Origin of the sequence: Mariniradius sediminis (assembly GCF_021491425.1) — a bacterium.
Lineage (GTDB): Bacteria > Bacteroidota > Bacteroidia > Cytophagales > Cyclobacteriaceae > Mariniradius > Mariniradius saccharolyticus.
Window position 1 is genome coordinate 115,343 of the sequence record NZ_JAKEVZ010000009.1, and the last position, 56,385, is coordinate 171,727.

The 56,385-nt window shown below is 46.6% G+C and carries 60 protein-coding genes (2 of these 60 only partly in view); 35 read left to right on the top strand and 25 right to left on the bottom strand.

Features of this window, described 5'->3' with window-relative positions; genetic code table 11:
• On the bottom strand, nt 1-470 hold the 5' portion of the coding sequence (locus tag L0U89_RS12810; protein WP_234861885.1) for a lysophospholipid acyltransferase family protein. It extends 364 nt beyond the left edge of the window; 470 of the gene's 834 nt are visible here — the first part of the coding sequence; the start codon lies at nt 468-470; the stop codon falls past the left edge of the window.
• Between the two features lie 111 nt (nt 471-581).
• On the opposite strand from L0U89_RS12810, the gene L0U89_RS12815 reads away from it, so the two are divergent.
• From L0U89_RS12815 to L0U89_RS12850, 8 genes are all read left to right on the top strand, one after another.
• Nucleotides 582-1,178: a sigma-70 family RNA polymerase sigma factor gene (locus tag L0U89_RS12815; RefSeq protein ID WP_008623815.1), complete on the top strand. Its 597-nt coding sequence runs from the start codon at nt 582-584 to the stop codon at nt 1,176-1,178.
• 64 nt (nt 1,179-1,242) lie between these two features.
• Nucleotides 1,243-1,494 carry an RNA polymerase sigma factor RpoE gene (locus tag L0U89_RS12820; RefSeq protein WP_008623816.1) on the top strand — a complete coding sequence of 84 codons (252 nt, stop codon included), beginning with the start codon at nt 1,243-1,245 and terminating at the stop codon, nt 1,492-1,494.
• Between the two features lie 6 nt (nt 1,495-1,500).
• A complete protein-coding gene (gene gmk, locus L0U89_RS12825; RefSeq protein WP_008623818.1) occupies nt 1,501-2,073 on the top strand; it encodes a guanylate kinase in 573 nt (190 codons plus the stop codon).
• A gap of 13 nt (nt 2,074-2,086) precedes the next feature.
• Nucleotides 2,087-2,653, top strand: coding sequence for a nicotinate (nicotinamide) nucleotide adenylyltransferase (gene nadD, locus L0U89_RS12830; protein WP_234861886.1), 567 nt, complete (start codon nt 2,087-2,089; stop codon nt 2,651-2,653).
• A 120-nt stretch (nt 2,654-2,773) separates the two neighbouring features.
• The gene (locus L0U89_RS12835; protein ID WP_234861887.1) at nt 2,774-3,715 is read left to right on the top strand and encodes a hypothetical protein; all 942 of its coding nucleotides are present in this window, start codon (nt 2,774-2,776) and stop codon (nt 3,713-3,715) included.
• Between the two features lie 82 nt (nt 3,716-3,797).
• Complete coding sequence (locus L0U89_RS12840; RefSeq protein ID WP_234861888.1) at nt 3,798-4,658, top strand: diacylglycerol/lipid kinase family protein; 861 nt, start codon at nt 3,798-3,800, stop codon at nt 4,656-4,658.
• A 156-nt stretch (nt 4,659-4,814) separates the two neighbouring features.
• A complete protein-coding gene (locus L0U89_RS12845) occupies nt 4,815-5,648 on the top strand; it encodes an LOG family protein (RefSeq protein WP_234861889.1) in 834 nt (277 codons plus the stop codon).
• Between the two features lie 106 nt (nt 5,649-5,754).
• Complete coding sequence (locus tag L0U89_RS12850; protein ID WP_234861890.1) at nt 5,755-6,699, top strand: hypothetical protein; 945 nt, start codon at nt 5,755-5,757, stop codon at nt 6,697-6,699.
• Between the two features lie 88 nt (nt 6,700-6,787).
• Here L0U89_RS12850 and dnaN read toward each other — a convergent pair whose 3' ends face one another.
• From dnaN to L0U89_RS12885, 7 genes are all read right to left on the bottom strand, one after another.
• Complete coding sequence (gene dnaN, locus L0U89_RS12855; protein ID WP_234861891.1) at nt 6,788-7,912, bottom strand: DNA polymerase III subunit beta; 1,125 nt, start codon at nt 7,910-7,912, stop codon at nt 6,788-6,790.
• Nucleotides 7,913-8,064: 152 nt separating this feature from the next.
• A complete protein-coding gene (gene gldG / locus L0U89_RS12860) occupies nt 8,065-9,744 on the bottom strand; it encodes a gliding motility-associated ABC transporter substrate-binding protein GldG (protein WP_234861892.1) in 1,680 nt (559 codons plus the stop codon).
• Nucleotides 9,741-10,463: a gliding motility-associated ABC transporter permease subunit GldF gene (gldF, locus tag L0U89_RS12865; RefSeq protein WP_234861893.1), complete on the bottom strand. Its 723-nt coding sequence runs from the start codon at nt 10,461-10,463 to the stop codon at nt 9,741-9,743. The genes gldG and gldF overlap by 4 nt, the downstream gene beginning before the upstream one ends.
• A 4-nt stretch (nt 10,464-10,467) precedes the next feature.
• Nucleotides 10,468-11,373, bottom strand: a complete 906-nt coding sequence (gldA, locus tag L0U89_RS12870; protein WP_234861894.1) for a gliding motility-associated ABC transporter ATP-binding subunit GldA — start codon at nt 11,371-11,373, stop codon at nt 10,468-10,470.
• A gap of 144 nt (nt 11,374-11,517) precedes the next feature.
• A complete protein-coding gene (locus L0U89_RS12875; protein ID WP_234861895.1) occupies nt 11,518-12,267 on the bottom strand; it encodes a DUF3575 domain-containing protein in 750 nt (249 codons plus the stop codon).
• Nucleotides 12,268-12,552: 285 nt separating this feature from the next.
• Nucleotides 12,553-15,201 carry a DUF5686 and carboxypeptidase regulatory-like domain-containing protein gene (locus L0U89_RS12880; protein WP_234861896.1) on the bottom strand — a complete coding sequence of 883 codons (2,649 nt, stop codon included), beginning with the start codon at nt 15,199-15,201 and terminating at the stop codon, nt 12,553-12,555.
• 140 nt (nt 15,202-15,341) lie between these two features.
• Nucleotides 15,342-18,125 carry a TonB-dependent receptor gene (locus L0U89_RS12885; protein WP_234861897.1) on the bottom strand — a complete coding sequence of 928 codons (2,784 nt, stop codon included), beginning with the start codon at nt 18,123-18,125 and terminating at the stop codon, nt 15,342-15,344.
• Between the two features lie 222 nt (nt 18,126-18,347).
• On the opposite strand from L0U89_RS12885, the gene L0U89_RS12890 reads away from it, so the two are divergent.
• From L0U89_RS12890 to L0U89_RS12910, 5 genes are all read left to right on the top strand, one after another.
• Nucleotides 18,348-20,762 (top strand): TonB-dependent receptor, encoded by a 2,415-nt coding sequence (locus L0U89_RS12890; RefSeq protein ID WP_234861898.1) that lies wholly within the window; start codon nt 18,348-18,350, stop codon nt 20,760-20,762.
• Nucleotides 20,759-21,826, top strand: a complete 1,068-nt coding sequence (locus L0U89_RS12895; protein ID WP_234861899.1) for a DUF4249 domain-containing protein — start codon at nt 20,759-20,761, stop codon at nt 21,824-21,826. Before L0U89_RS12890 ends, L0U89_RS12895 begins: the two co-directional genes overlap by 4 nt.
• A gap of 370 nt (nt 21,827-22,196) precedes the next feature.
• Entirely contained in the window at nt 22,197-22,946 is a 750-nt protein-coding gene (locus L0U89_RS12900) for a DUF6733 family protein (RefSeq protein ID WP_234861900.1), read from the top strand.
• Nucleotides 22,947-23,282: 336 nt separating this feature from the next.
• A complete protein-coding gene (dnaK, locus tag L0U89_RS12905) occupies nt 23,283-25,202 on the top strand; it encodes a molecular chaperone DnaK (protein ID WP_234861901.1) in 1,920 nt (639 codons plus the stop codon).
• Nucleotides 25,203-25,352: 150 nt separating this feature from the next.
• Nucleotides 25,353-25,727 (top strand): co-chaperone GroES, encoded by a 375-nt coding sequence (locus L0U89_RS12910; RefSeq protein ID WP_234861902.1) that lies wholly within the window; start codon nt 25,353-25,355, stop codon nt 25,725-25,727.
• A 95-nt stretch (nt 25,728-25,822) separates the two neighbouring features.
• Here the strand turns inward: L0U89_RS12910 and L0U89_RS12915 are convergent, their stop codons facing one another.
• The 8 genes from L0U89_RS12915 to rocD all read right to left on the bottom strand — a co-directional run bounded on the left by L0U89_RS12915 (nt 25,823) and on the right by rocD (nt 34,822).
• Nucleotides 25,823-26,158, bottom strand: a complete 336-nt coding sequence (locus tag L0U89_RS12915) for a hypothetical protein (RefSeq protein ID WP_234861903.1) — start codon at nt 26,156-26,158, stop codon at nt 25,823-25,825.
• Between the two features lie 194 nt (nt 26,159-26,352).
• The gene (locus L0U89_RS12920) at nt 26,353-26,652 is read right to left on the bottom strand and encodes a hypothetical protein (protein WP_234861904.1); all 300 of its coding nucleotides are present in this window, start codon (nt 26,650-26,652) and stop codon (nt 26,353-26,355) included.
• Between the two features lie 301 nt (nt 26,653-26,953).
• Nucleotides 26,954-28,132, bottom strand: a complete 1,179-nt coding sequence (locus L0U89_RS12925) for a porin (RefSeq protein ID WP_439651564.1) — start codon at nt 28,130-28,132, stop codon at nt 26,954-26,956.
• A 133-nt stretch (nt 28,133-28,265) separates the two neighbouring features.
• Nucleotides 28,266-29,570 carry an ammonium transporter gene (locus L0U89_RS12930; RefSeq protein WP_234861906.1) on the bottom strand — a complete coding sequence of 435 codons (1,305 nt, stop codon included), beginning with the start codon at nt 29,568-29,570 and terminating at the stop codon, nt 28,266-28,268.
• A 548-nt stretch (nt 29,571-30,118) separates the two neighbouring features.
• The gene (hemB, locus tag L0U89_RS12935) at nt 30,119-31,090 is read right to left on the bottom strand and encodes a porphobilinogen synthase (protein ID WP_234861907.1); all 972 of its coding nucleotides are present in this window, start codon (nt 31,088-31,090) and stop codon (nt 30,119-30,121) included.
• A gap of 194 nt (nt 31,091-31,284) precedes the next feature.
• Nucleotides 31,285-32,499, bottom strand: coding sequence for a porin (locus tag L0U89_RS12940; protein WP_234861908.1), 1,215 nt, complete (start codon nt 32,497-32,499; stop codon nt 31,285-31,287).
• Between the two features lie 284 nt (nt 32,500-32,783).
• The gene (locus tag L0U89_RS12945; RefSeq protein WP_234861909.1) at nt 32,784-33,437 is read right to left on the bottom strand and encodes an HAD family hydrolase; all 654 of its coding nucleotides are present in this window, start codon (nt 33,435-33,437) and stop codon (nt 32,784-32,786) included.
• Between the two features lie 104 nt (nt 33,438-33,541).
• Nucleotides 33,542-34,822 (bottom strand): ornithine--oxo-acid transaminase, encoded by a 1,281-nt coding sequence (gene rocD, locus L0U89_RS12950; RefSeq protein ID WP_305067153.1) that lies wholly within the window; start codon nt 34,820-34,822, stop codon nt 33,542-33,544.
• An 88-nt stretch (nt 34,823-34,910) separates the two neighbouring features.
• On the opposite strand from rocD, the gene L0U89_RS12955 reads away from it, so the two are divergent.
• The 5 genes from L0U89_RS12955 to ftsY all read left to right on the top strand — a co-directional run bounded on the left by L0U89_RS12955 (nt 34,911) and on the right by ftsY (nt 36,997).
• The gene (locus tag L0U89_RS12955) at nt 34,911-35,069 is read left to right on the top strand and encodes a C1orf53 family protein (RefSeq protein WP_234861981.1); all 159 of its coding nucleotides are present in this window, start codon (nt 34,911-34,913) and stop codon (nt 35,067-35,069) included.
• Nucleotides 35,070-35,286: 217 nt separating this feature from the next.
• Nucleotides 35,287-35,529 carry a 50S ribosomal protein L28 gene (gene rpmB, locus L0U89_RS12960; protein WP_234861910.1) on the top strand — a complete coding sequence of 81 codons (243 nt, stop codon included), beginning with the start codon at nt 35,287-35,289 and terminating at the stop codon, nt 35,527-35,529.
• 34 nt (nt 35,530-35,563) lie between these two features.
• Nucleotides 35,564-35,746 (top strand): 50S ribosomal protein L33, encoded by a 183-nt coding sequence (gene rpmG, locus L0U89_RS12965; protein ID WP_040478783.1) that lies wholly within the window; start codon nt 35,564-35,566, stop codon nt 35,744-35,746.
• Nucleotides 35,747-35,786: 40 nt separating this feature from the next.
• On the top strand, nt 35,787-35,939 hold the full coding sequence (locus L0U89_RS12970; RefSeq protein WP_234861911.1) for a DUF4295 domain-containing protein: 153 nt from the start codon (nt 35,787-35,789) through the stop codon (nt 35,937-35,939).
• A 98-nt stretch (nt 35,940-36,037) separates the two neighbouring features.
• Nucleotides 36,038-36,997 carry a signal recognition particle-docking protein FtsY gene (gene ftsY / locus L0U89_RS12975; RefSeq protein WP_234861912.1) on the top strand — a complete coding sequence of 320 codons (960 nt, stop codon included), beginning with the start codon at nt 36,038-36,040 and terminating at the stop codon, nt 36,995-36,997.
• Between the two features lie 89 nt (nt 36,998-37,086).
• On the opposite strand, the gene L0U89_RS12980 is transcribed toward ftsY, so the two are convergent.
• From L0U89_RS12980 to dusB, 5 genes are all read right to left on the bottom strand, one after another.
• Entirely contained in the window at nt 37,087-37,662 is a 576-nt protein-coding gene (locus tag L0U89_RS12980; protein ID WP_234861913.1) for a hypothetical protein, read from the bottom strand.
• Between the two features lie 213 nt (nt 37,663-37,875).
• Nucleotides 37,876-38,637, bottom strand: coding sequence for an alpha/beta fold hydrolase (locus L0U89_RS12985; RefSeq protein ID WP_234861914.1), 762 nt, complete (start codon nt 38,635-38,637; stop codon nt 37,876-37,878).
• Between the two features lie 18 nt (nt 38,638-38,655).
• Complete coding sequence (locus L0U89_RS12990; protein WP_234861915.1) at nt 38,656-39,018, bottom strand: hypothetical protein; 363 nt, start codon at nt 39,016-39,018, stop codon at nt 38,656-38,658.
• Nucleotides 39,019-39,067: 49 nt separating this feature from the next.
• Nucleotides 39,068-39,967, bottom strand: coding sequence for a DMT family transporter (locus L0U89_RS12995; RefSeq protein WP_234861916.1), 900 nt, complete (start codon nt 39,965-39,967; stop codon nt 39,068-39,070).
• Between the two features lie 66 nt (nt 39,968-40,033).
• Entirely contained in the window at nt 40,034-41,023 is a 990-nt protein-coding gene (gene dusB, locus L0U89_RS13000) for a tRNA dihydrouridine synthase DusB (protein WP_234861917.1), read from the bottom strand.
• Between the two features lie 39 nt (nt 41,024-41,062).
• Here dusB and L0U89_RS13005 point away from each other — a divergent pair, with 39 nt between their 5' ends.
• The 5 genes from L0U89_RS13005 (at nt 41,063) to L0U89_RS13025 (ending at nt 45,122) form a co-directional block, all read left to right on the top strand.
• Nucleotides 41,063-42,004, top strand: coding sequence for a CPBP family intramembrane glutamic endopeptidase (locus L0U89_RS13005; protein ID WP_234861918.1), 942 nt, complete (start codon nt 41,063-41,065; stop codon nt 42,002-42,004).
• A complete protein-coding gene (locus L0U89_RS13010; protein WP_234861919.1) occupies nt 41,997-42,203 on the top strand; it encodes a putative signal transducing protein in 207 nt (68 codons plus the stop codon). Before L0U89_RS13005 ends, L0U89_RS13010 begins: the two co-directional genes overlap by 8 nt.
• Nucleotides 42,187-43,044: a phosphatidate cytidylyltransferase gene (locus L0U89_RS13015; protein ID WP_040478784.1), complete on the top strand. Its 858-nt coding sequence runs from the start codon at nt 42,187-42,189 to the stop codon at nt 43,042-43,044. Before L0U89_RS13010 ends, L0U89_RS13015 begins: the two co-directional genes overlap by 17 nt.
• A 71-nt stretch (nt 43,045-43,115) precedes the next feature.
• Entirely contained in the window at nt 43,116-44,393 is a 1,278-nt protein-coding gene (locus L0U89_RS13020) for a Glu/Leu/Phe/Val family dehydrogenase (protein ID WP_008623896.1), read from the top strand.
• Between the two features lie 66 nt (nt 44,394-44,459).
• A complete protein-coding gene (locus L0U89_RS13025; RefSeq protein WP_234861920.1) occupies nt 44,460-45,122 on the top strand; it encodes a phosphatidylserine decarboxylase family protein in 663 nt (220 codons plus the stop codon).
• Here L0U89_RS13025 and L0U89_RS13030 read toward each other — a convergent pair.
• The gene (locus L0U89_RS13030) at nt 45,119-45,583 is read right to left on the bottom strand and encodes a Clp protease ClpB (RefSeq protein ID WP_234861921.1); all 465 of its coding nucleotides are present in this window, start codon (nt 45,581-45,583) and stop codon (nt 45,119-45,121) included. The genes L0U89_RS13025 and L0U89_RS13030 overlap by 4 nt on opposite strands.
• A 45-nt stretch (nt 45,584-45,628) precedes the next feature.
• Nucleotides 45,629-46,012 (bottom strand): hypothetical protein, encoded by a 384-nt coding sequence (locus tag L0U89_RS13035; RefSeq protein ID WP_234861922.1) that lies wholly within the window; start codon nt 46,010-46,012, stop codon nt 45,629-45,631.
• A 113-nt stretch (nt 46,013-46,125) separates the two neighbouring features.
• Between L0U89_RS13035 and L0U89_RS13040 the strand changes: the two genes are divergently transcribed.
• The 12 genes from L0U89_RS13040 (at nt 46,126) to L0U89_RS13090 (ending at nt 54,499) form a co-directional block, all read left to right on the top strand.
• Nucleotides 46,126-46,728: a trimeric intracellular cation channel family protein gene (locus L0U89_RS13040; RefSeq protein ID WP_234861923.1), complete on the top strand. Its 603-nt coding sequence runs from the start codon at nt 46,126-46,128 to the stop codon at nt 46,726-46,728.
• 35 nt (nt 46,729-46,763) lie between these two features.
• Complete coding sequence (locus L0U89_RS13045; protein ID WP_234861924.1) at nt 46,764-47,039, top strand: DUF6364 family protein; 276 nt, start codon at nt 46,764-46,766, stop codon at nt 47,037-47,039.
• On the top strand, nt 47,029-47,235 hold the full coding sequence (locus L0U89_RS20620) for a type II toxin-antitoxin system VapC family toxin (RefSeq protein WP_369413253.1): 207 nt from the start codon (nt 47,029-47,031) through the stop codon (nt 47,233-47,235). The genes L0U89_RS13045 and L0U89_RS20620 overlap by 11 nt, the downstream gene beginning before the upstream one ends.
• Nucleotides 47,236-47,244: 9 nt before the next feature.
• A complete protein-coding gene (locus L0U89_RS13050) occupies nt 47,245-47,451 on the top strand; it encodes a hypothetical protein (RefSeq protein ID WP_234861925.1) in 207 nt (68 codons plus the stop codon).
• 116 nt (nt 47,452-47,567) lie between these two features.
• Complete coding sequence (locus L0U89_RS13055) at nt 47,568-49,718, top strand: TonB-dependent receptor (protein WP_234861926.1); 2,151 nt, start codon at nt 47,568-47,570, stop codon at nt 49,716-49,718.
• Nucleotides 49,719-49,730: 12 nt separating this feature from the next.
• Nucleotides 49,731-50,384 carry a hypothetical protein gene (locus L0U89_RS13060; RefSeq protein ID WP_234861927.1) on the top strand — a complete coding sequence of 218 codons (654 nt, stop codon included), beginning with the start codon at nt 49,731-49,733 and terminating at the stop codon, nt 50,382-50,384.
• Between the two features lie 28 nt (nt 50,385-50,412).
• Nucleotides 50,413-50,985 carry a hypothetical protein gene (locus tag L0U89_RS13065; protein WP_234861928.1) on the top strand — a complete coding sequence of 191 codons (573 nt, stop codon included), beginning with the start codon at nt 50,413-50,415 and terminating at the stop codon, nt 50,983-50,985.
• A gap of 1 nt (nt 50,986) precedes the next feature.
• Nucleotides 50,987-51,466 (top strand): DUF2306 domain-containing protein, encoded by a 480-nt coding sequence (locus L0U89_RS13070; RefSeq protein ID WP_008623909.1) that lies wholly within the window; start codon nt 50,987-50,989, stop codon nt 51,464-51,466.
• Between the two features lie 12 nt (nt 51,467-51,478).
• Nucleotides 51,479-51,763, top strand: coding sequence for a hypothetical protein (locus L0U89_RS13075; RefSeq protein WP_234861929.1), 285 nt, complete (start codon nt 51,479-51,481; stop codon nt 51,761-51,763).
• Between the two features lie 27 nt (nt 51,764-51,790).
• Nucleotides 51,791-52,867 carry a sensor histidine kinase gene (locus L0U89_RS13080; RefSeq protein ID WP_234861930.1) on the top strand — a complete coding sequence of 359 codons (1,077 nt, stop codon included), beginning with the start codon at nt 51,791-51,793 and terminating at the stop codon, nt 52,865-52,867.
• Nucleotides 52,848-53,600, top strand: a complete 753-nt coding sequence (locus tag L0U89_RS13085) for a LytR/AlgR family response regulator transcription factor (RefSeq protein WP_234861931.1) — start codon at nt 52,848-52,850, stop codon at nt 53,598-53,600. The genes L0U89_RS13080 and L0U89_RS13085 overlap by 20 nt, the downstream gene beginning before the upstream one ends.
• 182 nt (nt 53,601-53,782) lie before the next feature.
• On the top strand, nt 53,783-54,499 hold the full coding sequence (locus L0U89_RS13090) for an SAM-dependent methyltransferase (protein WP_234861932.1): 717 nt from the start codon (nt 53,783-53,785) through the stop codon (nt 54,497-54,499).
• Here the strand turns inward: L0U89_RS13090 and L0U89_RS13095 are convergent, their stop codons facing one another.
• Both L0U89_RS13095 and L0U89_RS13100 read right to left on the bottom strand, forming a co-directional pair.
• Nucleotides 54,500-55,897: an MltF family protein gene (locus L0U89_RS13095; protein WP_234861933.1), complete on the bottom strand. Its 1,398-nt coding sequence runs from the start codon at nt 55,895-55,897 to the stop codon at nt 54,500-54,502.
• A gap of 153 nt (nt 55,898-56,050) precedes the next feature.
• A protein-coding gene (locus L0U89_RS13100; RefSeq protein ID WP_234861934.1) for a TolC family protein crosses the window boundary here: on the bottom strand, nt 56,051-56,385 show its end. Its footprint extends 970 nt past the window's final position; 335 of the gene's 1,305 nt are visible here — the last part of the coding sequence; its start codon lies off the right edge, out of view; its stop codon occupies nt 56,051-56,053.

The window sequence follows — 56,385 nt, forward strand, 5'->3', positions numbered from 1 at the left end:
ACCAGCGTGCCCCCGAAGCGACCGCGGATTTCCTTCATCAAGTTGTCGAAAAATTGATTGGTTACCCGATGATAGACCGTTTCCAATCGTGTGTCGACTGCTGCCTTGAATGCCAAAGTTTGCCCTTCCCAATGAAAAAAATGGGCAGCCAATCCCAGTACAATTTCCCCTTTGTCCAGCCGGTCTTTGATGATATGTGGGTTTCGGATCACAAAACGCCTTTTGATTTCCTCCCGTGACATGGTATAGAGCTTGATGGTTTCCGCAAAGGAATCGGTCAGGTTTCGGTAAAATTTCCTTTCGATCTGTCTTCGTTCCTTCGTCGATTTTTCGGGAAAAGCGAAGGCCAAGTTTTCGCTCACGATTTTCCTCCTGTACCTGATCACATAATACCCCACCAGAAACACGAAATCCGTCACCAAATACAAGGCCCACAACGGCAGCAATGATATCAAGCGGAAGAAAACCATAAATGATTGAGGGACAGCAGGGAGTTCTGGAAGGCGGCAAAATAAGGCAAAAGACCTGAATTAATCAGAAAAATTAGGGATAAATTCGGCTCTTGATTACTTTTGAAGGCTATGTCCGAGGTCCAGCGCAAAAAATACTCCGAGCAGGAAAAGAACCATGTTTTCGACAAGGAATTTATGCCACACATAGATTCCATGTACAATTTTGCCTTCCGGCTGACATTCGACGAGGACGATGCCAAGGACCTTGTCCAAGATACCTACCTCAAAGCCTATCGGTTCATCAATTCGTTTGAGCAGGGAACCAATGCCAAGGCTTGGCTTTTCCGCATCCTGAAAAACTCCTTTATCAACGACTACAGACGCAAGAGCAAGCAGCCTGCGAAAGTTGATTATCAGGAAGTTGAAACTTATTACAACTCGGATGATGTTGACTACACCAGTACAACAGACCTGAGGGTTGACGCGGTCAAGGATATGCTTGGAGATGAAATCTCCAACGCCCTCAACAGCCTGGCCGTGGACTTCAGGACTGTGATCATCTTGGCGGACTTGGAGGGATTTACCTATGAGGAGATGGCAAAGATCTTGGATATCCCGATCGGTACCGTCCGGTCCAGATTGCACAGAGCGAGGAACTTATTGAAGGACCAGCTTCGTTCTTATGCCAAAACCATGGGATACAACACAGAAGATGAAGAAGAGTAAGCCACATAAAAGAAAGGATTAATCACCGCTTAGATTACTGATTACGATGGAAGAAAATTTACCGATGGGAGAAAAAAAGCTTTCTTGCGCTGACGTCAGCAAGTGTTTCCAGTTGCTGGAGAGCATTTTGGACGGAGAAAACGTTCCCAACTCCCAAGCCATGCTCCAGGAAAAACTGGCAAAGTGTGAACCCTGCTTCAAGCATTTCCACCTCGAGCAAGCTATCAGGGAAGTGCTCAAAAACAAATGCACCAAGCATTGTGTCCCCAATGAATTGATCGCCAACATCCGGGAGAAAATCCAGGAAATTAAATAGGCGGACATGTCAGCAGGAAAAGCAATCATTTTTTCGGCTCCATCAGGCTCTGGCAAAACGACCATAGTCCGGCACCTTCTCCAAAAATTCCCCAATCTGGGTTTTTCCATTTCGGCCTCGACCCGTGACAAGCGTGGTCGGACAGAAACACATGGCAAAGACTACTACTTTTTGAGTCCTGAGGAATTCAAGCAAAAAATCGACGAAGACGCATTTATCGAGTGGGAAGAAGTCTACGAAGGCAACTTCTACGGCACGCTCAAAGAAGAAATCGAGCGTTTGTGGGCAAGTGGCAAACACGTGATATTTGACGTGGATGTCAAAGGTGGCATCAACCTCAAGAAATATTTTGGGGACAAGGCCTTGGCGATCTTTGTCAAAGTCCCTTCCCTCGAGGTTCTTCAAGAAAGGCTAAAGGACCGTGGCACAGAATCGGACGAAAGCTTGTCTAGGAGGTTGTACAAAGCCAAATTCGAAATGGGCTTCCAGGACAAGTTTGATGTCACCATCCTCAACGACGATATGGCAAAATCCTTTGCCGAAGCAGAGCGACTAGTCGGCGATTTTCTCACCAAATAATCAAACACTTCCTTTGAAAATCGGTTTGTTTTTTGGATCTTTTAATCCCATTCATATCGGACATTTGGTCATTGCCAATGTGATGCAGGACCGGACGGATTTGGATGAAGTGTGGTTTGTGGTCAGTCCACAAAACCCGTTCAAGAAACAAAGTGCACTTTTGCACGAATTTGATCGGCTTAAAATGGTAGAGCTCGCCATTGCCGATCATTTTTATTTTAGGGCCACAGACGTCGAATTCCGGATGCCAAGGCCCAGCTATACCGTGGACACACTGGCATTTTTATCTGACAAATATCCCCAGCATCAGTTCAAGTTGATCGTGGGTGCAGACAATCTGACCCATTTTCAAAAGTGGAAAAACCATGAAGTGATCCTGGAACAATACGGACTGTATGTCTATCCAAGACCTGGGGAAAAAAAGCTTCCAGAGCATCCCAACATCCGCTATGTGGAAGCGCCATTGATGGAAATTTCCGCGACTTACATCCGCGATTCGATCAGGCAAGGCCATTCGGTCAGATACCTGCTACCCGAGGCGGTTGAAGATTACATCCGGGACAAGAAATTGTACCAGTAGCCGATTTGCAAAAAATCCCAAAATTGATCTTCGATTTTGTTGAATCTGAGGATTTTAGGTTTCTTATTTTTTCTCTCTTCCCGATCCTTGCCCTAATTTTATGTTCAAACAACCCATGTGATGAAACGCGGATGGATATTGATGTGCATATTTCTTTGCTCCTGCGAGGGACTTTTTGATGGCGATCGCGTACCCGCCAATGTCTACAAAAGGAAAACGATCCAAGAAATCAAATCCGGACCCGCATACATTGGCGTATGGTCCTATGTCGACACCTATGGCAACTTGAGACATCGCTTTTACCTGGAATTGCTTCTGGGAAATGCTACGGAAACTCTCATGCCCGCAGACGACGTCCTGATCTGCGAGCTGCTTTCGACCCTGATTGTCAATCCAAGCTGGACTGATTCACCCTGTGTGCTGGGCTACCATGACAAATTCTTGGCATTTGGGAATATTGGCGGCATTTATCGCATGCACGTCGAGGTAGATGGTGAAATCAAAGAACGGCACCCCGATGATCCAATCCTTTGGAAGGCTTTTGCTCCCCGCTCGATCCGAAAGGGAAATTTCTGCACGAATCAATGGCAGCAACCTACATCTAGCCCCTCCCTAGCAAGTACAAACTGGAAATGGATTGGATTTGCAACAAATGGAAGAATCTATTCCAAGCCCGCATGCGAAGACCAAGAAGTCAGACTTAACTTTGAATCAGAATTGCTATCGCCTTCTCAATTCCAATATATCCCCAATCCCGAGGCAAAGAGGATTCGCAAGACCTCTCAAGTATGGCAAAGCAATGGGCTGTGGGCAGACGTTTACATCCCAATTGATAACTCCCGCCTTAGGATCGATTCAGCCTTATTCCACCCACCAAAATCTCCCGGGCCAGTTATTCCTATCAATTCCTTCGAAGGGGTCACTTGGGAGATGAAGCACAAATTCGACAGCCTAAATCTCTTGCTCAAGCCCAATGACACAATCAATTATCGGATCGACCTTGGCACGCTCATGCTGACCAACTCGCGCCGAGGTTTCAGCGCACTTTTTGTAGCCCAATAAATCACGCTACATTTGGATCAAACAGCCGAAAATGCAAGGAAAGCCACGGGTCTCGTTTATCATACATGGAAAAAATGCTGTGATGGAAAAGCTGATCCTCAAAATAAAAAGGACTTTTGAGGAACTTGGCTCCCTTGCATTTCACATCACGACCGCTGAAAAAAACGCATCCTTTTGGGCTATCGAAGCAATCGAACGCGGAGCCAATGTCTTGATAGCCGTGGGCGGAGACGGTACTGTCAATGAAGTTGCTAATGCCATTCTTTTTCACCCCAACAGAAGCAAGTTAAAGATGGGAATCCTGCCTTTTGGCAAGGGGAATGATTTTGTCAGGAGTCTGGGTATCCGACGGGATTTAACAATGCTCTGCGATAACATCAAACTGGGCAAATCAAAACGAATCGATGCAGGAAAATTGGAATTTGTAGGCAAAGAAGGAGAAAAATCACGGCGCTACTTTGTCAATATCGCAGATGTCGGCTTGGGCGGGCTGGCCACCCAAATGTTGCGCGCCGGAAAGCCTTTGTGGAGTTCCAACCTCACCTATTTTTTGGTTATCATCAAGTCATTCATGAAATATCGTCCTGCCAACGTCAGATTCAGCTCCCATGGATTTTACCATGAAGGAAAAGTCATGAGCATCTGTATGGCCAATGGAAGGTATTTTGCCAGTGGTCTTGGCATAGCACCGGAAGCCAAACTGGACGATGGCAAACTTGATTGGGTGATCTTGGGTGAAATTTCAATCTGGGATTATCTGAAAAACATTCCGAGACTCAAGCGGGCAAAAAAAATCCGGCATCCGGAAGTTTCTTATCATCGGGGAACCGAATGCAACATTTCCTCAGATATTCCGCTCCCAATCGATATGGACGGGGAATTTGTCGGGTACACGCCAATGAGGTGTCAGGTGGAATCCCTGGTTTTGGAAATTATTGCTTGACCAATTTCCCGCACAAATTCTTTTTTTTAAGGCTTTTGTCTAATTGGGTTCGGTAAAAAACTGATTTTTATCACTAGGCTTCCAAAAAATAAAGAGACAAGTTTCTTAGGCCCACAAATGCTGGTAACTTCAAGAGAATTTTTATCAAAAACAACCATGAAACAGCATTCTGATTTTAAGCCTGTAAGCCCCGAGGAATGGGAAAAGGCCTGGCAAGACCATTGGCAGGAAGCAGAAATGGACTATGAGCTTCCCAAATTATCAAAAAAAGTCAGGGACGAACGGGACTTCCTGACCCAAACACGTACTCCGGAAAAGGAAAAACAAAGGATACAAAGGATCTCCAAGGAGTTTGAATCGGCAGTAAAGAAACTGAGCAAGGTCGGCCCGGCTGTGACCATATTTGGTTCAGCACGTTTCAAACCTGGCGATGACAACTATGAGCTTTCCCGAAAAACGGGTGAGGTTTTTGCCAAAGCCGGGTTTTCGGTCCTCACGGGCGGAGGTCCGGGAGCAATGGAAGCCGGTAACAAAGGCGCTTTTGAGGCAGGCGGAAGAAGCTATGGACTCAACATCATCTTGCCCAAAGAACAGTACCCCAACCCCTATGTCCACAAGAGCATCGAGTTCAATTACTTCTTCATCCGGAAAGTCATGCTGGTCAAGTACTCGTGCGCCTTTATCGTCATGCCGGGAGGATTGGGGACTTTGGATGAACTCTTCGAAGCGGCCACGCTGATCCAGTGCAAAAAAATCGGCCCTTTCCCATTGATTCTTGTCGGGAAGGAGTTTTGGAAAGGCTTACGGGACTTTGTGGGCTATATGGCTGGACAGGGGGTATTTGCCCCCGAAGAAATCGGTTTTTCCAAAATCGTCGATACGCCCGAGGAAGCCGTTGATTTGGTGCTGAAAAGCCTGCCTCCAGATTTTCACAAAATCCTAGAAAAGGAGAAAAAGAAACTCAGGCGAAACTTGAAAAAAATTCGCTAAAATGCACTTCCAAACATTTGACTTTCAGTCGTTTGCTTGGTGAACTGAAAATCAAATTGGTTAAATTTGTAATCGATATCTAAATTGATCCTTAAATCTTTTTTCAATGAGAAATCTAATTTTCCTCCTTCTGTTTTTCGGATTTTTCGGATGCTCTCAGCAGGACGATCCCGCCCAAAATATCCCACTTGAAATTGGGTTGCGAAAGACGGTCGAAGAGATAGCAGGCGTACCGGCATTTTTGGATGTCGAAACGATCACAAACGGCACACAAACAAGCTACCTCTTCTTTTTTGAGCTTCAGGATGATGCTCAAAAACGGAGGTTGGTGCCCGATAAAGACCCCCTGATCTGCAGTTTTCTCAATGAACAATTAATGTATGGGATGACAATCATCGAAGGCTGTGCCGATGTAGGGTATTTTTTTCGTTATCTGAGATATGGTGAGGCGCGGGGAAATCATAGAATGCATGTGACCGTAAGCGGAAAGGCAAAGGAACGGCGGCCTGGTGACCCATTCACCGGATCTCCCTTCGTGCTGGAGCGGATCGAAAAAATCGAAAGCTGTCCGGTAGCGATAACCGATAAGTCTGGTTCATTTAGTCTTGAAAATCGTTTTTGGAAGTTTGTTGGGTTTATCGATCAAAATGGCAACATCATCTCCTCGCCTACTTGCGAAAACCCGGAGATTGGAATCACCTTCTATGACAAATTATTAACCGGATCGCCAATTGAAGATCCCGAGGCTAAATCATTCAAAATTGAAAGTGCCGTTTGGATAAGGTCAAATCAACTTTTCTTGGTATACGGAAAAGAATCAGATAACAAATTGAGGATAACGCGGGCCGTAGACCCTGCTTGGATGCCACCCAGACCAGCTACCGCCCAGACTAATAATTTTGACCAACTCACCAAAGGCATCTACAACAAATTCGATAGTCTAAGCCAAATCTTTTTGTTCAATCAAACGGTCGATTTTGAAATCAATGGGAATAAACTTGAACTGCGCAACCCTACCAATGGCATCGGCGCCTTGTTGATCACCAATTGATCTGTGTGTTTGGTCTTTTCGAGCCAAAAAAAGGGGAACTGACGTCGATCAGTTCCCCTTTTTTGTGTCTGCTGAGCAGAAATTACCACTAAACGTAATTGTTCAACATCACAGGCATCACGAGCATGAGGATGTCTTCGTTGTCGCCTTTGTCGGAAGGCACGATCAGACCTGCACGGTTTGGCGCAGAGAACTTGAGCGTGACCTCTTTGGAAGAAAGGTTGTTGAGCATTTCAACCAAGAATCGGGCATTGAAGCCGATTTCGATATCCTCCCCATCATGGTCACAAGACAGGCGCTCGTTGGCTTCGTTGGAGAAATCCAAGTCTTCTGCGGAGATTTGAAGCTCGCTTCCCGTCAATTTCAAGCGCACCTGATGGGTGGTTTTGTTGGCATAGATCGCGATCCTCCTCAATGAACCCAAAAACTCCAATCGATCGATGGTCATGTGATTGGGGTTGTCTACCGGGATGACGTTCTCATAGTCCGGAAAGCGCTCATCGATCAAGCGGCAGATCATTTTCGTATTGTTGAACTTGAAATAGGCATTGGAGCTGTTGAATTCGACAGTCACGGGCACATTTTCAGAAGGCAAAGTAGACTTCAGCAAATTGAGCGCCTTTCTTGGAATGATGATGCTCGAGTCCTCTTTGGAAGCCACATCAACTCTTCTGTAGCGGACGAGCCTGTGGCCATCAGTCGCCACGAAGGTAGTATTCGTCTTGCTCAGATTGATGTACACACCCGTCATTGCAGGTCTCAGTTCGTCATTGCTGGTAGCAAAAATGGTGTTGCTGATCGCGCTGCTGAGAATCTCTGTGGACATATCCACTGCAGTGGCGTTGGTGACTGAAGGGATTTTTGGGAAATCCGTCGCATTCTCGCCCGCCAATTTGTATCGACCATTGTCGGAACTGATTTCGATGCTGTAGGTATCCTGGTCGATGCTGAAAGTCACAGGCTGCTCAGGAAGGTTCTTGAGCGTCTCGATCAGGATTTTGGCAGGAACCGCAATATTGCCATCTTCCCGGGCTTCAACATCCAATTCGGTGATCATCGAAGTCTGCAAGTCAGAAGCGGTAACGGTCAATTTTCCACTTTTGATCTCAAAAAGGAAATTTTCCAAAATAGGCACCACCGGATTGGTGGTTACGACACCGTTGATGGCTGAAAGTTGCTTGAGAAGTGCAGATGAAGAAACAATAAATTTCATATTGCGCAGGCTTATTTTTTCAGTTTGAAATTGAAGAGGGTAAATTTATAAATAAAATCCTTAAAGCGGCTTTTGACAGAAACTTTCCTGAAAAAAAATCAAAATGGGCCCGTTTTGAATTAGGAACAAACAATTTTAAGCAGCGAATTGCCTTATTTTCCCGCAAATTTTCTCTTTCGCAAAGCCACCCACACAAATCCAAAAAGCGCAAAAACAACCGCCGGAAGGACCGTGTTGATGGTTTGCCATTTGGTTTTCTCTGCCTCCACCTTGACCTTGTTGAGCGGTCGGATTTGGAACTGTTTGGTCCTTGCCGCTATGATTCCATCCGGATCGACGAGGTAGTTCACGGCATTTTGAAGCAACTGACGATTCGCATATTGGGTATCGCTGAAGGGATCCTGACCCAATAGCAAGGGATTTCCATCCAAGGGGCTTTTGCTGCTTTGAAAAAGCTGTCCCGTGCCCGCTACAAGTACCCGGCCTTCATTGCTTTCAGGAACAAATCCTGCCTTATCTACGCCTTCGGGTAAAAACCGATTTTTAAACAGCGAGGTGAAATCCCCTTCAAGCAGGTAAACCAAGGGAAGGTTTGGTTGGTTGAACTCGTCGAGATCAGGCTTTTCCTCCATATCGGCAAAGGCTAACCTGACGGGTGCTGGCAATTTTTTCCCAAAATCCGAACCAAAAACCAAAGGTGTCTTGACCACTCCATCTGCCTTGACAGTGTCCAAAGAGCCGGTGAATCTAAATACAATTTGATCGAGTCCTTTGGTAATCGGATGCTTGGCCATTCTTCCAGCCGCCACATAAAACGGCCAAGGTAGCGGTACCATCTGTTGTTGATTTCCAAAGTTTCCTCCCATGACCACGTGGTAGCCAAAATTGATGTCCTGCACGAAGTCCTTATTGACGCGAACGCCATATCGAAACAGCATCTGATCCAATCCATTGTCAAACGGCATCGCGACTGTACCCTCACCGCCGGCCTCCTCAAAGTTGTAGGCGAGCGGGTCAACCAGGAAAACAAGATTTCCGCCACGCATCAAAAACTGGTCGAGTAAATAGATTTCCCTTTCTTGATAGGCTGATTTTGGGCCGATCACCATCAGAATATCAAAAGTCATCAGATCGTCGACCAACTTTGCCTGCTCAAGCGGCACCTTGTACACCTGATAGTCATCTGCTAAAGCCTCCACGATCCCAAATCCCTCATCCTCGGACATCTCCCCATGGCCCACGATCAAGCCGATTTCCTTTTCCTGTTTGGAAACCAGCCTCTTGATCGCATTGATCAGCTCAAATTCGAGGTTTTCGACAGATTGGTTCAAAATCTCATCCGGGCCCATGTTTGCCTCTCCTTTCAAGATCAAGGCCCCGACCTCAAACTCAGCGTTTCGCGCCAAGATTCCCGGGAAAATCATTTTGGTTTGTTTTCCCCCAGCCTCACTGGTGTAGAGGTTGGTTGGGTTGATGCCAAAGTCCGAAAGGCCCACGATAAAATCCTCTTGCTCTTTCTTTGGCAGATCCAAGGGATTGAAGTACCGGTACGTGATCCGCTTGTTGCTATAGGAATTGAATGTGCGGATATTCTCTTCCACGGACCGCTGCAGTCTGCGCATGCCGCCCGGGAGCTCGCCGACAAGCAGGATATCTATCTCGATCGGTTCCTCCAATCCTTCCAAAACCGCAATACTCGCAGGATGCAGGGAATACCGCTTTTCCTCGGTCAAGTCCAACCTAAAGGGCAGAAGGGAAACCAACGCCCAAATAGCCGCGAGCATCACAGCCAAAACACCCATTTGCTTGATCGATCCTTCTAAGTTTCTCATTTTCTCTTCAGGATAATAGTCGTCAGTCCCAACATCAATACAACAACCGTCATGAAATAGGCAAGATTTTCGGAGACGATAACGCCTCTGCCCATGCTTTGATAGTGGTAACTCAGGCTAAGGGATTCCAGGAAAAGCGCAATCGGACTCATAATCTGCATTTGTACCAAGGCAGTCAAGCCGAAGTACAAGAGAAATGACAGGAACACCCCCCAGATAAATGCCACGATTTGGTGCGAGGTCAAGGCAGAGGAAAAGATGCCGATCGAGGCAAAAACCGCCCCCATCAGGCAAAGCCCGATCCATGAACCGAAAAATCCCGCATGGTCAATATTGCCGACGGGGTCTCCCAACTGCACGATCGAGTAATAAAACAGCAAGGTCGGAATCAAGGCTAAAAAAATGAGCGTCAGGCTTGCCAAATACTTCCCAATAATTATCCTCAGGATGCCCAATGGCGAGGTCAACAGGATTTCCCAAGTGCCCGACCTTCTTTCCTCTGCGATCATTTTCATCGTGATCGCCGGAATCAAGAAAATGAATACAAAAGGGGTATATACGAACAACGGCTCCAAATCCGCAAACCCGTATTCCAATACGGAAGTATCGGGAAAAACCCAGACAATCAACCCCAAAGAAACCAAAAACACCGCCAAAATGAGGTATCCGCTCAGGTTGCTGAAGAAGGCATTGATTTCCTTTCGGTACAGTGCAAACATCGATTTAGGATTGGGTGATTTGTTGAAATATCGCTTCCAGGTTGTTTTCCTTCAGACTGATTGAGACCAAGGTCAGATTCCTTTCCTGGATAATGGACAAAAGCTCTCTTCGTCCCGAGGCTGCATCGTCCACAGAAATCCCAATTTGCGAACGACTGGACAAGAACTCGCCCTTTCCTACATGCTGAAACCATTCCAATTGGAGTTCTTCCTCGGTCTCAAGCTGAAGCACGGCATTCCTTCTCCCTGATTTAAGGTTGGAAAGCAAGTCTGAGGCGACGATTTTTCCCTTGTTGATGATGACTACCTTATCACAGATGGCCTCCACTTCCTGCATGATATGGGTGGAAAGTATCAAGGTCTTGTCCTTGCTTATAGTCTTTATCAATTTCCGGATTTCGACCAGTTGGTTGGGGTCGAGTCCGGTGGTAGGCTCGTCCAAAATGATCACTTCCGGGTCATGGATAAGTGCCTTTGCCAAGCCGACACGCTGCCGGTATCCTTTTGAAAGTGCTTGGATCCTTTTGTGCGCTTCAATCTCGAGTCCACACAATCCAACCAATTCCTCCACCCGAGATTTCAGGCTTTTGCCAGCCATGCCATACAAACCACCCACAAATTCCAAAAACTCACGCACATACATGTCCATGTACAGTGGATTGTGCTCGGGAAGGTAGCCAATCAGCCGACTCGTCTGTTCAAAATTCGCCTTGACCGAAATTCCGTTGACCAAGACATCACCACCGTCGGCTGCAATATACCCGGTGGCAATCTTCATGGTGGTGGACTTCCCAGCCCCATTTGGACCCAAAAAACCCAAGACTTGCCCTTTCTCAGCCTCGAACGATACATCGTCCAGAGCTAACTGCGTGCCATATTTTTTGGTGAGGTGATTGACCGACAGAGACATGGATTTTCAATTAGGTGGCTAAATTAACCGCAACTCCTGCGGTTGGCAAAATATTTTTTCGCACAGGCCACAAAAATCGCTGAATCTTCGAATGCCGGAGATTTGAAACCAAGGAATTAAAGCTGTAAAATCTCAGCAGTTTGCCTAAAACCTGAATCCAACATTGACCACGTACCTGAACCCATAGCTCAGACTCCTGAATCCGCCTGAGTTGGCAATCTCGCCCGGCTTGATGACGCCTTCAAACATGGGAAATCTTCCTTTGATCGCCTCATTGAGTTCTCGGAAAAACTCCTCCTGTTCTTCGGCTGGAAGGTCAGTATTCAGGCTTGTTTTCAAATCATAAAAACCTATCCCAGGTCCTGCCAACACCATATCGAGCGCAAGCCGTTCCCAAAAAACAAATTGATACCCCAATTGAAAACCGGCGATTACCGTGTTGAAGTTGAAATCAAAATTGACATTGCCTTGGAAATTTTCAGTATTGAGTGCCAAATCATTGTTGCGGGTCAGGTAGTTGTACTGAAAATGCGGCCCGATGTAAACTCCACGTGGCGCCTTGTGACGGTTTTCTTTGGCAAGGTAAAAACGGTAATCTGCGGCGAAATGATAGCCACGCTCCGAAACTGAGCGATCGCCATTGATGGCTTCCCCGTTCTCGTCCAACCGCATCAGCTTCGGAAGTGAAAACCGTCCCAGATTGACAGAGAAGGAGCGCTTTTCCGACAACACCCGTTCATAACCGATCGCGACGAATTTGGTACCCCAAATCATCGGACTAGAGACATTAATTCTGGCGATATTCTTTCGCTCTTTTGCCAAAGAATCAACCTGGCACCAAGCTGGGATGGTCACCATAACCATCAATAAAAACAAGCAAAGAAGACGTTTCATAATGCTGGGGGTTTAGACACTGAATTTAACCAAAGTCCGTCTCGATACCATCAAAATGGCCCAATTTCAGCGAAAGAATTTTGAAAAACCGAATACGTAACGGAATCTTCAAAATCAAGATAAATGCAGCCTCGGCGTCAGAAAATTCCACTTCTAAAATGGCTTAAAATAAAAAAGGCTTCAAAGAAGCCCCTTGAGAGAATCCACCGCCACAGGCAGCGCATCTCGATTGATATTAAACCTTACAGCCCCAATTTAGAGCGGATTTTTTGGTTTTCAAAAAAATCAATCCGAAAAACTCACATTGATGAAGCTCGCGATCCCAAACCGGAATCCTCCCCGTTGGTAATTGCCATTTTCGAAGCCGGCACCCATTTCTACTCGGAAAATCCTGAAAAGATTGTCCAAGGAATAGCCCACCTCCCAATAGTGCGGTGAGTTCTCAGTCTTGAGATAGTTCAGGAAGATATTTTCGCGGACTCCAGAGAATCTGAGCATCGGCAACTGTGTCAGCAAGAACTTCCTGAATTGGTAATGCATGATGCTGCTGATGTAAGCGCCCTGCGTGCTATATTGGTAATAATCCAAGAAGCGATAGTTGGACGCCACACCCATATTGGCAAAAATGGTCCTGTTACCGCCAAAATGCTTGAAGTCCTGGAAATACACCCGATCCTGGTTGAGAAAGGTTCCCGCCTTGATATTGAAGTCAAGCTTGCCACTGACTCCGAAATTGAAGAAATGCTCTATCCCACCTTCGAGCCTATCAAATCTTGCCGCATTTTGATTGTTGAAAACCGACGAAATCGCTCTGGTATAGTTCAGGACCAGCATAGGGGCCGATTCGTAAATAGGGTTTTTTCGTCCATCGCGGATGTAATACTTCATACCAGGACGCCATTCTATGTTCCCGTGCCAAATCAAGGCATGATGGTCGTCAAAGGCACGGTCTGGGGCCTCGATGTTGTCGGGTCTATTGGGCATGTACGATCTCTCGGGTCTATTGTAAAAGCTGAAATCCGTATTGTTTTCCAACTCCCGTCGGTAGGCATACAGGAGGTTGGTGCGGAATGTAAATGCATCGGTCACCCGCTGGGAATAGGCCAGCTTCACAAAATCCTGCTCGTAGAGCTTCATATAATTCTGCCGCAAAAGCAATGAATACGCAGCGTTGACCAGCTCTGAAATCGGGTTCTCGGGATTGAATTGATAAATAAACCTTCCACCCGTCAGCGTTGCGGTGTTTCCCGGCCTTCCCCGATTGACGGACCTTCGGATCTCGAAAGTGCTGTAAAGGCGCTGGCTCGAAAAACCATACCTAAACTCCGGCTCAAAATACCAAACCCTTCTGAAGTTGGTAACCGAATCGGCCATTTTTTCCGTTTTTTCTAACCTGTAAAATCCCGCCAGCCCAACTTTGAAACCCTCGACCGTATTGAAGGAAAACTTGGTCCAGTTGGTACGGAATCCAGCTGATCTTCCCTTTCCGAAACTGTAGGAGCCGCCGCCGATGATTTCCAAGGGCTTGAAACCTCTTCTTGCTTTTTTTGCAATGGAATCGACATCGCTAACCTTGGCAGCCTCGATGGATGCCAAGCTGTCGTCCCGCACATAACCCCGGATTTCGGCCTCGGTAAGTTTGACAGGACGGATGCTATCCCAATAGGCGAGGCTGCGCTTTCTAGCCAATGAATCGACCTTGTAGGACCGTTCGGAAATGATCTCTTCATCCTCCCGTTCTTTAAGGGCTTCTTTCTCATATTCATTGATCAGTTTCCGAAAATCCTTCTTGGTCATTTTGTCCGCATTGGCCAGCTGCTCCAAACTCGAGAGGTTTTTGTTGAAGCTACTCACGTCCGTCGGTACCTCGTCAACTTTTTCATCGATGATTTTGGTCTCGACGATTAGGTCTGGATTGAGTGTGACCTTGTAATCCCGCGTCGAGGCGAGGTATTTGTACTCGCCTGCAAATCCAAAAAACTTGCCGCCAAAAGTGTAAGTGTGGGTCGAAGGCATCCAGACATTTTCGGCCACCGGCTGGTAAAGCTGACGCACACCAATCTGAAAGCCCAAAAGCGATGTTTTTAGATCAAGGCTATGAATGGCCCAAAGTCCTTCAATGATATAGATATATCCGTCAAAGACCAACTCGCCCGGCGACCGTGGCTGCACTCGTATGCGGTTGACCAAGACGCCGTCTTCAGTAAATGAACCTTCGTACCTGAACTTGTAATAGGCAAACGCCGAAGGTGAAAGCGGCGAAATCGCGTTGTTGATTTTTGGATTGTAAAAACTCGTCGCGATGTAGGGTGCGGGTGAAGTCTGATTGTTATCGCCGTTGGTGCGGATGCTGATGACTTCTTCCTCGACTGCATTGGGCTGTTTGAAGGTGATCTTGGAAACCGACTCCGTTGTATAGGCTTCGTTGAGTTTTACTCCTTCTTTTTCCAACTCCTTTTTCATGAAAAACGGCGCATCGGTCAAACTCCCCGTACCCTTGAGGTACACCATCATGCTGTATTCCTGCACCTGCATTCGGTGGTATTTTGCTTTGGAAATGGCTTTCCGCATGATCGTGAGAGCGGGGTCTTCGGCCTTTGTATTGACCGTCACCTCCTGAAGGGAATAGACCTGTTCGCTCATTTTGAAATCCAGCGTGACCCACTCCTCCAATACCACGACCGTCTGAAGGTCGGAAGCATAGCCGAGGTATTGGGCCAATACGTCATAAACGCCCTTCTTGAGCTTCAACTCATACTCTCCATTTTGGTTGGTGGCTACTCCTTCACCTGTATTTCGGATGTAGATGGAGGCAAAAGGCAAGGGTTCACCCTTTTCGGTAGTGACTTTTCCCCTGATGCCTTGTGCGAAGACCCCCTGAACAATGCCCAAAAAAAACACACCCAGCCAAAAGATTTCTTTCAATCGGACCATAAAACAACAATTATCCTCGAAAATACAAGATTCAAAATTGAACGATAAGGTTGCTTTGGGGTTATTGACAAAAATTAACGATGGAAGCAGGATTTTAAATTTATTTAAATTTTCCGACAAAAAACAATACTATACCAATCTCACTTTGTTGCAACATTGATTTCGAAAATCCTTCTAAAGGGGAATCCCTCTTCATTTACGCCCTCGATTTTCATGAATACGCGCTTTGTCAAGTCCGAAAGTGGTATTTCGAACTCAAATTTGCCGTCATCCGACCGCGTGCCCGCTGAGGGATTCCAATACAAGGTCGGCCTCGGTGGGATTGGAACGCCATTGTTGCTGATCTTTGGAAATTCAAGTGGCTTCGTGAAACCTGGAAGCTTGAAAACCTGAAACTCTGTTTTGTCAAATTCATAGGGTGATTTCGGAGTTGTCGTTTTTCCTTTCTTGGTCGTGATCGAAATCACGCCCCCTGCTGCCCGTGTACCAAAAACAGCGGCTGCATAGGTGTAAACTTCGATCGATTCAACCTCACTGGCTATCAATATCTCCAACTGTTCCCGTCCCTGCTCTCCCGACAGTAGCAGGCCGTCTACCATCACCAAAGGTCCCCCGGTTTCCAAGCCCCAGTTCTGCCTCATCATGATGCCACCCGAAAAATTCATTTCTACTATATCAGCGACTTTCATTTGGGGAAATCTCTCCAAAAAATCCTGACCAATGGTCTTATCCCCTTTTCCATACCCATAATTGTTTTCAGTCGGGGTGAGTATCCGTTGGTCAGCCACTTCGATTTCTTCCAAGTCAATGATATCCTTGTCCGGCCATAAATCCGTCCAAACATCGTTACCCATTTCCTCCAAAAGCATCAGCGTGGTGTCAAATTCGAACTTGTGAACTGGCCGAGCCGTCTGGACTAATTCCACGGAGCCTTTTCGCTTTCGCCTTTCGTCCAATGCAGCGATCGCCACCTCGGCACTGTCATAAAAAAACATCCCGTTCGTGAAGAAATAACCCATGCTGTCCGAAGTGATGATTCCAAAATCCTCCATATCGCCAACGACCACTGTTAGTGGAACGGCCAGTTGCCGATTCCTAGACCTCCCATCGGAATAACTGCCCTCTAGCGAAAGCCCGTTTTCGATCTTGTATGGCTGAGGCTCGATCATTTTCGGATCAGGGGCCTGATACAGCCACTCGGTCGCCTCCTCAAGGTCCTTGTCAGGAACAAAAGATGTGAGCTCGGCGTCCACAAGCGATATTGTGAATTTTGCCTCTACAGGTTGATCGTTGGCATCTTTGATTGAAACAGCAAATTTTCCCCAAGGTGCGCTTGAGTCGTCCCTGTAAATCGCTCCACTCGGCTCAATCGTCCAAGCGAAGTCCAGGTCATCCTCTTCTTCCGTCGAATTTGCAAATGCTGGCCTATTCCCTTTAGGAACTATGGAAACGTATTTGACTGTATACCGCCCGCCTTCATAATTTCCCATCCAGTTGGTGTATGCGAGGATAGCATATTTCCCTTCCGGAAAATCCTCTTCGAGCAGGAATTGTCCATTTGTAGTTCCATTCTCCAAAAAAAAGACCCCAGACTTGACTGTCTCCAATCGATCATTTACCAAATCCACATAGAGCGTTCTGCTGAGCGTATCCGCAAAAAGACTGTTTTGATAAAGCATCTGTGCCTGCAGCCACATCATTTCACCTGGATGGTATACCGATTTGTTGAGACTGAGATGGGGTCGCTCCATCAAGTTGGTCCATTTGACTTCCTCCACTCTTTGGAGCGTCACCTCGGCCATAAGGGGATTATCCATCTCCTCAGGCATAAAATCAAAGGGAACAAACCGCGCCACTCGCTCACGGCCCATGTTTCCGGATCTAACCAACTGCTTTGGATCCAACAGCACGCCTGCTGCGTCGACATCAAAATAGCCGTCAGGGGCCTCCAGCCAACTGATTGCATGGTAAATCCGGGAATAATAATCATTGATCCAAAACTTCTTGGTAAAGTGGACTTCCACTTTTGAAGGCCAATTTATGCGATAAATACCCCCCGGAATCTCCTCGATCAGGGTGGAATCCTCTCTCATCGGATGAATAGTCCTGCCAAGTTCTTCCTCAAAGCGATTGGTTCGCAATTGCCCCATGGGAGGGAGCGTGACCTCATAAAGCTTAAACCCATCCTCCTCGGCTCTCCTTCGGAGCAAGGATGATAAAAAATGTTTGACCGATCCGAAATAGGCGGAGTTGCGCGCAATTTCCCATTGGGACGAATCAATAGACTGCTCCATGGTCTTAAAATTCGCCAGACCAAAGTAGTGAAAGCCTCCGCTCATTTCCACGAATTCTTGCAAATGGTACTCGATTTGGTAGCCCAAAGCGCGGTTTTCGATCAATATCGGCTGGGATGCGCTGGCCGCCAGAAATTTCCCTCGGCCCGGGATGCGCCCCTCTTCAAAATCCACCACCCAAGGATTTTTAATTTCTATTTTGCTAAAAAAAGGATCGTCGGGTACTGCCAAAAAGACCCGCTCAAAACGCCGCATGTATCTTTCCCAGCGTTTGTCCCGCTTAGACTTGAGCATGACTTCAGACAGGCCTTCTTCCTTCGGCGAAAGCTCAAAATTGACACTGATCTGGGAACGGCCTTGCAGAGAAATCTTCCTAAACTTGGTATGATAGCCGACAAATGAAACTGCAAGCTCCGGATTGGGAGGAAGGTCGCCACTGATACGGTAATTTCCCTTGGTGTCCGTGACTGCGCCGATAGTTGTATTGTTGACGAAAACGTTGGCGAAAGGAAGCGGAAGGCCCGTTTTTTCGTCTTTGACGTTGCCTGTAATTACCTGCGCATACAGACTGGGGCAACCTGAAAAAAGGACAAGTAAAAAACAACAACACGCAAAAGCCGATCTAGACATGCTTCCCTTTTTAAGTTTCCTCGAGACTCTATTTTTGGATTCTTCGATTTCCAAGCAAGAACACACGCTTCCAAAATAATACTTAAAAACTGTTTCAGTCTCGTAAGTCTTTCTTAAATTCCAAACTTGAAAGTTTCAAAGTAAGAATCGTTAGTGAAAGGGACAACTTTTTTTCGAGCGGCCGTCCGGACAATTATTCTAAAGGTAAGGGCCATTAATTCTATGTATTCAGCATTGACATGGACCCTTTTTTTCATTTGCTGGCTCACTTTTGCAAATACCACTTTGGCCCAAAACGATGAAGCTCAGGTAGTTTTCAAAGCTCCTGAAAATGCCAAAAAGGCAAAATACTTCCTTACGGGCAAAGTCATTTTCTTCGAAACAGGCGAACCGCTACCTGGCGTGTCCGTGCATATCGATGGCTTTTTCACCGGAATCAATACCGATGCGAATGGCCAATATTTCGTATCCCTGGATTCGGGGCGACACAGAATTGCCTTCCGCCACTTTGGAAAACAAGGTAAAATCTACCAGGTCGATTTGTATGGAGACGGGGTCTTGGACACCGAACTCACCGGGCTCCAGTTTGAACTCGATATGTTTACGCTTCGATCGGAGGAAAGGGAAATGATCGTGAAAAGCCCCATAACGGGAGTGACCAAGATGAATATCGACGAGATCAAACTCGTCCCTACGCTTCTCGGAGAGCCGGATGTGTTCAATGTACTGCAGGCGATGCCGGGCGTTACTTCGGTAGGTGAAGGCTCGGCAGGTCTCAATATCCGTGGTGGTCAGGCCGACCAAAATTTGATCTTGATGAATGAGGCTATCGTCCTCAGTAATAGCCATGCTTTGGGGTTCCTGTCGTCATTCAACGGTGATGTCGTCCAAAATTTCACCCTTTATAAAGGCGCAGTTCCAAGCAATTTTGGCGGAAGAAGTGCGTCAGCTTTGAACATCGAGATGCGAAAAGGGGACAAGGAAACATGGAAGGGCTCCGTGAGTTTGGGGACCGGCGTGAGCAAGCTGATGCTGGAAGGTCCGCTGGTCAAGGAAAAAACAGGATTGATCGCTGCAGCGCGAAGGTCTAATGCCAATTGGCTGCTCCGACAGGTTGATAACACGGATGTCAGGGCTAGCGACATCCGGTTCCATGACTTGTACCTGGGTGTCAGCCACCAATTTTCCCAAAAGAATAACCTGGATCTGAATATCCTGAACACCGGTGACTACTTCAAATTCTCCAATAATTTCGGATTCGAATGGAACAATTTTGTCAGCTCGATTACCAGCCGAAACCTGATCACGGATGATTTTTCCTTGGTAGGAACGGCGGCCTATGGGAGTTTCAACAATGGTTTTTTTGAACCATCGGATATTGACCCGTCCATCGTGAAGAATGGCTTGTATTACTATCAAGGAAAAATTTCAGGCTTGTGGACTTTGGATAAGGCCGTACTCCAAGGTGGAATTGAAGGCGTGATGTACCAAATGCGGCCCGAAAAACTCGAACCATTCACACCCCAATCCGGCATCCAACCTCAATCCATTCAAAAACAAAAGGGGTTGGAATGGGCACCTTTCGTTTCCGCAGAATGGAACCCGAATGAAAACTTCACCCTGATGGCAGGCTTGCGGTATTCGATGTACCAGCAGATGGCCCCGGATACAGTATTCCAATATGAGGCGGGATTGCCGATTTCAACAACTACCCAAACCGGGTATGAGTTTTTTGAAAATGGGAAAATAGTGGGATACCAAGGCTTGGAACCTAGATTTTCCCTGAGGTACACATGGGATGAAGTCCATACATTCAAAGCTGGATTTGCGGTCCTGAATCAATACTTGCAAACCATCTCCAACGCCACTGGCCCCACGCCGATTGACCTTTGGCAACTCAGCACGACCTATATCCTGCCCCAAAGGTCACAAAACTATTCTGTCGGGTACTTCCGCAGCCTGAAGGAAAACAAGTGGACCGCGTCCTTGGAAGGATTTTTCCGAACAACCAAAAACCAACTTGAATACCGGGATTTTGCGAATTTATTCTTGAACCGGCAGCTGGAAACAGAGCTGATTCAGGGACAGGGAATGGCTTTCGGGGCCGAATTGATGATCCAAAAAAATATCGGAAGTGTCACCGGTTGGCTGGCATACACCTTTAGCCGATCTCTGGTTAGGACTGTCAGCCCTTTCCGCGAAGTCCAAGTCAACGGCGGAGACTGGTTCCCCACCAACTTCGATCGCCCACATATTCTTTCGCTCGTGACCAGCTTCCATCTAGGTAATCAGCGTGATTTCAACATCAACCTCAATTATTCGAGCGGAAGACCTGTAACGGGCCTGTACTCAAACTATGTAGTGGGTGGTGTTTTTGTGCCAAACTTTGGAGACAGAAATCAGTTTCGAATTCCCAACTATTTCAGGATCGATCTTTCCTACCTGGCAAATGGCCCCGTCAGGGCTTGGGACGACAAGATCAATATCAGCGTCTATAACCTGTTGGGGAGAAGAAACGCCTATTCGGTATTTTTCCAACGCGACGGTCAGCTGCAGCGATTGGTTCCTTATCAATTGGCGATACTCGGTGCTGCATTTCCGTCCATTACGTACACAGTCAACTTTTCCTCCAAATGACAAACAAGTCTAGCATATTGACATTTTTGCTCTTATTGGCGGCCGGTGTACTTGGAGGTTGTATCGATCGCTTGGATTTTTTTGGAGATACCCAAGGAGGGCAGTTGGTGATTTATGGCATGGTTAACGATGTGGATGAGGTACAACGACTGGAGATTTCGAGGACAAACCTACAGGGATTCAACCCGAAAGGGGAAGATGGTGCATCCGTGACCCTGCTGACCCAGGATGGCAGGAGGCTGCGCTATACCAACACCGGAAATGGCGAATATCAACTAGCGGGGTTCAAAGGCACACCTGGCCAAAGCTATTCCCTCGAAGTGATCATCGGCAAAGACCTTTATGAAAGTACCGTACAGACCATGCCGACCATATTGGCCGTCGATAGTCTGGAATTCAGGTTTGGAAGAGAAATGTTGGATACCGAGGCTGAGGAAGGGATATTCGTTGTAAGCGCAACCTCAAACTTTCCGGAGGGGGATAATTCAGGTTTTTTCCGATGGACCGCCGAAGAAACCTATCAGTGGCAACGCACTTGGCTACCTTGTGTCGGCCTCTGCCCCCCTCCCCCAAATCCATGCTATATCTCAGATTTGATGGATCCCAACCGCATCAACCTATTCGATGCAAATTCCACGAGGACACGACAAACCCGTCAGGAAATAGCCAAAAGGGCTGTGGACAATTCGTTCATCGGGATTTTTTACGTAAGCCTCAAACAACACAGCATCACGCGGGATGCTTTCGAATATTGGCGAAAAATCGATCTCATCGTCAACAACAGAGGCTCTTTGTTCGATATTCCTCCTGCGCCTGTGTACGGAAATATCACCAACAAAAACAACCCTGATGAGATTGTACTTGGGTTTTTTGAGGTTGCAAGGGTGAGATACACCCGAAAATATGTCAATCCAGCAGATGTACCATTCTTCCTGACACGTCCCTGTGACATCGTGGTCGGCAAATCGGCCGAAGACTATGCCGCGGAGTGCGTCCAATGCGAAGTCAGGGCCAAAGGCAGGGCTTGGACAACGACTGCCCCAGAATGGTGGTTTAAGGACTAGAGATTATTCGAAATCCAGTATACCCAGAAAAATGAATTTTTATCGTCCGCCGAGAAAATAACCATCTAATGGGAATTTAGGCGCACTACAGGCAAGGTTCTAATTGAATCCTGGGCAAGGGCTGATTTTTATGTAGGTCCAAGACCTTTTCCCCAACGGGAGTCCAAAAACGGAATTCTTACCTAACTCATAATTTTTTTTAATAATATTCAAAAAATCATTTAATATTTTGATTGATCAATAAAAACAATCGATTTTTTTGATTTTTTCATTTTGTGGTTACTTTAGCAACCAGATTATTTACATTTTTCATGTTTTTGTAAAAAGTAAGTAAAAAATCAAACCTATTATTATTAAATCTATAAAACCTATGAGAAAATCAGTTACAAATTTGACCAAAGCGATGGCAATTTCTGCCATTGTTTTCACAGCACTCTGCGCCGCACCCGCAATGGCACAGGAAGAAAAGCAGTTTAACTTCTCTGCGACACTCAATTCCGATCAGTTCTTCGGATTTTACCCCACGTTCCAAGGGTCTTATGGTGTTTCGGACAAAACCGCGCTCACCTTCTACGGCATCTTGTGGTCAGGGGGTACCGGGGGAAACTGGGGCAACTGGACAGAATTTGGTATTGGTGCCAACTTTCAGGCCGCTGAGGGACTTTCCATCAATCCACAGATCGGTATCCTCGGCGGTAACCTGCTCAGTTCAGGAACACGCGGCCCAGCCATATTCGGTGACGGTATCGTTCCAAACCTTACAGTGAATTTGCTAAGGGAAAAGACAGAAGGCCAGCTCTACTTCGGCTACTATGCGCCACTTCGCGACGAAGCGCCTGTCAATGCCACCCCTGCCGGAACAACTTTGGCTTACATTCACTATTGGGTCAACTTTGGTTTTCGTGCCAGTCAGTTCTTCTCGCTCGGTGCGCACTATGAGCATTTGATCAATTCCGGAGGTTCCAATGTTTCAGAATCCTCTGATGTATATCAATGGCTTGGCCCCTATGTGCAGTTTAGCAAGCCAGGGGGTGGGCCTTTCGCACGGTTCTCCTTCGGCACCGACTTGGTGGAAGGCAACGATTCATTTTTCAAACTTACGACCGGATTCAGTTTCTGATTTTTATAAAAAAAGGCCGGCTAAATCCCGGCCTTTTTTATTCGCAGAAAGTACTCTGTCATTGTTTGCTCCCGAATGAAATTTCGAATCAAAGCGAAATAGTATCTCTGGAACCTCATTTTTCCGAATTCGCCACCAGCCCTGGGCTACTTTCGTGTTTCGCCTATTCTGCCATTTCCAGACAAAAGGTTCTCATTTTTCCTCCAAACAGACCCAATAAAGTGTCACAAATCCTGTCATTCTGACACAAAAGTCCCGGTAATGCCCATTGGCACGTGAGTTGACTCATGGGGATTGTGTCAATCACGTAATCAATAACTAGAAAAATATAATATCATGGGAAAAATCATAGGCATTGACTTGGGTACTACCAACTCCTGCGTTGCTGTTATGGAAGGTAACGAACCGGTGGTGATCCAAAACTCAGAAGGAAGAAGGACCACGCCATCCATCGTGGCTTTTCTTGACAATGGAAATGGAGAACGAAAAGTAGGTGACCCAGCCAAGCGTCAGGCTATCACCAACCCATCCAACACCATTTCCTCCGTGAAAAGATTTATGGGCAAAAAATTCTCCGAAGTCTCTGAAGAGAAAAAACATGCCTCTTACAAAGTTGAACCCGGACCAAACGATACGGTTGCGATCAAAATCGGCGACAGGTCCTATACTCCGCAGGAGATTTCGGCAATGATCCTTCAGAAAATGAAGAGCACTGCAGAGGATTTCTTGGGACAAACCGTCACTGAAGCCGTCATCACCGTGCCCGCCTATTTCAACGATGCGGAGCGTCAGGCGACCAAAGAGGCTGGACAGATTGCAGGTTTGGATGTGAAAAGGATCATCAACGAACCTACAGCCGCTGCCCTCGCCTACGGCATGGATAAGAAAAACAAGGACATGAAGATCGCTGTATATGACCTTGGTGGCGGTACTTTCGATATTTCCATCCTCGAATTGGGTGACGGGGTATTTGAAGTGAAATCCACCAACGGTGACGTGCACTTGGGCGGAGACGACTTTGACCAAGTGATCATCAACTGGCTGGCACAAGAGTTCCAGACCGAAGAGCAAATGGACTTGAGAAAAGACCCAATGGCACTTCAAAGACTGAAAGAGGCAGCTGAAAAAGCAAAAATCGAATTGTCAAGCTCTGCCTCTACAGAAATCAACCTTCCTTACATTACAGCGACCCAAACAGGGCCAAAGCACTTGGTGAGAACCTTGAGCAGGGCGAAATTTGAGCAGTTGGCCGAATCGCTTATCAGAAGATCAATGGAGCCCTGCAAAAAGGCACTCTCTGATGCTGGTATGACAGCAGCAGACATCGATGAGGTAATCTTGGTCGGTGGTTCCACAAGGATTCCAAGGATTCAGGAGGAAGTTGAGAAATTCTTCGGAAAAAAACCTTCCAAGGGAGTCAACCCTGATGAGGTGGTGGCGATCGGCGCTGCAATCCAAGGTGGTGTCTTGACAGGTGAAGTGAAGGACGTGTTGTTGCTAGACGTAACTCCACTGTCCTTGGGGATCGAAACCATGGGTGGTGTTTTCACCAAACTGATCGAGGCCAACACGACCATTCCTTCCAGGAAATCCGAAGTGTTCTCCACGGCATCAGACAATCAGCCTGCGGTAGATATCCACGTATTGCAAGGCGAAAGGCCATTGGCAAAAGACAACCGTTCGATCGGTAGGTTCCAATTGAGCGATATTCCACCTGCACCAAGGGGCGTGCCACAAATCGAGGTCACATTCGACATTGACGCCAACGGTATCCTCAACGTATCTGCCAAAGACAAAGGCACTGGAAAGGAGCAAAAGATCAAGATCGAAGCTTCCTCCGGCTTGTCACAAGACGATATCGAGAGAATGAAGCGCGAAGCTGAAGCCAATGCAGCTTCCGACAAAGCCGAGAAAGAAAAAATCGAAAAGCTAAACCAAGCCGACAGCTTGATTTTCCAAACCGAAAAGCAACTCAAGGAATTTGGCGATAAGCTTTCCGATGGCAACAAGGCCAACATCAGCGCAGCTTTGGAATCGTTGAAAAACGCACATGCGTCCAAGGACATTGCAGGTATTGACGGAGCAATGGCCAACCTGAACAAAGCTTGGGAATCTGCTTCCCAGGAAATGTACAACGCCAGCCAAGGCGCAGGTGCAACAGGCGGTGCACAGTCAGGGCCTCAACAAGGCCCTAGCAATGCCGGCGACGGTGTATCCGATGTGGACTACGAAGAAGTCTCCGAGGACAAAAAGTAATCCTAAATAGGTTAAAAAATGCAACGGCATCTGTATGAAAGTACGGATGCCGTTGTTGTTTGAAAAGAAAATCTCACATTCAGTGTTTGAGACAAGATGCTGTTTGCAGCGGTATCTCAAATCTCATGTCTCGTTTCTCATTTCTAACCCATGCAACTGACCCCAGACAACAAACTCAAAAAGCTGATCATCGTAGGCGACCGTGTTTTGATCAAATTGAGGAAAGCCGACGAGAAAACCTCTTCAGGACTCTATCTCCCACCAGGTGTTCAGGAAAAGGAACGCGTACAACAAGGCTACATCATCAAAACCGGACCAGGCTATCCAATCCCAACCCCGGTCGAAGACGACGAACCCTGGAAAGACCGGGATGACAACATCAAGTACATCCCGCTTCAAGCCAAAGAGGGCGACCTTGCCATTTTCTTGCTGAATGGATCTTACGAAGTAATCTATGAAGGCGAAAAATACTACATCGTCCCCCAACAGTCGATCTTGATGCTGGAGCGGGAAGAGGCGCTTTGATTTGGGGATAGTGCCAAAAATCCCGCCAATCTGTCAAATGATGGATATTGGCGGGATTTTCTTTTTGTGACCAACGTCGAAGTTTGCAAATCTGCTCACAACTCGATCACAGTCTCCTTCCCGGCGATGATTTGGAACACTTTGAATGTCGGGGTGGTGTTTTCCCCCACAAAATACTCGATTACATAGGTGCCTGGCAGCAGGTTATCGATCACCTTGTTATTGACAAGGGGACCTTTCAACAACTCAGAACCCACGGGAATAAAGCCGCCCCTTACTTGAAAGGTGGCTTCAGTAGCGATTCGATACTCCAGGTACCTGAAGGATGAGATCAATTCCAGCCTCAGGCTACCATCGGTGGGATTCTCAGGAATCTCCGTACAGGAAGCAATGAATACAAAAAGGAGCAACAAAATCCGGTTGGTTTTCATGGAAGTAGAATAGTTGGTTTAGGAAGATGCTTCATTGATGGATTGACAATACAAAAGACGCAAATGCCGGGCGGCAAAACTTTGTGATTATCATCAGCGCCGAGAATTGTTGAAGAATGCAAAAAAGTATCCTCAAGCGAAACGTCAAAAAAAAAGACGCCATTTTGGCGTCCTTTACTTAAGGTTTCAAAGCCTTAATTATTCTTCCAAGGCTTCTTATTCTTAGCCTTTGGACCTGTCACCTTTTTTGACGTGTCCAAAGTGGTGTCTATTGGCGTTGTTGCGTCAGTTTGATTCCAAGGCTTTTGGTTTTTGAATTCCGGACCTTGAGCCTCTGATCTTTCTGACCGAACATCGGCAGTTACATTTTTAGCTTGTGATTTCCAAGGCTTGTAATTCTTAGCCGCTGGACCTTTCAACTCATTCCATTCCTGGGCATTTGCTGCGCCTATCCAAAGCAACATTGCCGTACCTATCATCCATAACTTTTTCATATTCAAAGTGATTTGGGTTTTTTCAGTTTCAGTATTATACACGCGAAACTAGAAAAAAGTTTATCCAAAAACAGACTTTTATTCTCCCAAACGATACTAAAATAAAATTTAATACTGATTATAAGTTTTTATTATGCAAAAAATGGATGATTTTGACCCCAATATTTGCCAAAAAATGATTGAAAAAAGAGAAATGAGTTTCTTTTTGAACCCGAAATTCAGCCACCTCGCCAAAAAATCAAAAAACCTGCTTTCCGTCGAAAGGAAGCAGGTTTCTCGAAAAATTTTTTTGAAATTCAGCCTAAAAAGAAAATACCGCAGCCAACAGGAATGAAGATAGGTTCTTCGAAGCGGCTAGCTGGTTGTTGAGAAAGAAATTCTCTTTCATATTGTCTGTCCTGATTTCAGGAATCAACATGAGGTTATCGCTCACTTTCCAATTGCCTGAGACAGTAAATGCAAACACGTTGCCATCTCCGTTGGAATCCAAGCCGATGGCTCCGTCGATACCGGTGTTGAATACTGAGAAATATTCACCCCTAGCCCCTAATTTGAGTTTCTCGGAAAGTGCCGCTTGCAGATAACCCGCAACTCCGTAGAAACCAGAATTGTCACTGGTCGCATCGATAATTGTAGACCCGTTATATACTTCGCCCGGTGCAATCGTATTGTAGGTTGCATTCAAACCGAGGTAGAGCGATTCGGTCAAGTCGTATCCCGTTGTCAAATCGACTTGGAATGTGGTTCCGGCAGATGTTGCACCGGTGTTGGCAGGAATATCGGTATCAAATTTTCCATCTTGGTCTCCATACAAAAAGTTCAAATAGGTGCTACCCTTGTCTCCTGTGTACCCCAATTGTGCTCCAAATGTATAGCTATCAAATTGGTTGAACTCAGTCATATCAGTAGGGTTCATGACTGCGGCCATGAAAGAAAATTTTTCACTCAAAGCAAAATCAGCCTTTAGGCCCGTGTGGGAGAATGGCCCATAGGAAAACATGTAGGATGTAGAATAATTGAAATTACCTACGGGCGAAATCACCTCATAGCCAAGGTAGGTATTGAAATTACCAAACGTCAGGGTGACTGCTTTCGAAACATTCCAATACACATACAATTGGTTGACTATCTGTGAGCTTCCCGCCATGCCCCCGGTATTCATCGGGGAACGAAAAACGGCATCCTCACCGCGAGGACCATAGACCAAGTCAGCGACTACGCCAACGTTTTTTCCTTCATAGGTGGTAATCAAATTGAACATCCCAAGTGCAATTCCGGGGAGATTACCAAAGGAAGTTGCTGGAGCTTGTGCAAATTCACCCTTTGTGGGGCCATTGAAGTTGCGTCTAAAATAGACATCTGCAGAACCGGCAAAGGTCAATTTTGACTCTTTCTCTTTTTCTTCACCCTCTTCCTGGGCGATCACTGGCATTGTAAATAGTAATAATAGACATATTATTAGCAGGTGAAAATTTTTCATTTTAGTTTTGATTATCGGTTAAACATGGTTTGACTGAAGAGAACCCTGACCCAATCGAAAGAGAGTCGCGTTTTTTTCCTTGGGCAGGGTTCTTGCTTTGTAAGTAGTTGTAGTTGTTGGTAGCTTGATTTTTTTATTCGTCAAATACGATGGTATAGCCCCTGATACCGTGCTCATGGGAATCCAAACCGGAGCGCTCGTGCGCCTCGGAAACCCTGATACCGACGGTAGCTTTTAGGATATAGAAAATCAGGAACGCAGCCCCAAATGCCACCGCGCCGCAAATGCCAACGCCTATCAATTGAGTCAAGAAGCTGTGTTCTGGATTGGTTGAAAAAATACCGACGGCCAATGTCCCCCAGATCCCGCAGGTAAGGTGAACAGAAACAGCGCCGACAACGTCATCCAGCTTGAATTTGTCAAGCATCACAGCGGAAATTACCACCAATATGCCGGCAATAAATCCAATCAGCAATGCCGCGGCTGGAGTGAATACATCCGCACCGGCAGTAATCCCGACGAGTCCCGCAAGGATACCATTGAGCAACATGCCCAAATCCAAACGTTTGAAAGCGAAATATGCCGCCAGGAATCCGCCAAGTCCTCCCGCTGTAGCGCCAAGGCTCGTAATCACCAAAACTGAGGATACCAAAGCAGGATTTGCTGACAGGACTGATCCGCCATTGAACCCAAACCAGCCAAACCATAGCAAAAATGTCCCAATCACTGCCAATGGAATACTTGCTCCAGGTTTTGAGACAGCCTTGCCATCGATATACTTTCCGATCCTTGGCCCGACGAGGATGACGCCAGCCAAAGCGCCCCATCCACCTACAGAATGGACCAGCGTAGAGCCTGCGAAATCATAAAAGCCCATGGCTTTCAACGCTCCACCCCCCCATTGCCAGCTTCCGATAAGGGGGTAAACCAAGCCTACAAAAAATACTGTGAATACCAAATAGGCCGACAATTTGACCCGTTCCGCGATAGCGCCGGAAACTATCGTCGCGCAAGTCGCTGCGAACATCGCCTGAAACAAAAAGTCTGTCCAGTAAGTGTACCCACCACTTGCATAGGCCGCAGAAACATCAGCATCCCCTGGACTGAACCAGAACATGCTCCATCCTGAAAGGTTGAACGCAAGCCATCCTGGACTCTCAAATCCGGGATACATCAGAAAAAAGCCAATCAGCGCATAGGTAACAATTCCTATTATAGGAGTCACCGTGTTTTTGAATAAGATATTCACGGTATTCTTGGCCTGACCGAAGCCAGTCTCAACTCCCGCAAAACCAAGGTGCATAATAAACACCATTGCGGTACACAGCATCATCCAGACATTGTTGGTCGTCAGGAGGTTTTGCGCAATCTCAGCCGTCACATCGACGACTCCGGGGTCCTCACTCACATGAGCTAGGGTTACATTGATCCACTTCATAGGTTTGAAATTTAGAAAAACACATTTTTATGAAATTTTATATAGGTTTGATCGATAGCTTGATGCTAATCTAAATACATTTTTATCAAAAATTAAAATCATCTATTGCCACCACACTTATCAAAAAGCCTGATTATTAAATTTTATGTATAATTTTTGCCAAAAAAATTTGATTTTTTTAATATATAATAAATTATCGTTTTCGTGTCAAAAACAAAGTTTTATTCTGAAAAACAGAAAAGCAAAACCTTCTCAATCGATTCCGCCAATTGGGAGTGGATTTTTGTGACGCAAACAAAAACGAATTTTAATCCAAAGTCGAACTCAGACTAAAAATCGGAAATTGAATATTTCTTATAGTAGGCTTCGGGAAAAAATACCAAAAAATTTTTATCAAAACGTTAAATTTTTTTTATGATTGGGTGTTTATGAAACCATAAAATCAGATTTTTACTACCACTTTAAATTTTATGATCTATTCAATAACCATTTTTCATTCAATTTGTGCCATAAGTGAATTTCTTGGTTCAAAATGACACTCAAGACATCTAATTCTTTACGATTTCGGCGAATTCCTTGGCAAAGTAGCTTAAAATCACGCTTGCACCTGCCCTTTTGATACTCAAAAGCGACTCCAGCATGGCTCTTTGGGGATCGAGCCATCCTTTTTCACCCGCTGCTTTGATCATTGCGTACTCTCCACTGACATTATAAGCTGCGATTGGGAGGTTGCTGTGATCCTTTAGCAGTCTAATCACATCCAAATACGCCAAGGCAGGCTTGACCATCAGGAAATCCGCACCTTCTAGGGTGTCCAACTCTGCCTCTATCAGCGCTTCCTTGTAGTTGGCGGGATCCATTTGGTAGGTTTTCTTATCACCCATCTTCGGGGCCGAGTCCAATGCATCCCGGAAAGGTCCATAAAATGCGGAGGCATATTTGGCCGTATAGGACATGATGGACACATCTTTGAATCCATTCCGGTCCAAAATCTGCCTGATGTGCCCGACCCTGCCGTCCATCATATCGGAAGGACCGAGGATATCCGCTCCCGCTTCGGCTTGGGCGAGTGCCATTTTACCCAAAATCTCCAATGTCTCGTCGTTGAGGATTTTTCCATTTTCGACGAGACCATCGTGTCCGTCGGAACTATAGGGATCCATCGCCACATCTGTCATCACCACCGCCTCCGGAAACCGAGCCTTTACCTCACGAATCGCTTCCAAGTAAAATGTATCCGGATTATAGCTCTCCGTGGCGAATTTGTCCTTTTTGCTGTCTGGATAGGCAGGAAAAATGTCAAAGGCCTTGATTCCGAGGTGGAGGCATTCCTCAATTTCCTTTAACATCAAGTCCAAAGAATTCCTATAAATCCCCGGCATGGAAGCGACTTCCGATCTTTGGCGGGAACCTTCGATCAAAAACAAGGGAAAAATAAAATCCTTGGTCGACAACCTGGTTTCCTCCACCATTTCGCGGATAACTTGGGATTTGCGGTTTCTTCTTGGTCTTCTGTTCATGGGAATTTGGATTTGACTTGGACAAAGGTACCACAACACCACTATACCCCAAAAAACCACCCCTGACAAAATTCACCTTGAAAGTCTCCTGCTGGCAGCGTCAAACTCTTCTTTAATTTTCTCCCAGTAAAAAGATCAAAAAAAACAGGCCCCGAATGAGGCCTGCTTTCAATTATTATAGACTAAACTTAACATTAGAAATTCACCTGCGCCTGTAAACGGAGCAGACTCCCTTTCTGGCGATTTTCAGGTTTAAGACTGTTTTCGAAAGTTCGATCTGAGATCGTGTACATAGCTGTGATTTCCAAAGCTTTGATAATCTGCCACTCTACACCAACCTCAAACTCGTTGACCCGATGCCGCATGGCATCCATCTCAAACTTCTTCCCGCCCTTGAAATAGTGGTACCTCATAAATGGTGTCATTACTTGTTCACCCCTGCGGTACATATAGGAAGCGAGGATATATCCCCCTTCTGTCGGCGCATCGACCACATCGTTTGTCGAAGGGTCAAATTCGGGACCACGACCCCAGTTATACTCGGCCTGGATACCAAACGGCTGCGGGTACAAGATGAAACTTGGCCCATAGCGGAAGTCATCGAATTCAGTCTGGTCAAAGTCAGTCTGTGGATTGCGTGTGATGACGTATTTTCCCGTGTAACCTTGGAATGAGGCTTCGATAAATTGGCCTGACGGCAATTCCCAAGGATAAGAAACCCTCGCCACCATATGAAGGTTCTTGTTCCTCTCCGGCAAATTTGCTGTTTGTCCATTGTACAAACCAAATCCAAACACACCATAATCTCCGGAACCCTTCAATCCCGAGGAGACCAAGCTGCTGAACCTCTTCCGGATTTCAGTAGGCGCATAGTATAGGAAGGCCCCGATATCACGCTCATTAAATACAGCCGAGTTCAGACCGTCAGCACGGTCAAGGGGAATCCTGTTTTGGGAGGATTGCAGGTTTTCAAAACCAAAAGGGACCTTTGATTGCCCAATCCTAATCCTGAACTCCTGCTTCTCATCGAGCCCAATGTCAAAGTATGCGTCACGTATTTGGGCGAAATTATTGCCCCCCGACGCAAAATCCGGCTGGATGTACATGTACACGCGCTCGTGGATTTGTCCAAAAAAGATCATCCGGATCCGACGGAAGAAGAATCCTCCCCCATCGCCGCCCCAGGAGCGGTCGCACTGCGCACATTGAAGGTTTGGGTTGGTCTCGAAAAGGCCATTGTACCGCAATTGGGCATAACCCCGCAATTGAATCGCCTCAAACCACTGCTTTTTGACAGGCACGGCTTCCTTGGAAACCTCTGTCACGGAATCTTGCAGGACGCCCCTTGCAAAAACGTCCCCCAAGGCCAAAGTCCATAGAACGATGGCTCCCGCGAAGAATATTCGCATAGGGAAAATAAGTTAAGAAATGAGAAATGTATTGTACAGCGGTGCAAAAGTGGCACCCTCATATGTCTTTATGATGACGCATATGTTATGTTTCTGTTAACACAAAAATGAAAACGAGTCCTTCTCCGCGATATTTAGGAATACTCAATCTCAAAATGAGAGCAATTTGCGGCAAAAAAAGTGATTTCAGTATGTTAAGCCAGTGTTAACAACATCTCCAATGTTAAAAAATACTTAAGAAATTGTTAACTGAAATGAAGTGAAAAATCGGAAAAAGATTTTGCTCAAAAACCGAGTTTTGCCAATACACTGACATCCATCTCAAAAAAGTCCTCGATGTAGGCTTCACAGGGTGGCAACTGTTCCTTGGTATGGGAAGAGAGGACGCCGACTACCTTCATCCCCGCGTTTTTGGCTGCCGTGACTCCTGAAAAGGAATCCTCAAACACGACGCAAAACTCGGGCTCCACTTGGAGCTTCGCGGCAGACTTGAGGTATACCTCGGGGTGTGGCTTGTGATGGCTGACATGTTCAGAGGCAAGGATTGATTGCATTTGGTGCATGATGCCCAAAGTCCCCGCGATCAACTCCAAATTCGCAAAAGGTGCCGATGTCGCCACTCCGGTGGGCAATCCTTGCTGCTTGAGCGATTGGAAAAACTGCATGAATCCTGCTATGGGATCGACCTTTTCCCGATAAATCTCCCGAAAAAGACTTTCCTTCTCATCTTCAAGCTCGAGCAGTTCCTGCCCTTCGATCTTTCTGCCCAAGAAATGGCTTAAGATGTAGGAATTGCTCTTCCCGTACATATGCAGCGCAAATTCCGCCTCCGTCGGAAACAGCTCACGCTTGGCAAAAAACTCCTTGAAGGCAATCGAATGGTACGGATTGGTATGGCAAATCACCCCATCCATATCGAAAATCACGGCTTTGTTCATGAGGACAATGGTTTGAAATCGCTCGCAAAAATAGAAATAAAAATACCTCCCGGCTATGTTGTGCCAGGAGGGTCATTGAATGATTCAGAAGTAATTGATCGAGTTCACTTTTTCCCTTCAAACTCCCTGACCACCTTCTCGATGATATCGCAGCATTCGTGGAGTTGCTCCTCGGTCATCACCAAGGGCGGGGCGAATCGGATGATATTGCCGTGGGTTGGTTTGGCCAAGAGGCCGTTTTCGGCAAGGCCCATACACATATCCCATGCGGTGCTGCTGTCAGGTGAGTCATTGACCACGACGGCGTTGAGGAGTCCCTTGCCACGCACCAGCTTGAGGATGCTGTATTTGTCCACTAATACCTGCATGCGCTGACGGAAGATTTTGCCGAGCTTGCGGGCGTTTTGGGCGAGTTTTTCATCCCTTACCACTTCGAGTGCCGTCATGGCGACTTTGGCACCGAGCGGGTTGCCTCCAAAGGTGGACCCATGCGTACCGGGCTTGATGACTTCCATGATGTGGTTGTCTGCCAAGACGGCTGACACGGGATAGAAGCCGCCGGAGATGGCTTTGCCAAGGATCAATATGTCCGGTTTGGTGTAGGTACTTTGGCGTTCGCAGTGTCCCGAGCAAGTACAGTTGCCGCATACCGCCAAAAGAGACCCGGTCCTGGCGATGCCGGTTTGGATCTCATCGGCAATGAAAAGGACGTTTTTGAAGCGACATGCCTCGGCCACCCGACGCAAGTAGTCTTCTGCAGGGGTGTATACTCCTGCTTCGCCCTGAATCGGCTCTACGAGAAAAGCGACTACATTTTCATCTTCCAACGCTGCCTGCAGTGCTTCGACGTTATCATATGGTATGCGTACAAATCCCTGCATGTAGGGACCGAAATTTTTGCGTGCGTTGGTATCGGAAGAAAAGGAAATGATCGTCGACGTCCTGCCATGAAAGTTTTGCTCGGCCACGATGATTTTGGCTTGGCCCTCGGATACGCCTTTCTTTTCATAGCCCCATTTACGGGCTATTTTGATGGCGGTCTCCACGCCTTCTGCGCCGGTATTCATGGGGAGCACCTTGTCAAAGCCAAAGTACTCCGTGATGTATTTTTCAAATGGGCCCAAGACGTCGTTATAAAAAGCCCTCGAAGTCAGCGTCAGCGTTCCTGCCTGCTCGATGAGCGCATCCTTGATGCGGGGATGGCAGTGTCCTTGGTTGACGGCTGAGTAGGCGGATAGAAAATCGAAGTAGCGCTTGCCCTCGACATCCCACAGGTATACCCCTTCCCCACGGCTAAGCACCACAGGAAGTGGATGGTAGTTGTGCGCGCCATATTTGTCCTCCAAGGCTATGGCCTGTTTGCTAGAATTGATAGTTTCCATCATAAATTTGGTATTTTTGGGTCCGTTATCGAGCGCCACCGACCTCGCATTTTCGCAGGCAAATATAGTGAATGCCCGATTGAGTCTCATTATGCATCCTAAAAAGAAGCCCGAAAAGCCACAAACCCTCCTCCCGGGGGACTACTATTTCAACGAAAAAGGATTGATGGTTTTTACCGAAAAGTACCATCTCAGGCGGGGATATTGCTGCGGCAGCGGCTGCAGGCATTGTCCCTATCGGGAAAAATAACAGGGGCGTCTTTTTTTATCGCTTTCTTGTCTTTGGCTAAACAAAAAAACCCGAAAGGACTTCTTGTCTACATTTCACTAGGCAATCCTGAAACGGAATCGTATGAAATGCAGGAATTTGCCAAATTTTTTCAGAGGCGCTTGTTGGTAATTCCCACAAAACTCCGATATTTGCAAACTCAATTCAAAAATCGTCTTTCAAAACACGCTCATATATCATGGCAAAAGTTTGTGACATCACCGGTAAAACGCCAAGAACGGGTAACAACGTATCTCACGCAAACAACAAGACCAAGCGTAAGTTTTATCCAAACTTGCACAAGAAGAGATTCTACATCCCTGAAGAGGATGCTTGGATCACTTTGAAGGTTTGTACTTCAGCTTTGAAAACCATCAACAAAAAAGGCATCAGCGCTGTGTTGAAGGAAGCCCAGGCCAAGGGAATGTTTGTCGTAGAATAATCACAAGAAGTTTACCATTTAAATTTATACTATAATGGCTAAGAAAGGTAACAGAGTTCAAGTGATCATGGAATGCACCGAGCACAAAGCTTCAGGTCTTCCTGGAACTTCCAGATACATCACTACCAAAAACCGTAAAAACACCACTACAAGGTTGGAATTGAAGAAATTCAATCCGATCATGAAGAAAGTGACGGTTCACAAAGAAATCAAGTAATATTCTACGGTACGGCATCCGTACATAAACCCTTCCAAAAATGGCAAAGAAAGTTGTTGCGACCCTGAAAAAAGAAGGTGGTGTCACATACGCCAAAGTGATCAAGGCTGTAAAGTCTGAAAAAACCGGTGCTTACACCTTCAGAGAAGAAATGGTTCCTACCGCAATGGTTCAGGAAACATTGAAAAAATAATAACCCAAAGCCAATGGCTGCGGTCAAGAGTCCCTTCAGACGAAGTCTTTGAAGGGGCTTTTTTGTTATATTGGACTTTTAAACCAACCTTGAAAAACATGGGAATTTTCGGTTTCTTTTCTAAAGACAAAAAAGAAAGCCTAGATCAAGGCCTTCAGAAAACCTCTGAGAATATTTTTTCGAAACTCAGCAAAGCAGTCATCGGCAAATCCAAGGTGGATGAGGAAGTCTTGGACGAATTGGAGGAAATTCTCATCACCGCCGATGTGGGCGTGGATACCACCATCAAGGTAATCCGTCGGATCGAAGAACGTGTTGCAAAGGACAAATACCTCAATGCCGCCGAGCTGGACGTGATTTTGAGAGAAGAAATCGCCTACTTGTTGGAAGAAAATAGAAGTGCCGATACATCTGATTTTGACCTACCTGCAGATAAAAAACCCTACGTCATCATGGTAGTCGGTGTCAATGGGGTGGGAAAAACCACCACCATCGGTAAGTTGGCGCACCAATTCAAGCTCGCCGGTAAATCTGTCGTCCTAGGTGCGGCCGATACTTTCAGGGCCGCAGCCGTGGATCAGTTGATCCTTTGGGGACAGCGTGTCGGCGTACCCGTGGTCTCCCACGGCATGAATACAGACCCGGCTTCGGTTGCCTTTGATGCGGTCAAACAAGGGGTTGACAGCAAGGCTGATGTCGTGATCGTGGATACAGCGGGCAGACTACACACAAAGGTCAACTTGATGAACGAGTTAACCAAGATCAAAAAGGTGATGCAGAAGTTCATCCCCGATGCCCCACACGAGATCTTACTTGTGCTTGATGGTTCTACGGGCCAAAATGCCTTCATCCAAGCTAAGGAATTCACACGTGCCACCGAAGTCAGCGCACTTGCCATCACCAAACTCGACGGTACGGCCAAGGGTGGCGTAGTCATCGGCATTTCCGATCAATTCAAAATCCCCGTCAAGTATATTGGTGTAGGTGAAAAAATGACCGACCTGCAGCTCTTTAACCGGAAAGAGTTTGTGGATTCTTTGTTTAAGAAAAAAGGTTGAAATGGAAATGTCTTGTCTTGATGTATAAAAAATCCCCTTTATGGGGATTTTTTATTTCTATCATATTGATTTCTATAAACCTGGATCAACTACCTCCTCCCCGGAATCACTCCCGAGAGCGTCAGTCCGATCGCATTGGCAGCATAGCTGTTTCTGAACTCGTCCGTGTAGGTCATCACGGTGTAGGAAAGACCAATCGACTTATAGGCAAACTCAAATATCGGCCCGCTTGCAGTCTGAAACCCGAAATTGTCTCCAAGTCCACCTGCATTGAACTTGATGTTGCTGTGGATGACCAATCCCGCCCCAATGCGGAACTTGTCTGCAATGACATAATTCCCTGTGAAATGGAAAGGAATCCTCGTAAGGCGAATATGGGCATTGTCGGCAGCGGTAGTGACATATTTGATGCCGACCGTACTTCTAAAACGCAATTGGTCCATGCCGGGAAGTGCAAACTCACCCCCAACACCTACCGAAATGCCCTGTCCGGCGTTGACGTTTTGGTCGTTTCCATTGGTGAAATTGATCGTGGCCACCGCATCGCCGCCCAATTCCAAAGCACCCGTGATCAACAGACGAACGGGTGTATTTTTCTCTTGGGCAAATGCCAAATTGGTAACCAGGAAAAAAAGAAGTGCAGCAAGTAGTTTTTGGGAGTTCATAGGGGAAATATAAAACCGATAATAAATAATGAATTAGGGGAAATAACTAGGATAAATATGACTTTTCGGCAGAAAAATTAACTTTTTTGGCTCAAATCCTGCAATCCTAAAAATTGTTTATTTCGGGGAGCTGCTTTAGAAATCGAAAGTCTCTGAAAACCAGATTTCTGCAAAAAAAAAGCAATTCGCACGGCTGCATGTCCTTCTTTTCCCTTATCCCAAAAAACCCCTGACTGCTTCAATCACCGCCGCAGGCTGTTCGGCATGTAGCCAATGCCCAGCGTTCGGGATAAAGATCGTTTGGCTATTGGGAAAAAGACGCAAAATGGATTCTTGGTCTTCCGGCCGGATATAGTCCGAGTTTGCACCACCCATAAAAAGGGTTGGTTTGGGAAACGCATGCCCAGCATCGATCTCCTGCCCTACAATTTCGATTTTCTCGGTGATAACATCGAGATTAATCTTCCATTCAAAACCTCCGGCATCATTTCGTCCGAGGCTTTTGAGCAGAAATTGCCTGATGCCCACGCTGCGGATGTATTGCGCAAGGATGTCATCGGCTTCTTTGCGTGACTTGATGGCATTGACCGGGATGGCATTGAGCCCCTCCAAAATCACCTGATGGTGCAGGGGGTAATACCGGGGAGCAATATCGGCGACGATCAGTTTTTCGACCCTCTCTGGATGGGACAAAGCAAAATGCATCACCGTCTTTCCCCCCATCGAATGCCCCATCAGATGTGCTTGTGCGATCCCCTCATCGTTCATCAATTGGAGCAGGTCCTCCGCCATCAGATCATAATTCCAATCGGCGCTGTGCGGAGAATCGCCATGGTTGCGTTGGTCGACCAGGTAGAGGGTATAGTCCTTCTCCAGCTCTTTGGCAATGCTGTACCAGTTATCCGCCGAACCGAACAAGCCGTGGAGGATAATAAGCGGCTTACCGGTGCCGGATTTACGAAAATTGAGTTTCATGCCTACTTCTGTTAATAGTTAGGGCTTCCTTTTTCCGGAGAAAGTCCCTTCCGCAATTGAACCCAACTTTACCTTTCCTTTCATGGTATCGGCGGCCACTGTACCGTCGTATTCGATCAGGTTTCCTTGGATATCGAATTCCATATGAATCACGTCTCCCTTGAGCGTGCCCTTGACGGGTGTTTCTCCCAACTGCCCGGAATAGGTGCCAGTGATGATGCCTTTTTCATCCTGCTTCAACACAAAAGTCGGAGAACCACTTCCCATGTCCGTTTGGACTTCCATCTGCCAGGTTCCGGTGACATTTTCGGCGATTTTGACATTAGCAGAAATCAACAAGGCCAAAATGGGAAGCAGGAAAAAGAGAAAGTATCTTTTCATATGTTTTTGAAATTAGGTTGGATCAAATATAAACAAAGCTGCGTGCAAATCATTTCCTGTTGCCGACCCAAACACCGACGATGACGGCCACGATCCCGATATAATGTCCCGCCAACAGCACTTCCCCATCCAACAGCCCCCACATGATCGCCACGATCGGAATCAAATAAGTAACGGAGCTGGCAAATACCGGTGTCGCCACTTTAACCATGATATTGAAAAGTATCAAAGCAAGGGCTGTTCCCATCACGCCCAGCAACGCGACATATCCTGCAGCCTGGTAGGCGCCTTCGACATGCAGCAGCTTAAATGAAAACTGTGTGAATGCAAACAAATAGATCAACGCCATCGGCAAAACCATCAGCAGCGAAATCGCCGTGATCGCGACGGGTTTGAGCTCCACAAAGCGGTACTTGATGATATTGAGGTTGAATCCATAGCATATACAAGCCAAGATCACAAAAAATGCATAGGAGTTGATATCCGAAAAATCACCAAAAGCCTTTCCCTCTTTTACCATCAACAACAAGACAACGCCCACAAAAGCGATTCCCAAACCAATGCCATTCCTTTTTGTGATTTTTGAATGGAAAAACAGGGCTCCGATGATGACCACAAAAAGCGGCGTCATGGCGTTGAAAACCCCGGTCAGCGAGCTGCTGAGTTGGGTTTGCGCCTTGGCAAAAAGAAAGGCAGGAATGAAACTTCCCATTAGCCCAACGGTAATGAGGTTTTTTACTTGCCTGCTGTTCAGTCCTTTCAGCCTTGGCAGCGACAACGGTAACAGAACCATACCTGCGGCAACAATCCTGAACGCTCCTACTTCTCCGGGAGAAAATACCTCAAGCCCTCTCTTGATCAAGATGAACGAACTCCCCCAAATCAAGGCTAGGATTATCAGAAAGCCCCAAGCCTTAAGGGCGCCTTCTGCTTGGATGTCTTTGGTCATGGAGTCAGGGCAAAGAAAGAAGCGATGTGAATTGGGTGGTTGGGGTAAAATTCAGCACAAAATAAATCAAAATGTATAATCAGCATACACCTCACCGACCTCTTCCAAAACGGCTGAAACCTCAGCATACGATTCCGCTGTGACCATTTGAGTACGGTAGTTTTTGAAGTTGGGCATATTCCTGAAGTAATTGGTATAGTGCCTTCTCATCTCGAGAATGCCTTGTTTTTCGCCTTTCCACTTGACGGAAAAATCAAGGTGCTTTTTGGCAACTTTGATCCTTTCTTCCAAGTCGGGGCCAAGTAGTTTTTCCCCCGTTTCGAAATAATGTTTGATCTCGTTGAATATCCATGGGTGGCCGATGCTGGCACGACCGATCATCATGCCGTCCACGGGATATTTTTCCCGATATTCCTTCGCCTTTTCTGGCGTATCGATATCACCGTTACCGAAAACAGGGATTTTCAGCCTTGGATTCTCCTTCACCTTGATTAGGTAAGACCAATCCGCCTCACCCTTGTACATCTGCTGACGCGTACGCGCATGGATGCTGATCGCTTGGATGCCGACGTCCTGCAGCCTTTCTGCCACCTCGACGATCCGGATGGTGTCATGCGACCAACCCAGACGGGTCTTGACAGTGACGGGAATATTGACTCGCTTCACAATCTCAGCGGTCATGGATACCATTTTGTCTATATCCAAAAGAATACCGGCTCCAGCGCCTTTGCAGGCCACTTTGTGGACCGGGCAGCCATAGTTGATGTCCAAAATATCCGGTCCGGCAGCCTCCGCGATCGCAGCGGCTTCACGCATGGACTCGATTTCTGCACCGAAAATTTGGATGCCGATCGGCCGTTCGTACTCGAAGATATCGAGCTTCTGTACGGATTTCGCGGCATCACGAATCAAGCCCTCAGAGCTGATAAACTCGGTGAACATCAAATCAGCCCCGTTTTCCTTGCAAACGGCTCGGAACGGCGGATCACTTACATCCTCCATCGGTGCCAATAGCAAGGGGAATTCCCCCAAATCCAAGTTTCCTATCTTTGCCACACTTCCTATTTTGAATTTTCCTGTAAATTTACCGCAATTATGGAGATTTATAAAACCCAAAGCCCTATCGCAAACAAAAGCAATTGGCTTTTATCCCTGTTTGTGATAGTGTTGGTCACGATTGGAACACTTTTGTTGCTCCAAGGAATCGCGGTACTTCTCATCCCACCACTCTTCGCAATCCCCTTGGATGAACTTCCCGCACTCTTGACATTAAAGTCCACTTCTCCCCATGCACGAATGGCATTTTTGTTTATCCAAGGTTTTGGTGGAGGATTGGGCTTCTTGGCAGCGGCCTACATCATCGCCAAATGGATTGACAAAGCGGACATGGACCGTCAACAACAACTGGACCGGTTTAAGTTCATGGGAATAGCCATAACGGTAGTCATCATGCTCGGTGCCGTACTCTTCAATGCGCTGCTGATTGACTGGAACGCCCATGTGAAATTCCCAGAGTTCCTGTCGGCGTTCGAGAAATTTGCGCGTGAGAGTGAGGATGAACTGATGGCGATGACGAAGTTCCTGACGGATTTCCAGAATACGGGGGAATTCCTCATGGGACTGTTGGTCATCGGAATCCTAGCGGGAATAGGCGAAGAGGTATTGTTCAGGGGCGTACTCCAACCCAAGCTCCAATCTTACACGGGCAATCCTCATCTCGGAATCTGGTTGTCAGCCTTCATTTTCTCTGCGATCCACCTACAGTTTTATGGTTTTTTGCCTCGGATGTTTTTGGGTGCGGTATTCGGCTACTTGTATCACTACTCAGGGAGTCTTGGATACCCAATCGTCGCCCATATTCTCAACAACTCCTTCACGGTGGTGATGATTTACCTGAACAGCCTCGGGAAAGTCGAATTCAACATTGAGGAAACCGATCAGGTTTCGCTCCCTTTGGCATTACTTGGGATTGGTGGAATGATCATTGGTTTTAGGTTTTTCAAGGAAAAAATGACAATCCGACCAATAGATGGATAATTGGCAGCCTGTTTTCAAAGATAGTTCCCCTGTGAGGGTGGAAATCGTGAAGGCGATCTTGGAAGAAAAAGACATTCCAGCAGTTGTGCTAAACAAACAAGAATCAGTTTACAAATTGCATGGGGCATATGAGGTATTAGTGCCAAAAAATGAATTTCTTAAGGCAATAAATATTGTAAAGAATGAGATCACCTTTTAGGATACGTGACCGGTTCAATATCAATAGCTACAGTAACCTTGCGCAAAGGGTGATCACGGCCATTATTGGTGCCGCCATTATCATTTCCGGGTCCATCATAAGTCCTTGGCTGTATTTTTTGATTTTCGGATTGATCCAGGCTTTTTCCCAAATGGAATTCTATAAGCTTTCGGGATTGGACGGCATGCTTCCGCTCAAAAGCTACGGGACATTTCTGGGGATAATCATTTTTACGATTTCATTTGCCACGGGTATGGGGCTTTTGGATGACGAATTCTATTTCCTGATCTTTCCATTAGCCTCCCTGGTGTTTTTCATCAAACTTTACCGGAAATCCGACAAGAAACCATTTACTGGAATTGCGTTCACCTTTTTGGGGATTTTCTATGTGGCGGTTCCTTTCGCGTTGTTGAATGTGGCGGCTTTTTCCGTGGATGGCTCATTCCACTATGAGGTGATTATTGGTTCCCTTTTCATTCTTTGGGCCTCGGATTCTGGAGCCTATTTTGCGGGGACGAAGTTTGGCAAGACCAAACTTTTCGAGCGGGTATCTCCCAAGAAATCATGGGAAGGATTTTTGGGCGGGGCAGCATCGGCATTGCTCGTGGCATATGTATTGTCGAAATATTTCAATTCCCTCCAAGAATGGCAATGGCTCTGCATCGCCGCTATCATCATCATCGCTGGGACATACGGTGACCTGATTGAGTCGCTTTTCAAGCGGAGTATCGAGATAAAAGATTCGGGAAAAACCCTCCCGGGACACGGGGGATTCATGGACCGATTTGACGGATTGTTACTTTCGGCGCCCTTTATCGCCGCCTTTTTGAAAATCTTCTAATGCAACCCAAGGCATATTAAAAATCTCCTTAATATTGTACCAAATTTCAAAGTCAACTAAACAAACCCAATATGGCTTACATTGAACCGGCTCCGATCAAGGATAAAGAGAATCCTTTGGAGTCTATGATGGAAAGATTCAATCTCGCAGCACAAAAACTTGGCCTGTCAGAAGAGGTTTACAACGTGCTAAAAAACCCCGCCAAACAGGTTATCGTCTCCCTTCCGATCACCATGGACAATGGGAAGATCAAGGTTTTTGAAGGAATCCGCGTAATACACTCCAATATCCTTGGCCCCGCAAAGGGCGGCATTCGGTTTGCACCGGACGTACATTTGGATGAGGTGAGGGCGTTGGCTGCATGGATGACTTGGAAATGTGCGGTGGTGGATATACCATATGGGGGCGGAAAAGGTGGCGTGCGCTGCAATCCGCGTGAAATGTCAGCGGGAGAAATCGAGCGATTGGTCAGGGCGTATACACTGGCGATGATAGATGTTTTCGGCCCAGACAAGGATATTCCTGCACCAGATATGGGCACGGGACCAAGAGAAATGGCTTGGTTGATGGACGAATACTCCAAAGCCCACGGTATGACCGTCAACGCGGTCGTGACCGGCAAGCCACTCGTATTGGGTGGATCCTTAGGAAGAACCGAAGCAACGGGACGGGGCGTAATGGTAACGGCCTTGGCAGCGATGCAAAAATTAAAAATCAACCCATTCCAAGCTACCTGTGCCGTGCAGGGTTTCGGCAACGTTGGTTCATGGGCTGCTCAACTGTTGGAGGAACGTGGCTTGAAAGTGGTCTCGATCTCTGATATTTCCGGCGCCTACTACAATTCAAATGGTATCAATATCCAAGAAGCCATCGCATACCGTGACGGTAACAAAGGCACCTTGGAAGGTTATCAAGGAGCGGAAAAACTAAGCAACCCGATGGAACTGTTGGAACTTGAGGTGGATGTACTCGTACCCGCTGCAGTTGAGGACGTTATCACCATCGGCAATGCCGATAAGATCAAAGCAAAATTGATCGTGGAGGGAGCCAACGGTCCAACTTCCGCCAAGGCGGACGCCATTTTGAATGAGAAAGGCATCATGGCCGTACCGGATATTTTGGCCAATGCCGGAGGCGTGACTGTTTCCTATTTCGAATGGGTTCAGAATCGCCTTGGCTATAAATGGACCGCCGAACGTGTCAACAGAAGATCCGATAGGATCATGAAAGATGCGTTTGACCATGTCTACCAAGCAGCAGTGAAATATGATGTGCCTATGCGTATCGCTGCCTACATCGTGGCGATCGACAAAGTGGCAAAAACCTACACCTTCAGGGGAGGGTTCTAAAAAAACGAAACTTTCTTATCTTTGGGGCGTGGAATCAGCTTTCACGCCCCTTTTAATTTAAAAACCATGAGTATCCACAAGGAAGGAAGAAAATTGTTGTTTTGGCTTTTGTTGGTATTGGTAGCCGTCAATGTCGCACTTGTCCAACTGCTGCCTGAAATGGAAACCCTTCAAAATGTAGCCTTATTGGTTTCTGTGATTATTTATTTGCTGATCCTCCAGTTTTTCAGGAATCCGTTTGTTGCACTGCCAAAAGAAGATAACCTTGTTTTTGCTCCTGCAGACGGAAAGGTTGTAGTAATCGAAGAAACCGAGGAAACCGAGTATCTCAAAGAAAAAAGAAAGCAGGTTTCGATTTTCATGTCACCTTTCAATGTCCACGTCAACCGTTCGCCGATCGCGGGGGTCGTTGAGTTTTTCAAGTATCATCCGGGCAAATACCTTGTCGCCTGGCACCCCAAGTCCAGTACCGAAAACGAACGTACCACCATGGTCGTCCGCCATCAAAATGGCACCAAACTCCTCGTCCGTCAAATCGCCGGAGCCCTAGCCCGCCGAATCAAATGGTATGTGAAGGAAGGTTCCCCGGTGCCACAGGGCGGAGAATTTGGCTTCATCAAGTTTGGTTCCCGAGTAGATATTTTCCTTCCTTTGGATGCAGAAGTGTTGGTAAGCCTCGATGAAAAGACCAAAGGAGGCAGGACACCGATCGCAAGGTTGAAAAGCTAGGACCTTCGCTTTCTGCTGTAAGCAAACCCCAACAACAGCGTACTGACAAAAAATATCAATGTGGTCCACTCGTAAGTGCGGGTGGACTTTTGCTTTTCCTGCATTTCAAGGTCCTTTTCAGCAAGGACTTTTTTCAATGTGGCTATCTCTCGTTCCTGCTTTTGGGAGATGAATTTGTAATCGTTCTTTTCGTAGGTAATTTCGGTTTTCTCGATATCCCGCAGCAGCTTCAATTCCTCCATGATAAGGTTGTCCTTGTCAATGATGCGCTCCATCCAACCATGGGTTTCGACCATGTCTTTCTTCGTTCGATTCCCAAAAATCCCCGTTTTCTTGGATTCCGAGACTTTCCACGCTTGGTGCAGCGACTCCCGTTCCTCAACCAGTTTTTTGAGTTTTTCTTGGGCAAATGATTCTGAAACTAAAAGAAAAGCTAAACAGACAAGCAGGATTATTCTCATGGGAAATTCAATTTTCCCTCGAATTAACAAATCCTGTGCCGATAGCTAGCGCCCGCGTGGCTTGGCTTTGACCTGTATCTTCTTCTTGAGTGTTCCCTTACGCCTCTTGGTATCGGTGTAAAAATTGTACATGTAATTAACTGCAAAAACGGTCAACGTCAAAGGCGTGAACAGACTTGGCATCATGGTCTTGACACCTATTAGGATGACCAAAGCCGCGATAATGCCGACTTTGAAGGTCGTATGACTTTCGGGATAGATGTTTTTGATCAAATAAAGACTAAGGATCTCCGCCCCTATCAATAGTAGGATCAGGTAGGTCAGCATTTCATGCATGCCAGTTTGGCTGGACCAGACTACCCAGGCAAGTCCTGCGGCTACCATAATCAGCGAAATCGCATGGATGGATGTATTCAGACGTTCTTTCATCAGTTATTTCAGGTTGGCACAAATAAGATAGAGAATCCTTTCCCAATTTCAAAAAATCGAAAGCCCTTCGGCCAAAAGCCTTAAATTGTTGTCGGATATGATTCGAATGTTTTATGGACCTGCAATACCCGCTTGAACTTTTGGGAACCTTCGTTTTTGCGATTTCCGGGGCTTTGGCTGTTAGGGACAAGGAACACGACGTATTTGGCGCGGGCTTCACGGGCTTCGTGACGGCAATAGGTGGCGGTACGCTAAGAGACTTGCTCTTGGATTCGCATCCTTTGGTTTGGATCGGGGATATCCATTTCCTCTATGCCATTCTTTTGGGCGTTTTGGCGGCATTTGTTTTTCCCAAAATCCTCTCCAGACTGCGCAAGACGATGTTTCTGTTTGACACCTTGGGGATTGCCTTTTTTACGGTCCTGGGTGTGGAAAAATCCCTGAGCCTCGGATTCAGACCGGAAATCGCCGCCATCATGGGCATGTTCTCCGCAGTGATGGGCGGGGTGATTCGGGATACCTTGGTCAATGAAATCCCCATTTTGTTCCGAAAGGAAATCTATGCATCCGCTTGCCTCGCCGGTGCAATTCTGTACCTCGTCCTCAATTACTTTGCCCTCCAAAGAGATATCAACTTACTAATCTCCATCTCGGTGATCATCAGTATCCGCTTGATAGCAGTAAGGTACAAATTGAGTCTGCCGAGGTTGGATTGAAGGCATTCTAATCAAAATTCACTAAATTCGTTTTCATGATTCCGAATACAACTACCAATATGAGCACCGTGATTACGTTAACAATAGATCCCGAAGTTGCCGAAAAAGCCAAAAAATATGCGGCTGAAAAAGGAAACTCCCTCTCGGAGTTGGTAGAAATCTACTTTAGGAGGCTTACTGAAAGCGAGAATCTTCCCAAATCTCTGTCTTCTTCCAAGGTAAAAAAACTCAGGGGGATACTTAAAGGAAGTCCCGATTTGGATTACAAATCAATCCTGGAATCCGAGATTATAAAGAAACATGGCGCTTAGGATTTTTCTTGATACAAATGTGGTACTGGATTTTCTGTTCGATAGAAAGCCCTCTTCTGAAGCTGCATCAAAAGTTATCGAACTCTCGGAATCTGGAAATTTGATACTCTTTTTATCAGCGATGAGCATAAATAATATCTACTACATCGCCAGAAGGACGGTAGGCCACGAGAAATCAATAGAGATAATCAAGTAAATCTTAGGAATGGTCGAAATCCTTGACCTAAATAAAGAAACAATCATCTTGGCATTGGCATCCGGATTTCGGGATTTCGAAGATGGATTACAGCATGCCTCTGCGTATTTGGCAAACGACATCAACATGATCCTGACTCAAAATGTCAAGGATTTTGGAAGGTCAAGTCTCCCAGTAATGACACCTGAGATTTTCCTGGCATCAAAATTCCAATAAACAGCCCCATAGTTTTGAGCCGTTTGCTACACTTCAGTCACCAAATCCGACACTTCAGTCAGGTTTGATTTTTTTGGATTGGAATCCAATTCAATTTTGGTTCAAATCATTGAGCCATGAGATTCCTTTTGACCCTCAGTTTCTTCTTTTTCGTCCAAGCGGTCAGCGGACAGACCGCGATCAAGGGTATTGTCAAAGACACCAAAGGCGAAAGCATCCCCGGAGTCAATATCTACATCAAGGGAACCTACGACGGCACCACCTCCGAATTGGACGGGAGCTACCTGCTCGAAACCACAGAGGCAGGCAAACAGGTCATCGTATTTCAATACATGGGTTTCAAGACGCAAGAGGAGGAAGTGGAATTGAATGGAGGGGAAATCCAGCTTTCCCCCACACTGCGGGAGACGATCAACGAGATGTCGGCGGTCACCATTACGGCAGGTGCCATGGAGGCTTCCGACGAAAAACGGGCCGTGGTGCTTCGCCCGCTTGATATTGTCACAGTGCCTTCCGCCATGGGTGATATCATCGGAGCCTTCCAAACATTGCCGGGTACATCCAATGTCGGCAACGACGGGCGTCTTTTTGTACGCGGAGGGGATGCGAGCGAGACTGCCATCTTCATCGACGGACTGATGGTCGGAAATGCCTTTGGGACGACCGCATCCAACGTGCCGACCCGTACGCGATTTAACCCCAACCTCTTCAAAGGCTCATTCTTCAGCACAGGCGGCTACTCGGCGGAATTTGGAAACGCCATGTCATCGGCATTGGCCTTGAACTCCGTCGATATTCCTGCACGCACACAAGGTGACTTGAGCCTGATGTCCGTGGGATTGGGATACTCCCAGACTTTGGTAGGAAAAAACAACAGCCTCACCGCCACGGCCAATTACTTTGACCTAAATCCCTACCAACACATCGTCAAACAAAATTTCGACTGGGAACGCGGACCTTTTGGAGTCGATGGGCAGGTTTCCCTGAGGCAAAAAATAGGCAAAAACGGTATGGCCAAGGGTTTCTTCCATACAGAATCCGGCGGTATGAAAGTCTGGCAAAAAGTGCCTGGACAGGAAGGAAGGGGTCAATTGGTGGACCTGCGCAACCATTACAGTTTTGGACAGGGCTCCTTCAAGCAGACGCTTGCAAACGACTGGTCGATGTATGGCGGGCTCGCATTTTCCCACAACGTGGAGGAATACAATGTGGCTCCTTTCGAAATCAGGAATACTAACCAAATCGTTCACGGAAAAGTCGCTGCGGTGAAGGGTTTTTCAGACAGGTTTTCCCTCAAGACAGGCACGGAGGTTTTTCAGTTTTCCTACAAGGAATCACTGAAATCCGAAAACCTTGAGCGTGAATACGGCGATGCACAGGTAAACGTTTTCTCCGAAGCTGACTACTACTTCAGCAACAGCCTCATCATGCGGGCAGGCTTGAGAGCGGCACACAGCAGCCTCACTGGGCAGTCATGGGTGGATCCGAGGTTTTCACTGGCCTACAAGTTCAAGCACGAAGGACAGGTTTCGGTTGCCGCGGGAAAATTCAGCCAGCCTGTCGTCGAAACGCTCAGAGTTGTCGCACCAGAAAGCAGCAACACCCGCGCATCCCATCTTTTACTCAACTATTTCCTGGACAAAAACGGCAGGACGATCCGGGCAGAGGCTTTTTACAAAGATTATGTCAATCTCCTCACCTACCAAGGCGAGCGATTCCTGTACCGGGACATACAGCAAAACGGAGAAGGATTTGCCAAAGGATTCGACCTGTTTTACCGGGATAGAAAGAGCTTCAAAAACACCGATTTCTGGGTTACCTACAGCTTTGTGGACAGCAAAAGGATCTTTGCCAACTTTACCCAAATGGTACAACCTGGCTTTGCGCCAAGACACAATGCCTCAGTGGTGGTCAAGCATTTTGTCCCAAAACTGAAATCCCAGCTTGGGGCTTCCTTTGCCTTCAATGATGGCTATGCCTACACCAATCCCAACTTACCTGGGGAAATGAACGCGAAAACACCATCCTTTCAGGACTTGAGTATCAGCTGGAGTTACCTGCCCAAGCCCAATCTCATCATTCACCTTGCCTGCTCCAACCTCATCGGTCGGGATAATATTTTCGGGTATCAGTTCAGTCCGATCCCTAACGAAAATGGTGTCTACGAAAGCCTTCCGATCAGGCAGACGGCACCTAGATTCATTTTCTTGGGCCTTTTTCTCACACTTTCAAAAGACAAAACAGCGAATAACTTAAACAACTTATAAATCACAAAACTCATGAAAAATTCAATCCTAACCATCGCTCTTCTCCTAGCTTCCATGGTATCAATAGTGGCTTCGAACGACGCTTATGTCCAAGCCATGCAGAAAGCACTTACAAACATGCGCTCTGCCGCAAGTGTCGAGGATCTGAAAAAATCCGCCAATGCTTTTGCCAGAATTGCCGAAATGAACACCTCGGAATGGCTGCCTGATTACTATGCCGCACTGACCTATGCCAACATGGGTTTCCGCTCCCAGGGGTCATTGGCCGAAAAGGACGAATTCTATGCGCAGGCCAAAAAACACATCCAAAAAGCAGATGCCATCTCCCCCAATAACTCTGAAATCGTGGCTGTACAAGGTTTCATTACCATGGGCGAGTTGGCGGCAGACCCACAGTCTCGGGGTCAACATCTTTCGGGAGAAGCCATGCAGCTTTTCGGGAAGGCCATTTCCCTCAATCGCCAAAACCCACGTGCGATTGTAATGATGGCGCAAATGGAATACGGCATGGCCCAGTTTTTTGGCCAAGGCCCCGAAAAAGCCTGCGGCCTACTAAACTCGAGCTTGGAGCTTTTCGCCAAAGAAGAAGCATCCAAGGTAGAAGGAAGCATCGAACCCAGGTGGGGAAAGAGTATGGCCGAGGAAATGAAACAGATGTGTAAATAACCAACTCGATTCCAAACCACAACTAACGATGATACGCGCAATCTATTTGAAAATGACCGTTCTGCTGGTGCTTTCGATGATTACCGCAACCTCCAATGCCCAGCAAAAGCCACCCGTAAACAGTGGAATGGCCATAGGATTTCAAATCAACCAGTTCCAGCAGGATTTTGGATTTGGAGTGCAGGTAAGCAGCCCTTCGTTTTGGAACAATGGTGCAGTGCTTCGCCTCAAAACCAACTTGGTGTTTCATGAACACCTCAGGCAAGGACAATACGAGTGGTCCGGCTACAAGAATATCGCCCTAGGTCTGGCTGGGTATGGGGGCTGGGTTACTGAAAACATCCGTATCTACGGAGAAGGGGGCCTGATGGGACTATTGCCTTCCGGGAATTTCTCGTCCGAATCATTTGTCTTGAGTGGTTATGGATCATTTGGCACAGAATTTTACGCTTCGCAAGGATTTCATTACTTTTTAGAAGTCGGCGTGGCGCCTACTCGGGCTCGGGCGGATTTGGTTCAAGGAAATCCATTCTTCCACAATGGATTCTTCACCACCATGGGATTGAGGTATAATTTATCTAGAAAGAAATCAGGGAAATAATATGATACACAGTGATCTAGGTTTGGTACACGTGATTGCGGCAATCGCCGCGCTTCTAACAGGCACCTGGGTACTCTTCCAAAAGAAGGGTACCCAAACCCACGTCAAGGTAGGTTATGCATATGTGTTGGCAATGTCTGTCATGCTTGCCACCGCTTTTGGCATTTACCACCTTTGGGGAAAATGGGGTATCTTTCATTACATGGCCGTGGTCAGTTCGGTCACCCTAGCGCTAGGCATGTGGCCCGTATTGCGGAAAAACAGAAAGCCCGAAAGCATCTACTATCACTTCAGCTGGATGTATTGGTCGGTAATGGGCCTGTATGCCGCTTTTGCAAGTGAAATGCTCACAAGAGTACCCGAGACGCCTTTCTTTGGAATGGTAGGCATAGCAACAGCAGCAATCATGGGCGTGGGGGGATTCATTTTCGGATTGAAAAAGAAAAAATGGAGAAATGAATTCTTAATATTGGTAAGATAAAATCCAAATCCGATGAAAAGATACACACCACTGTTCTTCTTACTCCTCATTCTTTTCATAATGAGTGGCTGCGCATCGCCTGAACCTATCGATCCTTGCCTCGAAGGAAAGACCTACGGGTTCCTCTGGGGAATACTACATGGCCTCATCGCTCCGATCGCATTGATTGTCAGCTTCTTTGACAGCGATACCGTGATGTTTGCACAAAACAATACCGGTGCTTGGTACGGACTGGGCTTCCTGATAGGTTCGGGAGGCTGGGGGATCCTCGCATCGAAATCCAAGAAGGACAATTGATCGTCGCGCAAAAAACGTAGCATCTCCATGAAGAAGAGCTTCTTCGGTTCGGCCACCATCTTCTATTCCCTGAGGCGGTTTATCGTGATGAATTTCAGCATTGCTACATGTCTGACATTGATTTCTTATCCAGAGGAAATGTTTTCTCTAGTTGGGATCAGAGAAATATGGCCTGATTGGGTATTTTCCTTTCTAATGTCCTCCAGCCTCAGTATGGGGGGCTTCAAGGTCGAAGAGTATTTTGACAAACGGATATCCTGGATCGAGCAGCCGGTAAAGCGACTCTTGTTCACAGCCACGACCTACATGCTCTATTCATTCATCGTGAGCTATGTGTTGGTCACGTTGTATGTATTGATCACTGTGGAAGCGGTTACGCTCCAAAACATCAGCTGGACGCGGATGCTGAACAACACGATTTCACCAACCATCATTGCGCTCATCATCATCACGATTTTCATCTCACGTTCTTGGCTGTTTGAGTGGCGAAATGCGGCAATCGAAGCCGAACAGCTCAAATCCGAAAAATTGGCCAGCCAAAACCAATTCCTAAAGGACCAGCTCAATCCACATTTCCTGTTCAACTCCCTTAACGTCCTTTCGAATTTGGTCTATGAAAGCGCGGATCGCTCCGCAGAATTTATCCAGCAGCTCTCCAAAATCTATCGGTATGTATTGGATGTGCAGCAGGAGCAGTTGGTCAGCTTGAAAAGGGAACTCGATTTTGCGGAATATTACCTGAGCCTCCAGAAAATCCGTTTCGAAATCAGTCTTGAATACTTTATTGATGTGCAGCCAAACCAAGATCTGTACCTGCCACCACTTTCCCTCCAACTCCTGTTGGAAAATGCCATTAAACACAACATTGCCAGCCGCGAAAAACCGCTGAAAATCATGATCCAACAGGAAAATGAAAGTTTGATTGTGCGCAATGTCCTACAGCCAAAGATCTCCCAAGAACACTCTGAAAAAGGAATTGGACTCGATAACATCATCAAAAGATATGCACTCCTCAGTGATAAATCCCCAACCATCCGAAAAACCGAATCTGAGTATATCGTGACGTTACCCCTGCTAAAACTGAATGGAAATCCTGATCATTGAAGACGAAAGCCCTGCAGCCAAAAGACTGACCCAGTTGGTATCGGAATTGATGCCAAACTCCCGGATTCATGGGAATTTGGACAGTATAACATCAGCAGTGGCTTGGTTCCAAAAAAATCCCGCCCCAGACCTGATTTTCTGTGATATCCAATTGGCTGACGGGCATAGTTTTGAGATTTTCAACAGAGTCCATGTCACGAGTCCGATCATCTTTACGACGGCCTACGACCAATTTGCGATCAAGGCCTTCAAACTCAACTCCGTCGACTACCTCCTGAAGCCATTGGATCCAAAGGAACTCGCCGCGGCTATCCGAAAGTTTGAACAGCAACGTATCCAGCCTACACTTCCAGTGGAGCAATTGCGCGAATTGCTCCAGCCAAAATCGGCATCATTCAAATCAAGGTTTCTGGTAAAGTTTGGCGAAAAAATACAGAGCATTCAAGTAGCAGATGTTGCGTTTTTCTTCAGCGAAGAACGGGTCACTTTTCTGCAAACAAATGACGGAAAGCGCTACATTCTTGATTTTACGCTCGACCAGCTGCAAGAATCGCTCGATCCGAAAAGCTTTTTCCGCCTCAATCGAAAGTACATCGCGTCATTTGATGCGATTGCCGAAATCCATACCTATTCCAATAGCCGGTTGAAAATAAAATTGCATCATTGTAGCGACAACGACATTTTGGTAAGCCGGGAAAAGGTCGCTGAATTGAAAGAGTGGCTGGATGGGTGAGGATAGGTCCTGGTTCAGGATCGATTCACAGACTTTAATGATCCCCCTCTGAGTAGTAAAATTATCGAAATTCTATCCTTCAAATGATGATCTGCCAATGGGGATAACAAAGTGAACATGTTGTCAACGCGATTTCTGTCGATTGACGTTTTTTGATCAGCTGGCTTCCCCTAACTTGCAGCATGCAAAAAGGAACACTTTTTTTGATCCCTACGGTATTGGCCGATGACACGGCGCACTTGGTCATCAGCCCACAAATCAAAGGAACCATCCCACACCTCGAATTTTTCCTAGTCGAAAACATCAGGACTGCCAGGCGATTCATCTCCAGTCTGCGCCTTGGCGTCAATATCGACGGGCTTCAGTTTGACGTTTTGGACAAGTCGACCTCGACAAAGGAGATCGAATCCCTGATGGAACCCCTGCTGATAGGAAAAGATATCGGCCTAATGTCGGAGGCAGGATGCCCCGGTATCGCCGATCCGGGCTCATTGGCCGTGGCTTATGCCCACAAAAAGGGAATCCGGGTTTGCCCGCTGTCAGGACCCAGCTCGATGTTTCTCGCATTGATGGGCTCAGGATTCAACGGCCAGTCCTTTGCGTTCCACGGCTATCTGCCGATACAGAAAAAGGATCGGATGCAGGCATTGAAAGCCTTGGAAGCTGAATCGAGGAAACTGAACCGCACGCAGATCTTTATGGAAACTCCCTTTCGCAATATGCAGCTGTTCGAGGATTGCATCGAATCGCTTCATCCTGACACACTCCTTTGCGTCGCAAAAAACCTTACCGCCTCCGACGAATCTATCCTAACAAAGCCTATATCGCTCTGGAAAAAAGAAAAGCCGGAACTTCACAAGGTTCCGGCTGTATTTGTGCTTTACGCAGGACAAGTCTAATCAAGGGCTTACCAATGTCCTGTAAGAATCATAAAGCAGCAATACATCCTGTACATAACTGACCGCGACGTTTCCTTTGGCATAGCCGCTTTTTACTACGGGGTCGTTGAAGTACTTTGGATCTGATTTCAATTTGAGAAAGCCCGCGACGGAGTCCCAAGACTGCGGATTGCTCCCATACTTGAGGGCAAGTCTCCAAGCATCTTCCACATGGCCGTGGCCCACGTTATAGGACGCCAATACAAACTTCAAGCGTTCTGTATTGTCGGGGACTCTTTGTCTCCAAAACTTGTCGAGGTATTTCAGAAAATTCACGCCACCAATCAGGCTTTGCATCGGGTCGTTGGGATTTTCCACACCAAATCGCTCGGTGGTGACTGGCATCAGTTGCAAAAGCCCCATGGCACCTTTGTCTGAAGTAGCTGTCGTGTCAAATCCGGATTCTTTGTACACCAAAGAAGCCAACAATCTCCAATCCCAACCTAAATTGTCTGCACCGGCCTTAATGATGTCATCGTAAGGGGAAATGCGATTTCCACCCAGTGAGGAATATTGGCTGTTGTTTCTAAAGTAATGATTGTTCGAATTTTGGAAATACTTGGCATATACCGTTCTGATATAGCCCGACTTCTCCTTTTTCGCAATCCAATCGTTGACTGCTTGTTCCAACTGCGGCGAATTGGTCCTGATGGCCCAAGCCACATCGGCTTTAGGGCTTATCTCCATGCCCACGTGCAACTCAGGGTTAAAGGAAGCATTCACGGTAGCCACCACTTTGTCGACCACGGTATACTCGATTTCTTCCTTCAGGACTTTATTGATAAAGGCATCTCCGTTGCCCTGTTCTTCCATAATAGCAAATTCCACACCCATGGCATTTTGTAACGAACAAAGCTGGGCTTCATAGATTGCTCCTTTTTGGATGTGAATTACTTTGCCATGCAGGTCAAAGGGGCTCTCGACGGGGGTCTTTCCTTTCTTCTGGACAATGACAGTGCCCATTGTGCCCAGCGGCTTCGTAAAGGAAGCAAACTGCTTTCTCTCCTCGCTTACTTCGAGGTTCATGGCAATGATATCTGCCTTCCCACGATTCAATAGCTGAAAAGCTTCCTGAATATCTGATTTGACAATCAAATGCAAGCGGACATTCAAAGTTGATGCAAGGTTTCTGAGCATTTCAAACTCATAGCCCATCCTCCTGCCTCGATAAATATAATAGCTCGTGGAAGAGTTGTCCACGATTGCCCTGATATAACCCCTTTTGGTGATTTCATCCAAATCCAGAAGCACCGGGCTTTCCCTAAGATCTACTTTTTCGGTTTTTTCAAATACTGTACACTGAATTCCAAAAACTGTGAAAATCAATAAAAAAATCAGAGTGATAACTGTATTCTTCATCCTCTTTGGTGTCACCTAAGCGACGTTGGTTCATGCAAATATCCAACATAGCAAAGAATATACCAAATTTATTTTGATTTGAAATACATTTTTTTGTATAAAAAAAGATTATTGTGTTTACAATAGACTGAAAATGATTGTTTTACATAGTGTTTACTCTAGCGATAATTTAAACTGTTCTGAGCCGTCTTGGTAGAATATTCTTCCGGACAATCTCATCAATTCTATCTCCATTTCACGGATACTAAACAGGGCTGTGATCAATCTATTTTCTGCCGTGAGCAAGTTGATTTGTGCATCCCTAAACTGCAAATAGTCCGATATACCCAGCCTAAAGCGATCCAATGCAATATCCACGTTATCCATTGCCACCTTGTAATTGACATACTCGATATCCAGGAGTTCAAGGTTTGTCAAATAATTGTTGTAGGCGCGTTGGATATCGGAAGTCATCTGGATTTCCAAATCCTGAACGGCATATTCTGCAT

What these genes read in the sequence shown, in the direction of transcription:
- L0U89_RS12815 (WP_008623815.1), top strand. Translation starts at nt 582, where the DNA reads ATGTCCGAGGTCCAGCGCAAAAAATACTCCGAGCAGGAAAAGAACCAT.
- L0U89_RS12820 (WP_008623816.1), top strand. Translation starts at nt 1,243, where the DNA reads ATGGGAGAAAAAAAGCTTTCTTGCGCTGACGTCAGCAAGTGTTTCCAG.
- gmk (WP_008623818.1), top strand. Translation starts at nt 1,501, where the DNA reads ATGTCAGCAGGAAAAGCAATCATTTTTTCGGCTCCATCAGGCTCTGGC.
- L0U89_RS12835 (WP_234861887.1), top strand. Translation starts at nt 2,774, where the DNA reads ATGAAACGCGGATGGATATTGATGTGCATATTTCTTTGCTCCTGCGAG.
- L0U89_RS12840 (WP_234861888.1), top strand. Translation starts at nt 3,798, where the DNA reads ATGGAAAAGCTGATCCTCAAAATAAAAAGGACTTTTGAGGAACTTGGC.
- L0U89_RS12845 (WP_234861889.1), top strand. Translation starts at nt 4,815, where the DNA reads ATGAAACAGCATTCTGATTTTAAGCCTGTAAGCCCCGAGGAATGGGAA.
- L0U89_RS12850 (WP_234861890.1), top strand. Translation starts at nt 5,755, where the DNA reads ATGAGAAATCTAATTTTCCTCCTTCTGTTTTTCGGATTTTTCGGATGC.
- dnaN (WP_234861891.1), bottom strand. Translation starts at nt 7,912, where the DNA reads ATGAAATTTATTGTTTCTTCATCTGCACTTCTCAAGCAACTTTCAGCC.
- gldG (WP_234861892.1), bottom strand. Translation starts at nt 9,744, where the DNA reads ATGAGAAACTTAGAAGGATCGATCAAGCAAATGGGTGTTTTGGCTGTG.
- gldF (WP_234861893.1), bottom strand. Translation starts at nt 10,463, where the DNA reads ATGTTTGCACTGTACCGAAAGGAAATCAATGCCTTCTTCAGCAACCTG.
- gldA (WP_234861894.1), bottom strand. Translation starts at nt 11,373, where the DNA reads ATGTCTCTGTCGGTCAATCACCTCACCAAAAAATATGGCACGCAGTTA.
- L0U89_RS12875 (WP_234861895.1), bottom strand. Translation starts at nt 12,267, where the DNA reads ATGAAACGTCTTCTTTGCTTGTTTTTATTGATGGTTATGGTGACCATC.
- L0U89_RS12880 (WP_234861896.1), bottom strand. Translation starts at nt 15,201, where the DNA reads ATGGTCCGATTGAAAGAAATCTTTTGGCTGGGTGTGTTTTTTTTGGGC.
- L0U89_RS12885 (WP_234861897.1), bottom strand. Translation starts at nt 18,125, where the DNA reads ATGTCTAGATCGGCTTTTGCGTGTTGTTGTTTTTTACTTGTCCTTTTT.
- L0U89_RS12890 (WP_234861898.1), top strand. Translation starts at nt 18,348, where the DNA reads ATGTATTCAGCATTGACATGGACCCTTTTTTTCATTTGCTGGCTCACT.
- L0U89_RS12895 (WP_234861899.1), top strand. Translation starts at nt 20,759, where the DNA reads ATGACAAACAAGTCTAGCATATTGACATTTTTGCTCTTATTGGCGGCC.
- L0U89_RS12900 (WP_234861900.1), top strand. Translation starts at nt 22,197, where the DNA reads ATGAGAAAATCAGTTACAAATTTGACCAAAGCGATGGCAATTTCTGCC.
- dnaK (WP_234861901.1), top strand. Translation starts at nt 23,283, where the DNA reads ATGGGAAAAATCATAGGCATTGACTTGGGTACTACCAACTCCTGCGTT.
- L0U89_RS12910 (WP_234861902.1), top strand. Translation starts at nt 25,353, where the DNA reads ATGCAACTGACCCCAGACAACAAACTCAAAAAGCTGATCATCGTAGGC.
- L0U89_RS12915 (WP_234861903.1), bottom strand. Translation starts at nt 26,158, where the DNA reads ATGAAAACCAACCGGATTTTGTTGCTCCTTTTTGTATTCATTGCTTCC.
- L0U89_RS12920 (WP_234861904.1), bottom strand. Translation starts at nt 26,652, where the DNA reads ATGAAAAAGTTATGGATGATAGGTACGGCAATGTTGCTTTGGATAGGC.
- L0U89_RS12925 (WP_439651564.1), bottom strand. Translation starts at nt 28,132, where the DNA reads ATGAAAAATTTTCACCTGCTAATAATATGTCTATTATTACTATTTACA.
- L0U89_RS12930 (WP_234861906.1), bottom strand. Translation starts at nt 29,570, where the DNA reads ATGAAGTGGATCAATGTAACCCTAGCTCATGTGAGTGAGGACCCCGGA.
- hemB (WP_234861907.1), bottom strand. Translation starts at nt 31,090, where the DNA reads ATGAACAGAAGACCAAGAAGAAACCGCAAATCCCAAGTTATCCGCGAA.
- L0U89_RS12940 (WP_234861908.1), bottom strand. Translation starts at nt 32,499, where the DNA reads ATGCGAATATTCTTCGCGGGAGCCATCGTTCTATGGACTTTGGCCTTG.
- L0U89_RS12945 (WP_234861909.1), bottom strand. Translation starts at nt 33,437, where the DNA reads ATGAACAAAGCCGTGATTTTCGATATGGATGGGGTGATTTGCCATACC.
- rocD (WP_305067153.1), bottom strand. Translation starts at nt 34,822, where the DNA reads ATGATGGAAACTATCAATTCTAGCAAACAGGCCATAGCCTTGGAGGAC.
- L0U89_RS12955 (WP_234861981.1), top strand. Translation starts at nt 34,911, where the DNA reads ATGCATCCTAAAAAGAAGCCCGAAAAGCCACAAACCCTCCTCCCGGGG.
- rpmB (WP_234861910.1), top strand. Translation starts at nt 35,287, where the DNA reads ATGGCAAAAGTTTGTGACATCACCGGTAAAACGCCAAGAACGGGTAAC.
- rpmG (WP_040478783.1), top strand. Translation starts at nt 35,564, where the DNA reads ATGGCTAAGAAAGGTAACAGAGTTCAAGTGATCATGGAATGCACCGAG.
- L0U89_RS12970 (WP_234861911.1), top strand. Translation starts at nt 35,787, where the DNA reads ATGGCAAAGAAAGTTGTTGCGACCCTGAAAAAAGAAGGTGGTGTCACA.
- ftsY (WP_234861912.1), top strand. Translation starts at nt 36,038, where the DNA reads ATGGGAATTTTCGGTTTCTTTTCTAAAGACAAAAAAGAAAGCCTAGAT.
- L0U89_RS12980 (WP_234861913.1), bottom strand. Translation starts at nt 37,662, where the DNA reads ATGAACTCCCAAAAACTACTTGCTGCACTTCTTTTTTTCCTGGTTACC.
- L0U89_RS12985 (WP_234861914.1), bottom strand. Translation starts at nt 38,637, where the DNA reads ATGAAACTCAATTTTCGTAAATCCGGCACCGGTAAGCCGCTTATTATC.
- L0U89_RS12990 (WP_234861915.1), bottom strand. Translation starts at nt 39,018, where the DNA reads ATGAAAAGATACTTTCTCTTTTTCCTGCTTCCCATTTTGGCCTTGTTG.
- L0U89_RS12995 (WP_234861916.1), bottom strand. Translation starts at nt 39,967, where the DNA reads ATGACCAAAGACATCCAAGCAGAAGGCGCCCTTAAGGCTTGGGGCTTT.
- L0U89_RS13005 (WP_234861918.1), top strand. Translation starts at nt 41,063, where the DNA reads ATGGAGATTTATAAAACCCAAAGCCCTATCGCAAACAAAAGCAATTGG.
- L0U89_RS13010 (WP_234861919.1), top strand. Translation starts at nt 41,997, where the DNA reads ATGGATAATTGGCAGCCTGTTTTCAAAGATAGTTCCCCTGTGAGGGTG.
- L0U89_RS13015 (WP_040478784.1), top strand. Translation starts at nt 42,187, where the DNA reads ATGAGATCACCTTTTAGGATACGTGACCGGTTCAATATCAATAGCTAC.
- L0U89_RS13020 (WP_008623896.1), top strand. Translation starts at nt 43,116, where the DNA reads ATGGCTTACATTGAACCGGCTCCGATCAAGGATAAAGAGAATCCTTTG.
- L0U89_RS13025 (WP_234861920.1), top strand. Translation starts at nt 44,460, where the DNA reads ATGAGTATCCACAAGGAAGGAAGAAAATTGTTGTTTTGGCTTTTGTTG.
- L0U89_RS13030 (WP_234861921.1), bottom strand. Translation starts at nt 45,583, where the DNA reads ATGAGAATAATCCTGCTTGTCTGTTTAGCTTTTCTTTTAGTTTCAGAA.
- L0U89_RS13035 (WP_234861922.1), bottom strand. Translation starts at nt 46,012, where the DNA reads ATGAAAGAACGTCTGAATACATCCATCCATGCGATTTCGCTGATTATG.
- L0U89_RS13040 (WP_234861923.1), top strand. Translation starts at nt 46,126, where the DNA reads ATGGACCTGCAATACCCGCTTGAACTTTTGGGAACCTTCGTTTTTGCG.
- L0U89_RS13045 (WP_234861924.1), top strand. Translation starts at nt 46,764, where the DNA reads ATGATTCCGAATACAACTACCAATATGAGCACCGTGATTACGTTAACA.
- L0U89_RS20620 (WP_369413253.1), top strand. Translation starts at nt 47,029, where the DNA reads ATGGCGCTTAGGATTTTTCTTGATACAAATGTGGTACTGGATTTTCTG.
- L0U89_RS13050 (WP_234861925.1), top strand. Translation starts at nt 47,245, where the DNA reads ATGGTCGAAATCCTTGACCTAAATAAAGAAACAATCATCTTGGCATTG.
- L0U89_RS13055 (WP_234861926.1), top strand. Translation starts at nt 47,568, where the DNA reads ATGAGATTCCTTTTGACCCTCAGTTTCTTCTTTTTCGTCCAAGCGGTC.
- L0U89_RS13060 (WP_234861927.1), top strand. Translation starts at nt 49,731, where the DNA reads ATGAAAAATTCAATCCTAACCATCGCTCTTCTCCTAGCTTCCATGGTA.
- L0U89_RS13065 (WP_234861928.1), top strand. Translation starts at nt 50,413, where the DNA reads ATGATACGCGCAATCTATTTGAAAATGACCGTTCTGCTGGTGCTTTCG.
- L0U89_RS13070 (WP_008623909.1), top strand. Translation starts at nt 50,987, where the DNA reads ATGATACACAGTGATCTAGGTTTGGTACACGTGATTGCGGCAATCGCC.
- L0U89_RS13075 (WP_234861929.1), top strand. Translation starts at nt 51,479, where the DNA reads ATGAAAAGATACACACCACTGTTCTTCTTACTCCTCATTCTTTTCATA.
- L0U89_RS13080 (WP_234861930.1), top strand. Translation starts at nt 51,791, where the DNA reads ATGAAGAAGAGCTTCTTCGGTTCGGCCACCATCTTCTATTCCCTGAGG.
- L0U89_RS13085 (WP_234861931.1), top strand. Translation starts at nt 52,848, where the DNA reads ATGGAAATCCTGATCATTGAAGACGAAAGCCCTGCAGCCAAAAGACTG.
- L0U89_RS13090 (WP_234861932.1), top strand. Translation starts at nt 53,783, where the DNA reads ATGCAAAAAGGAACACTTTTTTTGATCCCTACGGTATTGGCCGATGAC.
- L0U89_RS13095 (WP_234861933.1), bottom strand. Translation starts at nt 55,897, where the DNA reads ATGAAGAATACAGTTATCACTCTGATTTTTTTATTGATTTTCACAGTT.